Source organism: Sphingobium sp. ZW T5_29 (assembly GCF_044987515.1).
GTDB lineage: Bacteria > Pseudomonadota > Alphaproteobacteria > Sphingomonadales > Sphingomonadaceae > Sphingobium.
Genome location: NZ_JBJDRM010000011.1, coordinates 112,840 through 157,584 on the forward strand (window position 1 = coordinate 112,840; position 44,745 = coordinate 157,584).

Sequence of the window (44,745 nt, forward strand, 5' to 3'; positions counted from 1 at the left end):
GATTGCTGCTGATCGAGGATGTGGAGGATGAGGTTGCGGGCCTGGGGCCGCTCGCGCCGCTGCTGCGCGACCCGGACATCGACGACATCATCGTCAATGGCGCCGGATCGATCTATGTCGAGCGGGCGGGCCTGCTGGCCAAGGTCGACACCCGGTTTCGCGACGATGCGCATTTGATGAACATCATCCACCGGATCGTCGGACCGATCGGCCGCCGCGTCGATGAAGCCAGCCCCTATGTCGACGCACGCCTGCCCGACGGATCGCGCGTCAACATCGTCATCCCGCCGGTCGCGCTGGACGGGCCGCTGCTGTCCGTCCGCAAGTTTCGCATGCAGGCGCTGGGCGTCGATGATTTTGTCGACCGGCAGGTGATGAGCGCGGACATGGCCGCCTATCTGGCCGCCGCCGTGCGTTCGCGCCTGAACATCCTGATCTGCGGCGGAACGGGCGCGGGCAAGTCCACGCTGCTGAACATGCTGTCCCACTTCATCAGCGACCGCGAACGGCTGATCACCATAGAGGATGCCGCGGAGTTGCAGTTGCGGCAGGATCATGTCGTCCGGCTGGAAACCCGCCCGGCCAATGTCGACGGCAACCGGGAAGTCAGCGCGCGCGAACTGGTCCGCAACGCACTGCGCATGCGCCCCGACCGCATCATCCTGGGCGAAGTGCGCGGCGTCGAAGTGGTGGAGATGTTGCAGGCCATGTCCACCGGGCATGACGGGTCGATGGCCACGCTGCATGGCAACAGCCCCCGCGATGCTTTCGCGCGCCTGGAAATGCTGTTGGGCTTTGCCGGGCTACAGAACGACATCAAGGCGATCCGCCGCTTCATCGCCAGCAGCGTCCATATCGTCGTCCATATCCAGCGCCTGGCCAATGGCAGCCGCCGGATCGTGGGCGTCACCGAAGTCACCGGGCTGGAGGGCGACGCATATTCGCTCAACGAGCTGTTCAGTTTTCAGGAGCAGCCCGCCATGTCGGGCCTTGGCGAATTCCGCACCTTGTCCCCGCGTCCCTATTTCGCCGACCGCCTGCGCGACTATGCGGGCGTGACGGGTCAGCCGCTATGTTGAGGGGGGCGGCATTCCTGCTGTTGGCGCTGCTGATCATGGTGGCGGTGCTGGGGCACTGGTTGGCGCTGCGGTTCGCGGCCCGGTCCCGCCTGGACCGGCGTCTGGCCGCATTGTCGCAGGTCGGCCCTGCCGCCATCCGCCAGAGCGCCCCGTTGACGGTGCCGGACCGGATTGCCCCGTTGCTGGCGCAGGCGCAGCTGGAAATCACGCCGCGCGCCGCCGGGATGATGGCGGGCGCGCTGATGCTGCTGGCGATGGCCCTGTTGCTGATGTCCGGCCCTGTGGCGGTGCTGGGCCTGTTGCTGGGCGCGCCGATGCTGTTGTTGGGATGGGTCAGGCGGCGAGCGCAGCGTCGGATCGACGCGCTGATCGACGCACTGCCATTTTACATCGACGCCGTCCGGCAGATGCAGACGGTGGGCAATTCGCTGTCGCAGGCGCTGGAACGGTCCCTAAGCGACGCGCCCGCCATCGTGCGCGCCTATCTGGCCCCGGTCGGTCGCCGCCTGGAACTGGGCGCGCCGGTGGGCGAAGCGATGCAGCAGCTGGCCGACCGACTGCGCGTTCCTGAAATGTCGATGCTGGCAGCCGCGATCCGCACCAACCTGCGTTATGGCGGGTCCATTACCGGCGTCCTGTCGAACCTGGCCGCGATTCTGCGCGAACGCATTCGCATCAAGCGCGAGATGAAGGCGGCCACATCCGAAGCGAAGGTCAGTTCCCGCGTGCTGATCGCCATGCCGCTGGTGGCGATGGCGCTGCTGATGTCGATGAACCCGGCCTATATCGACTTTTTCCTGGCCGACCCGCGCGGGCGCAAGCTGGCGGTGGTCGCTATCGGACTACAGGCGGCGGGCATGCTGGTCATGCGGCGCGTCATGCGGCTGGCGTTCTGATGCCTTCCGCGCTGTTCTTCCTTTGCGTCGTCGTCATGCTGGCGGGTGTCGCCTTCGCCGCCAAGGGCGTGCGGCTTTCGCTGGCCGACCGGCGGCTGGAGGCGCGGTTGTCCGCCATAGCGCCCGCCGCCACGCCGGACGGGGAGCGGTTTGCCCTGCCCGCCTTCATGGCGGCGCGCGGACGCGACCGATCGGAACTGGAAGGCAGGCTGCAACTGGCCGGTTTCCGCGATCCGCGCGCGCTCCAGCTTTTCGTGTGGTTGCGGTTGGGGGCCACAGCCGGATCGGCCCTGCTGATCATGCTGATCTGCCGCATCGCGTGGGGCGGCTGGACCGCCCGGCCACTGCTGATCATCATCGGTGCGGGGCTTGTCTATGTGGGCATGAAACAGGGCCTCTACATGCTGGCGTCAGCACGGTCGCGCAGGGTGACGGCGGAATTTCCATTCCTGATCGACCTGATGCTGATGATGCTGGAAAGCGGCGTGTCGCTGGACCAATGTTTTCGATCCATCGCGCGCGACGAACAGGTTGCGGTGCCCGAACATGGTCCCCTGATCGGCCTGCTGATTGCCGATCTGGACCGGGGCATGCGCTATGAACATGCGCTCGACCGCTGGGCGGGGCGCGTCGCGATCAGCGGTGCGAAGGAACTGGCTGCGCTGTTTCGCCAGGCCATGTTCCAGGGCGTCGAACTGGCCCCGGCGCTGCGCGAATTCGCGCGCGAATTTACCCAGCGCCGCGTCGCCCGCGCCCGCGAAGCCATGGGCGGCATCACCGTGCGGATGGTGGTGTTGATGATCCTGTTCTTCATGCCCGCCTTGTTCATCGTGCTGGGCGGGCCGCCGGTCATCGCCATATTCGACACTTTGAGGGGTGCGGCGCGATGATCCGGCTCTTCCCTCTTCCCCTGATGGCCCTGATGCTGATGGCCGCCGGGCCAAAGGCCGACCCGACCCGCAGCCTGTACCTGCAACTGATCGAACAGGCGCGTGCCGATGGCCGTCCCCGAGCGGCCATCGCCTATCTGGACGATTTCGACCGCCGTTATCCGGGCGAGATTCAGGCGCAGATTTTGCGGGTGAACAGCCTGCTGGACCTGCACGATGTCGATGGCGCGGAAAGGGCGGCGGCGGTTTTGCCGGAATCGCCGGAAAGCAGCGTCGCGCGTGGCCATGTGCTTTGCGCGCGGGGCGATTGGGGGCAAGCGGCGGCGCTTTACCGCCAGGCGATGGTCGCGCGGCCCGCCGACGCGCTGCTGCGCAATGCGTTGGGCTATGCATTGCTGCGGTCGGGCCAAAGCGCGCCCGCCATCGAAGCATTGCGCGGCGCGGTCGACCTGGCGCCCGCAGACCGGGCCATCCGCAACAACCTGCTGCTGGCGCTGACGGTCGGAGGCCAGCGGGCAGAGGTCGACGCAAGGCTTCGCCAGATCCGCGACGGCAGCGAACAGGACGCGCTGCGCCGAATGATCGCAACCGAAGCCGCCCGCATTGCAAGGAAGGAAAGCTGATGATTTTTCTGCTGGTCGCAGCCGTCGCGCCTGTCCCGCCGGTCCCCGATCAGGCGCGGCGGGTGATTGAATGGCAGTTGCGTTCGCCACCACGCCACGAGCAGGCCGCCGGGCTGTCGGCCGAAGAGGCGGAGGTCATCCGCCAACACTATATCGAATCCATCGGCCAGCGCCCCCCGCAATCGTCGGCCCCTGACCGCCGCGATGGGCGATGATGCCCCTGCGCGCTTTCCTTTGGCGCGATAGGCGCGGCGCGGTTGCACCGATGATCGCAGCATTGGGCGCGACGCTGGTCGGCGCGACGGGGTTCGCGCTGGACGCGGGGCTATATTATACGGCCAATCGCGAATTGCGTGCCGCGACCGAAGCGGCTGCGCTAGCCGCCGCGATGAGCCCCGCCGATGCTACCGCGCGGGCTGGCGAGGCGTTAAGCCGCAATGGCTATGACCCGGCCATCCTCCGGTCGGTCGAGGTCGGGCGATATTGCCCCGACGCGGCAATGCCCGCCGACCAGCGTTTCGATGCGACCTTCGCCCGCTGTCCCGGCGATGGCCGGACCAATGCGGTGCGGGTCCAGACGGGGATGCCCAGCCGCCAGTTTTTGACCCGCGTTCTGGGCAGCGCCAACCCCATCCCCGAACTGGGCGCGACGGCCACCGCCGCGCGCATCGACGAAGCGGGCGTCGGCATTACGGCGGGCATATTGACCGTCACCAACGCGCTGGTGAACAGCGTCAACGACCTGCTGGGTGCGATATTGGGCGTCAAGTTGCAGCTTAGCACCGCCGATGTCGAAGCGTTGATGGCGAGCGATGTCGATGCGGGCCGATTTTTCGATGCGCTGGCGGCGCGGGTCGGGGAAAGCGGCACTTATGCCGACCTGACCGCGCGCACCGTCAACTTGCAGGACCTGCTGCTGGCGGCGGCGAGCGCGGCGGACCGGGCGGACACCGCCGCAGCGCTGACACTGGTGGCGGGGCAGGTTGGTGCTGGCTACCCGGTGCCGCTGTCCGGCCTGTTCGGCCTGGGTGTGTGGAAGGATATGCCGGTGGGCGAAGCGGCCGACCAGCCCGCTTTGCGCGCCGGGATCAACGCCTATCAGCTGTTGGCCTTTGCGGTGCAATCGGGCGGCGGGGCCATCGACGCGTCGGATGCGCTCAGCCGGATTATTTCAGGCACCACCGTGCGCATTTCCGCCGTCGCGAGCGGGCCGATGGATCGGCCCCGTTTTTCGTTCGGGCCTGCTGGCGAAACCAGCGTCGGCACATCCGCGCTGCGGATCAAGCTGGACCTTGGCCTTGACCTTTTTATCTTGGGCATTGGCGTCGATGCGGTTCCCGTCCTGATCGACGTGGCGGCGGCGCGAGCGGACGTGAGCGGGATCGAATGCCCGGACACCGCCGAACAGGCGCGCGACACGCGGGTCAGCCTGATCGCCAGTTCGGGACTGGTCAACGCCTATATCGGCCAGGCGCCCGCGAACGCGATGACCAGGCCAATGCCGCCGCTGTCGGCGAGCGACATCGCGCCCGCCCGCATATTGAGCGTGCTGGGGATCATCACCGTCGACGCGCGCGCGGTCGCGCAGCCGTTGATGGGGAATAGCGGCACGTTGACCTTTGGCCCTGGGGGGCAGGGCAGCATCGGTCGGCCCGGCGCGCCGGGAACCGCCGCGAGCATCGGCAACGGGTCGCAGGCGGGGACATTGATCTCTTCCCTGATCGATAGTCTGGCGGCGTCGAATGGGCTGCAGGTGAATGTCATCGGCCTGTGTATCGCGCCGTTGTGCAGTGCTTCGGCGATCCGGTCACAGTTGCTGGGCGCGATTACCGCGCCCGTCACCGGGCTGGTGGGGGGCACGGTCGATCCGCTGCTCGACAATCTGCTGGGCGCGCTGGGCATTCAGTTGGGCCATGCGACTTTGTGGGTCACCGGCGCGCGATGCGGCGTGCCCGTGCTGGTCTAGCGATATTGGCGGCGCGGTGTCCCCTCCCCCGCGCCGCCATCCTGTCATCGGAGGGACTAAGGAACAGGATATGATCGACAAAGCCCGCAATTTCGTGAAGCGTCTGGCGCGCGACCAGAAAGGCCTGACGGCGGTGGAATATGCCGTGCTGGGCGCAGTTGTCGTTGCGGCCATTGCACTCGTGGGCGGAGACTTCACAACTGCACTTAGGGCTGCCTTCACCGCGATGTTCAACGAAGTGAACTGATCGTCGGCATGAAGCATTTGCGCCGGATGCTGACCTGCGACAGGGGCATGGCAGCGCTGGAGTTCGCGTTGATCGCTCCAGCGCTGCTGATGCTCGTGTTCGCGATCATCATCTATTCCTTCTGGTTTTCCGCGCTGATGGGCGTGCGTCACGCCGCAGCCGAAGGGGCGCGCGCGGCAATGGCGGGGATGTCGACCGTCGAACGCACGGCGCTGGCCCGCGACCGGGCGCAGGCAGTGATCGACGGCTATGGCGCGCTGCTGTCATCGGGTTCAGCGCCGCAGATCGACGCAGGCGCGGATGGCACCGGGATGTTCAGGGTCAGCGTCAGCTATGACATGAGCGGATCGACGCTGCTGCGCTATGCGGCGTTTGTTCCCATGCCATCGACCGCGCTGGACGCGACGGTCGTCGTGACGAACGGGAGCTACTGACTGGCCCGTTGCGTATACGCAAAATGGGGCGATTTTTCAGGATCGGGCGGCGAGAAGTGCGGTGCGCAGGCCCGCCAGCAGTCCGTCGAGGTCGGCGTCATCTGCGATCTGGAGGTCGACGGCCAGGCCGCCGCTCTTCCCCGCCCGCACCCTGCCGATCCGATCACCGGCCAGCATGATCGGCATTTCGCGCGCTTCGTCGCGGGGGCGCGGCGCGACGGCTTCCCGAAGGCGCGCCAATACCGTGGCGGACGGGATCATCCGTTCGCCCTGCGCCGCAAGCGACTGTTGTTCAGCGCCGATCCGCTTTGCCTCCGCGATCATTTCCGCGCGTTGCTGCGGTCGTCGCAACAGAGGGGTGAGCAGTTCGGAGTAACGGACCTTGAGTTCCGCGCGGGTCGCGAATGCGTCCACGACTTCCTGCGGCAATTGGGCCAGGGCGAGCAGTCGGCTCAGCTGGCTGTTGGACAGGCCCAGCGCTTCGGCCATGCGGGACTGCACGCCGCCATAGAAACGATCGACCGCACCTTGATAGCTGCGCGCGCGGTCCAGTTCGCAAATGTCGGCGCGTTCGCGATTTTCAATGTCGGCGAGCCGGAACGCTTCTTCATCCGACATGTCCACGATCAGGGCGCTCAATCGCAATTCGGGCCGTCCATTATGGTTGAGCCAGTTTATGGCGAAACGCCGTCGGCTGCCGACCAGAAGCTGATAGGGCAGATCGGCATCGGACGGGTTGAGCCGGACGAGAGCGGGGATGCGATTGCCCCCCTCCGTCGCGATGGATTCGATCAACGACCGGCAGCTTTCGGCATTAAGCGCAGGCTGGTCACGGGGATTGCCGTCCCACACCGCACAATCCGCCGCGCGCAGCAGCAACGGTGTGCGGGCGTGCGCCGCATTGTCGGTGAAGCTGGTCAACCGATCGTCCAGGCGTGTTATTGCGGCCTGCTGGTCCGGCCCAGTGCGACCGGAGTCATAGGATAGCGTCGTCAATATGTCGCGGATGAAGCCTGCCATCATGGGGTCCCGTTCAGATAATCAACCCTGGTTGCATAGCGCTTCGTTCAGCCTGCCGCTCGCCCAACTGGGTTCGCTTCGGTGCAAATACGCAAAATGCCGTTGCGCGTCAGCGTCAGAAGCGGCGGCTGATCGACAGGATGGCGGCATGGACGCGATGATCGGCGGCATAGTCGCCGCTATAGCCGAGGCGGACGGCCGTGCGGCTGTTGTGGGTCGCGGTGACGGCTGCGCTTAGCAGCGCTTCGTCGCGGGCCAGCCCGGCGGGGCGAAGGGAGAAGACGGGCAGGTCCCGCGTTGCGAAGCGCGCTTCGATCCGGCTGTCGGGTTGCGCACGCAGTTCGCGCCGCCATTGTGCTTCGACCGTGGGGCGGATCGCCCAGTCGCCCTTTTCAATCGTCGCCGAAGCCCGCGCGCCCAGGGTCGAGCGGAGTGACCGGGTGCGATAGTTCGCGACTTCCAGAGCCGCAGCGCCGCCGCCTTCCCGAAACCCGCCGATATCCGCATGGCGATAGTGCAACCCGGCGAAGGGCTGCACCCGCACCGCGCCGGATTTCAGCATTGCGCCCGCTTCGACGCTGGCGCCGACACCATCGCCGTCCGCCGACGCCGTCATCCGATCCGAAAAGCCGTTCCATGTGGCCTGACGCCGCAGCTTGAATTCCGAGAAATTATAGTTTGCGGTCGCATCGACGTAGAATTTGCCATTCTGGTAACTGGCATAGGCACCGATCTGGCTGTTGAAGGACGTGATGCGTGGCCGTTGATCCGGGTCAAGCCGTGCGTCGACGCCGTCAATGCCCAGCGTCGCGCCGATGATCAGGTTCGGGACAGGGCTAACATCGATGGCAAAGCGGATCGAACGGCTGTCCGTCCGTGCCTCTGGCCGGTCGGTCCGTCCGTCATATTTCGCCTGCCGAAGCCCGCCGGTCAGCATCATGTGGATGGTGCCGTCGCCGCTGTCCGGCACGCCCCCTGCTGCATCCAGTGCGATGCTGCGCCGTTCGGTCAGATAGTGGCGAATTTCGCGGTCGGCGGCGTCCATCGACTGGATCGACAGGCGGGGAAGCAGCGTATAGCTGCGCGCCGTCAACTGGCCCAAAGCGTCCGCGCGTTCGCCGACGGATGGCAAGGCGTCGATGCTCGCCAACATGGCGGCGCGATCGCTTCCAGCCGCCGGGATGCTGCTGTCCAGCGCGGCGGCAACCGCGGCCTGACCATTGGTCAGGGCATATGGGCCATAGGGCGCAGCCTGAGCCGCCGTCGTAAATCCCGCCGACAACGCGAGTGCGCCCACAATCGCCGCGCGCAAGGCCATTTTCGGCAAGCCGGATTGAATATTCGCCAATGTATAGCCCCTTTAGTCTGATGAATTTGCGCGCACGCAATCATGCGCCGCAATGCCGATGGTCAGTTCGTGAGTCGCAATTCGCCGCCGCCCATCGGACGGAATGCGCCATTGAAGGCGGCGAGGCCGGCGACGCTGTCGCCATAATGTGCGTTCAGCCATCCCCGCCGCAGGCTGGGCCTGCCCAGATGAGACCCGGCGATCCAGTCCGCGCCTTCTTCCCTGGCGAGGTGGAGGTGCCAGGGCGATTCGACGCCGTCCAGAATGACGATCCGGCTCATGGTCCGCGCCAGCCCGATCAGATGGCCTACGCGCAGGCGGTTGCGTTCCGACCGATAGGCGGTGCGCATGAAGGCGCTGTCCAGCTTTACCGCGTCGGGCGACAGCGCCGTCAACTCGGCAATCGACGCTTGGCCCGATCCAAAATGAGCGATGGCAATGCGCACGCCCAGTCCGCGCAGGGTGCGGACAAAGCTCAGCGCGTCACGAAAATGGGGCATGCCGCCATTATCGGCAATTTCGATCACCAGCCTGCGCGCCATAGCGGGGTCGCGCTTCAGCCGGTCGATGGCGTCATTCCACCCGGCCCCTTCCCCATGCAGGTTCAGCGACAGGCTTTGGCTGGACATCGCGATGCTGAGGCAGGCGGTGGGATCATTTTCCAGCTCGTCCAGAACATCCGCCAGCAACCGCCGGTCCAGCAGATGTGCCATGCCTAACCGATCCAGCGCCGCATAGCCGTCCGTGCAGTCAATCTGTTCGCCCATGTGGCCGACCCGCTGCAACAGCGCTTCATAATAGAGAATGACGCCCGGATCGTCCGGTTGGGCCACGGGCCGCCAGGTGAAGAAGGCAGATCCGCGCCGCGCCAGCCGCATCAGCTTCGCGGCGGCACGCATGTCCTTTCGGTACTGGATGGCGCCTTCGTCCGATGGGGCGATGAACGGGGGGCTGGACAGGCAGGAGTGCATCAACCGTGCGCGGGCCCCACCCATGTGCGGGCCATCCAGCGGTGCGTCGGCTTCGTAGTCGACGGTGGCCCAGCCTGCCGACACTGACAATAATATGTCCTCTTCACCCCAGCGGAACGGATCATCTGACAAGGCGGCGCACAATGTTTCAACCAACTGTCCGCCAGGCAGGCACCGCATCGGCACATGCTGGACGATCAATTCCACATGGTCCCGATGAATCCGGCACAGGGTCGATCGTCCAAAATGCCGTTCGGCCAACCGGCGCAGATGCTCCATCGCGCTCTTCGCTGCATCGTCGCCAAACAGGATTTCAATCGGCAAATGATTGTTCAGGCGGACGACCACCAATAGGTCGGCCCTGCGTGTCGCCATGATATTCAAGGCGGTTCCTTTCCCGATGATGATGTGATTTTTCCGTCTGGATGGCGGAGGGTTTGAGGAGACGGCGCGCCCGGCCGCCTCCTCGCCCCGCCCCCGGTCCCCGGCCTGGGGGACCAAGGAGGCTGGGAAAGCGCGCGCGACTCTGTGGGGCAAGGCCGCGCGCGCCCTCATCACCGGCCCAGCAAGCCGCCGAGCAGACCGGTCACAGGTGCGGCGGGGCTGCCGCCGCCGGTTGGGGCGGTCGGAGCCAGGACGCCGCCGATCACCCCCGTGACCGGTGCAAGCAGGCCACCGGTTGAACCTTGCGGGTTCAGCACAGAGCCGATCACGCCGGTCAGCGGTGCCGTCGGAGCCCCACTGCCGCCCGTTGCGGACCCCAAAAGGCCGCCCACGACACCGGTTACAGGCGCTAGTGGCGAAGCTGCGCCTCCCCCCGATCCGCCCGGCAGCGTGGGCGCCAGACCGTTGACCGTGTCCAGCACTGGCGAGAGCAGGCTGTCCACGGCAGCCGTCGCCGTTGCCGCGATCGGAGCAACGGTCGTGGACAGTTGATCCACGGCTCCCCCCGCCTGTGGACCCAGCAGCGTGCCCACAAGATTGCCGACCGGCTTCAGGCCCGCCTCTACGCCGGCGGCCGTCGTCGGCACTGCGACGTCGACGATCTTGCCCGACGTCAGCACATCGGCGGTCAGCAACTGCCCCTGCGCCGACGGCGCCGTGGAGGGCAGCAGGTTAACGCCGATCACGCTGTTCGTGCTCGAAGCGCCGCCCAGCACATTGCCGCCGATATTGGTAGATACCAGCGGTCCCGTGATGGAGGATTCGGGCGGAGTCCCACCGCCTAGCGGCCCGGTGAGTGCGCCCACTGTCCCTTCGACCAGATTGGTTACCGGGGCCAGTGCACCATTGCCGCCGACCAGCGGAGACAGGACCGGAGCCAGCACGCCGTTCACGGTGCCAAGCAAGGGAGTGGCGGCCTGATCGACCACCGAAGTCACCGTTGCCACGACGGGCGACAGGCCATTCGTCAGTTGCGTGACGGTGCCGCCCACCTGATCCCCCAGCAGGACGCCGGTCAGCGCGCCGACAGGGGCCAGGCCCTGCTGGACCGCCTGCGGCGTCGTGGGCAGGGCGATTTCAGCCACGGTCCCGTCACCGGTCAGCAGACCAACGGTGGCGAGCGTGCCTGTCGACGATGTTTGACCGGGCAGGATGTTGACGCCGATCACTGTGCCGGGGCCGCTGGGTCCGCCGATGGCCTGATCACCCACCACGGCGCCGATCAGGGGACCGCTCAAGGCGGGGCCAGTGGGACCTCCGGGACCGGTTGGGCCGCCGGGGCCGGTGGGACCCCCAGGGCCGGTTGGACCTCCGGGACCGGTGGGGCCGCCGGGACCAGTTGGACCTCCGGGACCAGTTGGACCTCCGGGGCCAGTCGGACCGCCAGGACCAGTCGGACCGCCGGGGCCAGTGGGGCCGCCGGGACCAGTGGGACCGCCAGGACCAGTGGGGCCGCCGGGGCCAGTGGGACCCCCAGGACCCGTTGGACCACCCGGATCGGTAGGGCCGCCTGGGCCGGTCGGGCCTGAAGGGCCGGATGGGTTCTGCCCGCCGCCGGCTCCAATGTCGAAGCCCACGCCATCAGCGCATGCGGACAGAAGGAAAAGCGGAATTGCCGTGGCGCAAAGAAGGTAGCGCTTGCCGGATTGTATCGGCCCCACAAAGGACATGGAAAATCTCCCTGTTACATCGCGAACGGTTCGCAATGCCCACAGGCTAAGCATGGAAATCCCTTACGGCTCGTTCTGAAACGGCCAATTTGGTTATATGGCAGTGGTGGTGCGGGAAAGGAGCCAAGGGCCGTGCGAAAACCGTTCCGCAGGACACGCAAAGTCCGATGAATAGCCCGTATGATCAGGAAATGTCGGATTTCAGCGTGAATTATGGATGATATGATGGCTGATCTTACGCAATTCGGCGGGAAGGAGCATGTCCACCATCATATCCATAACGGTTATATTTAATTGCCTGTGGCGTTACCGCCAGCGAGGCCCTTCGACCCAGGTCACCAGGCTGCGCCGCAGTCCCTTGGTGACGGGCAGCACCCGATGCTGGAGGAAGGACGGGAATATCAGCAAGCTGCCGCGCGGAGCGAAGGTCACGCCGGGCTGCTGCACCTGATAAAATTCGAACGCGCCGCCTTCATAATCCTGTGGGCATGAAAGTTGGACGACCACGGACAGCTTCCGGTCGAACGGACGCCCGGATTCGAGCCAGACGTCATGATGCCAGTCATATTTGCCGTGCTGGTCGCCATGATATTGCGTGAACTGCAATTCATAGGGCGCGACGATATCCACGCCGAAGTTCGTCCGGTTGGACGCTTCGACAAACTGCATCAGGCGCGCGACAATGTCTTTTTCGCGATGAGGATCGAACCAGCGGACAGTCGATGACCGATAGGTTGCGTCGCTACGAGTGGTTTCGTTAAAGCCGACCGTCGCCGACTGATCGTCATAAGTGGCGGCGCGGTCGATAATCGCATCGCATTCGGCTGGCGTCAGCGCAGACGGCCAAACCTCCCAGATATTGTTCATGGATGGCTCCCTCCCACATGCGGGCGCAGGAGCGCGCCCGTTTTGCGTGCACGCAATATTGCTGGCGTCAGAAGGCGCGGCCCAATCCGAAGAAAAAGCGCGCTTTGCGGCTGTGGGCGCTGTCGGGCCGCTTTACCGGCAGCGCGACCTCAGCGCTCGCCCGCCATTTTCCGCCTAACCCGACGCGAGCGCCTCCTCCGACGGACGCGAGCGACATATTTTCTGCTCGCAACCCGTAAAAGGGCCGCGCCACCGAATGCGCGACCGCGCCGTCGGCATAGGCGAAGATTGCGGCGTTTTTGACCGGCATGACCTTGGGCGGCAGGGTCCAGCTGATTTCGGCGGCGGCGGCGGCGGCCTGCTCGGCAGTGCGGACGCCAAGGAGAAACGCCATGCCCGCGCCCCTGCCGCCCAGCGAAAAACGCTCCGTCACGGGCAGTTGGTCGCGGCTATATTGACCTTTGAGCGAAAGTTTGACGGACAGGCGCTTGGACAGGCCGCGCACCGCCACGGCCTGCATGTTCGCTTTCGTGAAGCCGGTTTCGGAAAATCCGGTGAAGGGCTTTGCGCCCAATATGTTCACGCCCCGGCTGACGACCAGTGACGCTGCCTCTCCATCATTTTCGCTGGCATGCGACCATGATGCGCCCAGCCTGACGGCGCGTGCTTTGTAATCGCCGAACCGCAGGTCCAGATAATAGTTGCTGCTGTCCACCCCGTCGAACGAGGCGGTGATGGTCAGGTTGCTGCTGTTCGATCGAATGAGGGGGTGGCTGAGTGAAATGCCCGCGAGCGTCGCGTCGCCCTTGATCAGGCCGTCCCGTTGCCGCGTTTCGACATGTGCGACATTGGCGGACAGGGTGGTGCCGTTGCTGCCGATCGGGGTGCTGTGGCTGAGCGAATAGAGCTGGTAGCGTTCGGGATAGAAAGGCAGATAGCCCGCGATGCGCGTGCTGTCGCCTTCGCGCAGCAGGCCGTTGCCCGTGATCGACAGTTGGGCCTGGACGCCGTTCACCACGTTGGTGACGCCGCTATTGTCGATCAGCAACCCGACCTGCAACTGCTTGCGCTTGACGATCAGATCGATGATCAGGTCGCCCGCCTTCGCGCCCTGCCGGACCCCGGCGTCCACTGTCTGGCCCGGAATGTCGCGCAATAGCGACAGCGTCCGTTGCAGCACCGATTTCCTGAGCGGTTGGTCGCGCATCATCCGCTGCATATGAGCGTCGATCAGGCGGGTAGGCGTGCTGGGGGACAGGCCCGCCAACCGGTAGTCGACCACCCGCCCTTCGACCAGCTGGACGATCAACTGGCCCGCCGCCGGGATCTGCGCCGGGATGGACACCGAATAATAGGCGATGTCACTGCGCGCATATGCCGCGCCGACTGCCGTCGCCACGGCCTGTAGCGTCTCCCGCGTCAGGGGACGCCCGATCAGCGGCGAAACCGCTGCGTCCAGCCTGGCCGCTGGCAGCGACGCGCCCATATATATGACCCTGGTCAGGCGGATGCTGGCGGCCGGTTCCGCGGCGGGGGAAAGGTTGACGGTAGGCGCGGGTTGCCGGGGAGCGGCGGGTGAGGGCTGAATGTCCGGTTCGACGCGGTCGGCCCGATTCCGATCGATCGCCGGGGCACTGGCCGCACCCGCGCCGGGATTGGCGAGTTGCGCGCGCGCCTGCGGGACGCTGGACAGCAGGCAAGCGGCCGCGACCACCGCCAACCCGTCCCACAGCCGTCCCAACCGCATATGCAAACGCCACCCCTGAAACCATGTCACTGGAAGCGGCAGGGGTAGAGCAATTCCCCTTCGATTCATTTCCAACTGAAACCGCAACGGTGGTTTTGGCGGGGATATGGAGGCGTCGAGGGCGAAACCTTCGCCGAAATGGTGCGATTGGCTCGTTGATCGTCGGGCGCGTCCCGTCGCTCGCTAACATGGGTCAATCTGCGTTCGATCTGAAGCTGGTTGCGGGGAACGCTGGTCCGCCGTGCTCGTTGCTTCGGTCATCATCTGCACTGGAGGACATCATGGGCGCACAGGCCAGTTTACATCGCATCACACATGGCGGCAGTCGCGACGCTTTGATCGGCGCGGGCATCGGCGCGGGGCTGGCGCTGCTGGGCGCGGCGGGGCGTAAGTTCGCGGTTCAAGCGCCAACCGCTCTGGCGGGCGACTGGGACAAGGCATTGGCGCTGGAACATAAGATGGCGCTGACCCTGTTCGACAAGCTGGAGGAGACGGGGCCGGACGCCAGGGGCCGCCGATCCATGCTTTTGACGCAGCTTAAACATGCGCTGGGCAAGCATGCCATGGAGGAAGAGAATGCCATCTACGCAGCGATGCGAATGACGGGCATGCGCGACGAGGCCGACGACCTGAACGGCGACCATGGCTATGTGAAACAATATCTGTACGAATTAAGCGATCTGGTGAAGGATCATGCCGCCTTTCAGGCGAAACTGTCCAATTTTCGATCCGATATAGAAGCGCATATCAGGCGTGAGGAGGATGAGTTGTTTCCCCGCCTGAAACTGGCGCTCGACGAAGCCGGGAATGGCGACCTGACCCGCCGCATGAACAAGGAAGGGCTGAAACTGGCCTGACCGAGGGAGATTGCTTCAGGCGGTCGCGCCCTGGTTTCGCACCGCCGCCGCCTGACGCAAGGCCCGCAGGTCGGGAATACGCAGCCATTTCGCCTGCAGTTCCACCAGCCCCCGCGCCCGCAAGAGTTGAAGGGTCCGGTTGACGTGCACGGGGGTCAGCCCGGTCATATCCGCGATCTCGGTTTGCGTCAGGGGCATCGCGCATTGCTGGCCATAGGCGAGGCCTGATCGGCGAAGACGTTCAAACAGATCCAGCAAAAGATGCGCAACCCGTTCCAATGCGGTCTTACGGCCCAGGGTCACCATCCAGTTGGTCTGCCGCTCTATCATATCGCTGAGGCTGAGCCAGAAGGCCGACGGCCCTCCCGTACCGGACGCAGCAGGCGGGCTGCATGGAAAATAGCTAGCCCGGACGTTGGTTAGCGCAACTATCGGTTGTGATGGCTTTCCGCCCAAGGCCCATTGAGGATCGCAATAATCCCCCGGCAAATAAAGAGCGGTAATCTGTCGCCGTCCGTCGGACAATAGTCGATAACGGCAAGCCCAGCCTTCATCGATTTGAAAAATCACGGCAGGCTCTTCATCTTCACGCGCCAGAAACTGGTGCGGGCGGAAATGGACTTGCGGCTCTTTGAATGCAACCTGGCTCAACATGGATGTGTCCCTGTTCAAGCCCCCAAATTGTCGTGGACCAATCTGTGTATGTTATCCTTCACCTATGTTGGAGTGTGGAGGTTGTTGCGACAGAACGTCCCATGCAAGGGATAAAATCTCCGCTCGTTCAGCCCCCGTCTATCCGGCGCGGCACGCACGCTGACACATGTTAGCGCTTCCGTTCTGCTCTGTTGGAACCTGGCGCCCAGATACGCGCTGACAGAAGCACAAGTTGGTGCAGCATGTTCGCGTAGAAAGGTATCTCTTTCCGTCACGTCGGCATGATGCACCTTGTGTCGACAGAAGGATTTCAGGCCATGGCCAGCATAGCTCAACCCACGCTCGACCGCCGGGGGCCGCCCGTTCCCCGCGATCTTAAACATGTCGAAATCAAGACGGACCTGGAAGTTCAATATTGGTCGCAGCGACTGCAGGCTTCGCGTCGTCAGTTGGAAGACGCCGTGGAACATGTTGGTCACAGCGTTAGCGCTGTCACCGATTATCTGGACCGCAATCGCTAAGCTTCGCTCGCCTGCCCGCCCTATCGACCCGGCGGATCATGCGGCGCTGGCATGGTGACCGGCCTTAATCCTTCGCGATCCTGCGCACCAACTGGCGCCGTGGGATCAGGGCGGTAATGTTCGTCCGCACGAATTGAGCCATCGGGGTGGTGGTCAGTCATAAGGTCGGTTGGCTTATGACCCGGCGATAATTGCGATCTTCCCCGCTCGTTGTTCAACAGCTTTTTGACCAGCAGTCCGGCTCCGGCGAGCAGCGCGAGTTTGCGTAACATGGTGATCTATCTCCTGGATCGGGATGGTTAATGACGGGTCACTTCAGGGGCCTGGATGAAGGGCATGTCTTCAGGTTCAACCGTTGTGGCATGTCCGGTCGGCGATGCGCGCCAATCCCCATAGTCTTCATCACGCCATGGATAAGCACGGCCAGTTTGCCGGTCGAGTGAGCGGGCGACCAGCGCATCTACAACCGCGATCCCGGCGGCAAAGGCGATCGCGCCCCATATTGCGCCGCGACGAGGCGCACGGCCCACAGCCAGCCCCAGCGCGGCCAGATCCAGAGCGTCGCCCGCCACCCGTCCCCACATCAGGGTCGAATGAGCGGGTGCGGCCATGAGGCCAACGCCGGTAATCATCTCGCGCGCTCCAAATGCGCGAAGCGTGTTTCGCCCCGTTCGATGGTTGGCGCCCAATGTGCGGGCGATACGGCGGGTTGCTGCGATTTCCGCCACACCCAGCGCCAGCGAGAAAACGCCAAGGCCAAGGCTGATGCGCCTGGGGTCCATGAAAGCCTCCATATGCTGCTTCTGCCCTGAGCCAACGGTCGCGACGCCTGCGCGTTCCCACTGGATTTTTGCCGCTATGCCACGCAAGACAAGGTGAAGGGAAAGCGCGTCGGGAAGTTGAGGCATTCGTTCCATCCGGCGACCTGGCGTGATGACGAGGGCCGCTGCGCCATGCAGCTTTCACCCGGCCCGCGAGTTGTGGGCAGGATGCTGGAAGATATTGCAGGGTGGGTCGCGCCGATAGCGACAATGATCGCCGCCATGATGACTGCCGCCAATCTGGGCGCGCGGATCACTGGTTGGGGGTTTGTGGTGTTCACCGTCGGTTCGATCGCCTGGTCGACGGTCGGGTTCGCCACCGGCCAGACCAATTTGCTGGCGACCAACCTGTTCCTGATGCTGGTGAACGCCGTGGGGATATGGCGTTGGCTTGGGCGGCAGCGCGCCTATGAGGATGGCGGCAAGGCGGCGCAGGAAGCGAGCCGCCGGTCCGCCGCGTCCACGCTGTTCACTGCAACCGGGGTCGCGGGCATGCCAGTCCACAGCCGGTCGGGCGACCCGGTCGGAAATGCAGTAGAAGCGCTGATCGAGTGCGAAACCGGCGGGGTTAGCTATGTGGTGGTGGCGTCGGGGGGCATCGGTGGCATTCAGGAAACTCTGCGCGCCGTCGCCCGCGCTGACATATGCTTCGGGTGCGACAGGTTGACGCTCACGCTGGACGCCGATGCGTTCGAACGGTTGCCTGTGTTGAAGGATGACGCCTGGCCAGCCAAGGCGCCGTCCATGCTGGTGGAGAGCGCCTGATCGCGGGAAGGCGGGCTCTAAAAACGCCTAAGGACATGTTCCACGCTGTCGCTGGTGGTCGCAGCCTTGCCATCGCCGTCTTCGACTTCCTTTTCCAGCGCGGCGCGGATCGCTTCCACTTCATTGGCGGAGCGATGCTCGATCCCGATGAAATGTTCCCGTGCCGGGCCGATGGCGCGGATCAGTTCGTCCAGCTTTGCCTGCATGGCCGCCGCGTCACGATTCTGGCTGTTCTGGATCAGGAACACCATCAGGAAGGTGACGATGGTCGTGCCGGTATTGATGATTAATTGCCAAGTGTCGGAATAGCCGAAGACCGGGCCGGTAACGCCCCATATGATAATAACGCCCAGCGCCGCCACGAACGTCATCGGCTGACCCGCTGCCGATGCAATGCGCGTGGCGATCAGCGTGAAAATGCGATCCAGCATGGCGTCATCCTTCCAAGGGTCGTGCATATGCAAAGCGGCAATGATTGGAAACATTTTTCGGGAGATAGATCGATTGCGCCGGGGTCGCGCGGTGGACACACGGTTACGAAATTGCAGCTTTGGGAACTTCAACACAATCACAGCCGTTTGCACCCTCTCAAGAGGAGGATAGTGATGGCTGAAGTGCATCGAGACCCTTATGATGGCGACCGCGTGGTCGTTCACAAGAGCCGGACGGGCCGCACACTCGCGATTGCGTTGATCGTGATCCTGGCGATCGTGGGCATCTTGTTCGCAACCGGCTTCTGGAAAGCCGATGTCAGCGGAGGCGATGTGCCAGAAGTCAGCGTCGATGGCGGCGCCCTGCCCAAGGTGGATGTGGATTCCAAGGAAGTCGTGGTCGGCACTAAGGAAGAAACCGTCGAGGTCCCTACCGTTGGGGTCAAGGACAATGGCGAAGAATAATATCAGCCTGGCTGATTTTAGCGCCTGGAATTGAAAGTGGGTCCCCGGTCATTCGGGGGCCCACTTTTTTGAAGTTTGCCATCGTTGCGATGGCCCCAAGATGGCCTGTGGCGCATTTTCCCCTTGCTCCGACGGCCTTCCCATGCACAAAGCTTGCCAATTGCCACGGGAGCGTTCCTATTTTATTGCGCTTCCCTAAGTGGCCGCAAGGATGAGTGATGGACGACGTGACGATCCAGGACAGAACAGCCCCGGCATCGCGCCTTTCACCCCAGGAAGTGGGGGAAGGCCTGTCCGTCATTTCCATCGCCAAAAGCTATGACAAGCGGGTCGTGTTGTCCGACGTGTCATTGACCGTGGGCAAGGGCGAAGTCGTCGGCCTGCTGGGCCCCAACGGCGCGGGCAAGACGACCTGCTTCTATTCGGTGATGGGGCTGGTGCGTCCCGACCATGGCCGCATCATCCTGGACGGACAGGATGTGACCGGCCTGCCCATGTATCGCCGCGCCATATTGGGTTTGGGCTATCTGCCCCAGGAAACATCGATTTTCCGGGGTCTTACGGTCGCGCAGAATATCAGCGCCGTGCTGGAACTGGCAGAGCCGGACAAGTCGGCGCGCGATGCCCGGCTGGCGCAATTGCTCGACGAATTCGGATTGACGCGGCTGCGCGATTCTTCGGCAATGGCGCTGTCGGGTGGCGAACGGCGGCGGTGCGAAATCGCGCGCGCGCTGGCGGCGGACCCGTCGATCGTGCTGCTGGACGAACCCTTTGCAGGCATCGACCCGCTGTCTATCGCCGATATTCGCGACCTGGTGAAACAGCTCAAGACGCGCGGCATCGGCGTCCTGATCACCGATCATAATGTGCGCGAAACGCTGGAAATCGTGGACCGCGCCTGCATCATCTATGGCGGACAGGTGCTGTTCACGGGAAGCCCGACCGAACTGGTCGCCAATGCGGAAGTGCGAAGGCTGTATCTGGGCGAGAATTTCTCGCTCTGATATGGGGGCGCGCTTATTCCTTCCTGCTGATGGTGAAGGACGCGACTGATGGCGCTTGGGCCGCGCCTCGACATACGGCAAAGCCAGTCGCTGGTGATGACGCCGCAGCTTCAGCAAGCGATCAAGCTGCTGGCGCTGAGCAATCTGGAAATCGATGCGTTCGTCGCGGGGGAGCTGGAAAAGAACCCGCTTCTGGAAACGGGAGCGCCCATCGATAGCGCGCCCAATGCCGACGGGATCGACGCGATGGTCGATAAACCTGTTCTGGCGGCAGAGACCGGCGGGGTAGATGAGCTGATCGGGCAAGGACGCGGCGAAGCGGACGCGCCGCTGGATGTCGATCATGGCGCGGACACTTTCATTGACGATGGCCCTACGGATGGTTTGGCCGCCGCCGTCGGATCGGGCGGCATCGACCTGCTGCCGGGTGGCAGTGGCGAGGCGATTGACTTCGACAGCTTCGCCAATCCCGATCAGGGGTTGCAGGAACATCTGATGGATCAGGCGCGCGCCGCCCTGTCGGGCATGGACCTGTTGATCGCCGCCCAGTTGATCGGCCAGATTGGCGAAACAGGCTATCTGGAGGCCAATCTGCTGGAGACGGCCCATGGGCTGGGCATGCCGCTGACGCAGGTAGAGGGCGTGCTGGGCGTCATCCACGGATTTGACCCGGCAGGCGTCGGCGCGCGGTCGCTGGCCGAATGCCTGACGATCCAGGCGAAGGAGGCCGACCGCTACGACCCATGCATGGCGAAGCTGATCGACAATCTGGATTTGCTGGCCAAGGGCGCGCTGCCCCAATTGCGTCGGATTTGCGGCGTGGACGAAGAAGATATGGCCGACATGATCCGCGAACTGCGCGGCTATGATCCCAAGCCCGGCCTACGCTATTCAACCGACACCGCGACCCCGATCACGCCGGACCTGTTCGTCAACCCGACGCCCGGCGGTTGGGCGATTGAAATCAACGGCGCCACCCTTCCCCGCCTGCTGGTCAACCGTAGCTATTATGTCGAGCTGTCATCAGGACCGCAGGACCGGGCGTCAAAGGCGTGGCTCGCGGAATGCCTGGCCAGCGCCAACTGGCTGGTGAAGGCGCTGGACCAGCGGCAGAAGACGATCATCAAGGTCGCGAGCGAAATCGTCCGATGTCAGGAGGACTTCTTCAACAAGGGGGTCGCTCATCTAAAGCCGTTGACGCTCAGGACCGTAGCAGACGCCATCGGCATGCATGAATCGACCGTCAGCCGGGTAACATCGAACAAATATCTGTCCTGCCCGCGCGGCGTCCATGAGCTGAAATATTTCTTCACCAGCGGCGTGGCGGCTTCGGGAGGAGAAGGCAGCGTGTCAGCCGAGGCGGTGAAAAGCCACATCAAGGCGTTGATCGCAGTCGAAGCACCCGAAGCGATCCTGTCGGACGATACGCTGGTCGACATGCTGCGCGCCAAGGGCATGGACATTGCGCGGCGGACGGTGGCGAAATACCGGGAATCGCTCGGCATTGGATCTTCGGTCCAGAGGCGGCGGCAGAAGGCTCTGAGGGGCAAGGCAGCGTAGGGCGGGCACCCTTTCGGTCAGGTCGTGGATGTCAAACCAGGCCCAGGCGCGTCAGTTCGCCCAGCAAGGCGCGGGGCATGGCGTCCAGGTCGTCGGCCTCCCCTTCCCCCAGGTCGGGCGGGGCGTCCTCTCCCTCCAGATAACGCCAGCCCTGATGCGCCCGCTTTGGCATGGCCCGCACGGCGATCAGCCGGGGCTGGAGCCTGATCCAGAAGCGACCCTGCCCTGTTTCCTGAAAGCCGATCAGCGGGCTGCGTCCGACCAGCCTGTGTCCGTGGATCCAGTATAGCGATCCGCCCTCCATTTCCGCCGCGCGCTTGGGCAGATAGCGGGTGGTGAGGCGCGCCTCTTCCTGATGGCTTTCCAACCACGCGCGCAGCGTTGCGGGGCTTTCGCTGCCAAAGGCGATCTTGGTGATGTGAAGCGGCATGGGATGAAGATGGGCGCTCGGCTTTGCCCGTCAACCCCGTCACAGGCCCCAGATTGTCGCCAGTCCCAGGAAGGAGAAAAATCCCATCACATCGGTCATCGTGGTGACGAACACTGCCGAAGACACCGCCGGGTCGATGTTGAACCGGTCCAGCGTCACCGGCACCAATATGCCGGCCAGTCCCGCCACGAGATTGTTGATCAACATGGCAAGGGCGATGACCAGCCCCAGGTCGGGATTGCCATAGATCAGCCCGACCGCGATCCCGATCAATATCCCCAGCATCGTCCCGTTGGCGCAGGCGATGCGGAATTCGCGAATGATCTGACGAATGCTGTTGGAACTGGTCAGCTGATTGGTGGCGAGCGCGCGAACCGCGACCGCCATGGTCTGCGTCCCCGCATTGCCGCCCATGCCCGAAACGATCGGCATCAGCACGGCCAGCACGACATATTTGGATATGGTTTCCTGGAACAGTCCAACCACCGACGCGGCCAGGATCGCCGTCCCCAGATTGACGACCAGCCAGGACAGCCGCGTGCGCACCGTTTGGAGAATGGGCTGGTTGATGTCCCCTTCGCCCGCGCCCGACAGGCGCAAAATATCTTCACCCGCCTCTTCGGAAATGATGTGGACGATGTCATCGACCGTGATCATGCCGACCAACCGACCGCTTTTGTCCACCACCGCCGCGGAGATCAGCGCGTATTTCTGAAAGCGCAGCGCGACTTCTTCCTGGTCCATGTCGACCGGGATCAGTGTCTGTTCCCGTTTCATGAGGTCGGCCATGGCGATGGGGCGCGGACAGGTCAGCAGCCAGCTTAGCTGGCACGTCCCGATCGGCTTATGCGCTTCATCGACGACGAAGATTTCCCAGAAGTCGCGCGTCAGGTCGCCATTGTCGCGCAGATAGTCGATGACCTGGCCCACGGTCATATGTTCGGGCACCGCGACCAAGTCGCGCTGCATCAGGCGACCGGCGGATTCCTCAGGGTAAGCGAGGGCGCTCTGGATCGCGGCGCGGTCTTCCGGGTCCAGCGCGTCAAGGACGGCCTGCTGGTCGGCATCGTCCATATCCTCGATGATGGCGACGGCGTCATCGGTATCGAGTTCGGCGGCAAATTCCGCCACCTGTTCCGGCGCCAGCGCTCCGATCAGGTCGTCGCGGACATAATCGTTGAGTTCGGACAGAACTTCCGCGCCGACCAGATCGCCCAGCGCCGCCGCGACGTCACCGCGCCGGTCGGATGGAGTCAGTTCCAGAAGGTCGGCGATGTCGGCGGGGTGCAGCGGCGACACCAGATCCCGCGCCAATTCCCGGTCGCCTTCTTCCACCGCGTCGAGCACGGCGGACACGAAGTCGCGCTTTAGCCGGTCATCCTCGTCATGGCGGGATTCCGTCTGATCTTCATGCTTGCCGTCAGCAGGCAGTTCGTCCGGCCGGGGTTCGGCCATGTCGGCTCGCTCGCTCATCGCGTCCCCTACTGTCCGGTTCCTGTAACATGCCGCTGCTTTTGCTCATGAGCGGGATAAATGCAATGCCTCAAAGGTTGATTGAGGCGCTTCCATCCCCCGCCCAACGCTCTATATGGACCAACATTCCCCCACTCCCCCGAAAGAGGAGATTTTCATGGCCGACGAAACGCTAACCCTCAACCTCGACAGCGGCGGCGACGTCGTAATCAAGCTGCGCTCGGACCTGGCGCCCGGCCATGTCGAACGCATCACCAAGCTCGCCAAGGACGGATTTTATGACGGCGTGGTCTTTCACCGCGTCATCCCCGGATTCATGGCGCAGGGCGGCGATCCGACCGGCACCGGCATGGGCGGGTCGCAACTGCCCGACCTGAAGGCTGAATTCAGCCGTGAACCGCATGTCCGCGGCGTCTGCTCCATGGCGCGTTCGTCGAACCCGAACAGCGCGAACAGCCAGTTCTTCATCTGCTTCGACGATGCGACCTTCCTGGACGGCCAATATACCGTGTGGGGCGAAGTAACGTCCGGCATGGAGCATGTGGACGCGCTGCCCAAGGGTGAACCGCCCCGGACCCCCGGCAAGATCGTGAGCGCCACGATTTCCTGACGATCAAGACATCGCGTGGAAAATTGGGGAACCGGTTTTCCGCGACAAGCGGTGCGACAAAATACATAGCCAGCTGCGCGATTCACATCCCGCAGCTGGCTATGGCGCGGTTCAAGCCTGAGCCGCCTGTTCCCCTGCCTGGGGACGCCCTATTCCGGGGCGGCGGCGTTTTCCACGTCCGCCTCACCCTCGATGGGCGCCACATAAGGCCCGATCGATTCGATGTGCCAGCGGCGATCGGCCTTGCTTGATCCCGGAACGTCATTCACGCGCCGCAGCGTCATCTGCCGCAAGGTGTACCAAGGCTTTCCACTGATCGCGATGCGGCCATAGACCTGAACCGGCACGACCACATAAAGCGAACCCGCCGCGCCTTCGACCTGACCCGGCGCACCGACATTGGCGTGGATTTCACTGAACCCCCGGAACCGGCGAGCGAAAAGTTCATCGTCCTGCGCGCCGATAGCGCTCTGTTCGTTCCACAGGTCCTGCGCATCGTCGAATCGGCGTTCCTCCAGCAAGCCATAATAGCCCTGCACGACCTGTGCCGCGCCCTGCGGTCCCTTGGGATCGATTGCTCCTTCTTCCTCCACGGGCTGCCCGGCGGCGGGAAGGCCGCCGGGCGTGCCGGGTGCAGGGGGCGAGAGCGGCTCCATCACCGCTTGCGCTTCCGCCTGGAGAGCATTTTCCACCTGCGCAGCGTTCGCGCCATTGGCCAGATTGTCGATAGCGCTTTCCTCCCGCCCGTCGCAAGCGGCAAGCGAAAGGCTAGCGAGAAGCGCGGCTGCGCCCGTCAATGCCCGCATCAGTTGCGCCAACCCCGACGGCTATCCTGGCCCGACCTTTCACCATCGCGCTGATTGCCGCCCCGCTGGGCGCCCGGCCACCATTCGCGCGTATTGCCGCGATTGGAGCGGGACTCCTCCCGAACGACGGGGGGCCTGCTGGGGGTAGCCGTCGCATTGCCTTCGCGTTGCGACCGTCCGCGCCAGCCCTGACGATTGCCGTCTGGTCGCTGCCGCAAACCTTCGCGCCAACGGCGGCCATCGTCTCCGCGCCTTGCTTCGCGGCGGCTTTCCCAATAGCGGCGCTGACCGTCATTCCAGCGATGGCGGTGGCCGCGCCGATCATAGACATAATAGCCCGAACCGGGATAATAGAAATTATTATACCAGCCGCTATAATAGCCCGGCGCGTAGCCGCCCGGACCCCAATAATCGTCGTAATAGCCGCCGCCATAATAGCCGCTGCCTACACTCACACCACCATAATAGCCGTCGTCATAGGCACAGCCGCCCAAGGCGACTGCACCGGCAAGGCTTATCGCAGCCAGAAATCTTTTTCCGGTCCACGTCATTGCCTTTCTCCTCATATCATCTGCTGCTGACGATAACGCCGGTTGGTTGAATTGGTTGTGAATGAATGAAGGGAGGCGGCAGGATGGTCCTATCCACTGTTACGCAGCGCGGTCGCGATTGCGTTGATCGACAATTCGATCCCTTCCTTGACGCGCGCGTCCTGCTCCCCGCCCCTGTGGCGCTTCAACAATTCGATCTGCAATAGATTCAGGGGTTCGATATAGGGCAGGCGCAGGCGGATGGACGCGTCCAGTTTCGGGCTTTTTTCCAGCAGGCGCGATTGCCCGGTGGAGGAGAGCAGGCCGTCATGCGTCAGGCTCCACCCTTCCCGGATGCGGTCGAAAATCGCACGCCCCTGATCCTGATCTTCGACCAGCGGCAGATAATGCGCGGCAATGCCGAGGTCGGACTTCGCCAGCACCATTTCCAGATTGGCGAGGGCCGACCGCAGGAACGACCAGCTTTGCGCCATATCGGCCAGCAACGGCTTGTCCTCGAACGCTGCCAGCGCGTGGCCCACGCCGTACCAACCCGGCAACATTACGCGCGCCTGCGACCAGCTGAACACCCAGGGGATGGCGCGCAGATCCTCTATCCGCGTGCTTTTGGTCCGACTGGCGGGGCGGGATCCGATTTTCAGGCCAGATATTTCCTGGATGGGCGTCAGTTCCCGGAAGAAGTCGCAAAACCCGTCCGTGCCATAGACAAGGTCGCGATAGGCGGTGAAGGCGGTTTGCGACAATTTATCCATGCCATCGGCAAAGCGCGTGGCATCCCTGTCCGAAATCCCTTCCGGTTCCAGCGTGGCGAGCAGGGTCGCGCTGGTCATCGCCTCCAAATTGGTCATGGCGACATCGCGCGTGCCGAATTTGGCGGCGATGACCTCACCCTGTTCGGTGATGCGAATGCGGCCCTGCACCGTGCCCTTGGGCTGCGCCTGAATCGCGGCAAAGGATGACCCGCCGCCGCGTCCCACGGCCCCGCCGCGTCCGTGAAACAGCTGCATCGCCGTTTCTGCCTTGGCGAAAACGGGCGCGAGGGCCTTGCTCGCCTGATATAATCCCCAGGTCGATGTGATGTAGCCGCCGTCCTTGTTACTGTCCGAATAGCCGATCATGACTTCCTGATGGCCGCGCTTCTGCACGACGGACGCGATTTCGGGCAGGTCGAAATAAGCGGACATAATCGCGGGCGCGGCTTCAAGATCGGCGATCGTTTCGAACAAGGGCACCGCCATGATCGCGGCCTGCGAGGTCGCACCATCGCGGCCAGCGCGCCACAGCCCGGCTTCTTTCAGCAGGATGTTCACTTCCAACAGGTCCGAAACGCTTTCCGCCTTGGAGATGATGTAGTGGGTGATGCATTGCGGGCCGTAGATGCGGTGCGCCTCTGCCGCTGCCTGCACGATGGCGAGTTCGGACGCGGTTTCTTCCGAATAATCTTCGAACCGGGAGCCGAGCGGACGGGCGCTGGCGAGTTCCCGGCGCAACAATGTCACGCGCGCTGGTTCATCCAGCGCCGCATAATCAGGCTCCACACCTGCCGCCCTCAACAGTTCGGCGACGACACGTTCGTGCACGTCGCTATTTTGCCGCATGTCCAGCGTCGCGAGGTGGAATCCAAAGGTTTCGACCGCCCGGATCAGACGCCCCAATGCCCCGCCGCTCGCTAGCGCGCCATTGCCTTCGCTGGCCAGCCCCTGCGCCACCGTGACAAGGTCACGGCGCAGGTCCGCAGGCCCCGCATAGGCTTCGCCCTTGAGCGTGGAGGAGCGCGGCGGCTCCCTGCCCGTCAGGGCGCGGTAGGTGGCGGCGAGCCGGGCGTAGATACCGGAGATGGCGCGGCGATAGGGCTCATCCCGACGGCTGGCGGATATGTCGCCGCTCCGGTCGGCAAGGTCGAGCACCGACTGCGGCACATGCGCAAGTTCGGTCGACAACGAAAGCTCCGCGCCCAGCGCATGCAGGTCGTCCATATAGTGACGCAGCGCGACCTCGCAGCCCCGCCCAAGGGCTGACCGCAATTGCGGCGCCTGTACGAAGGGATTGCCGTCCCGGTCGCCGCCGATCCAGTTGCCGACCCGCAGAAAGCTGGGCGGGCGGGCACCCAGCACCCTTTCCCAGCGAGCGTAAAGCGCAGGCAGTACCGGCAGGAATACGTCCCGGAAATAAGTCAGGACATTGTCGATCTCATCCTGAACGAACAGCTTTTCACGACGCAGCGGGCGGGTTTGCCATAATAAGGCGATCTGGCGAAAAATCGCCTCGTCCAGATTTTCTCCATCGGGCGTTTCCGTCCTGCCCGCGTCCCGCGCCAGCATCAATTCGGCGATGCGGTTGCGATGGTCGATCATGCTCTTGCGCCGTACTTCGGTCGGATGAGCCGTCAGCACGGGCACGATCAGCGCATTGGACAGCAGGTCGATCACCGCGTCCCGGTCGATCCCGTGCGATTCCAGCTGTTCAAGCGCCGAAGCGACGTCCGCGCCCGGCTCTGCCGCAACGCCCTGACGATCCTCCGCCAGGTTGGCGAGCATTGAGAAAAGCATGAATCCGCGCACGAAGGAGAGGGTATCGTCCAGGCTGAGCGCATCCAGACCCGTATCGACCACATCGGCGCCATGAAGGCCGCGCGCCCGGTCCACCGATGCCGATCGGATATATTCCGTCTGGCGGTACAGACTGTCCCCACCATAGGCCCGGATCACGTCGCCCAGCAGGCGAGCGAGGTAGCGGATGTCGGGGTTCTGTGCGATCGCGGGGGCGGTTGGGGGAGAGGTTACAGCCATGGCGCAATGCTGCTCTGCAACAACCGCAGGGTCAACCTTTCGTTGCATCATCTGCCTGCCGCCGGTCAGCGCCCTTGCGCGAATCCCACCGCCTGGGCCAAAGGACGCATGTGACCGCTAGCATCAGCATAGGGACCGACGGCAACGGCAACGCCGTTCTGGTCGATGTCGAGGAATTGCTCGCCACCCGTCTGCTCGTCCAGGGCAATTCCGGGTCGGGCAAGTCCCACCTTCTGCGCCGCCTGCTGGAAGAAAGCGCCGCACTGGTCCAGCAGGTGGTGATCGACCCTGAAGGCGACTTCGTTACGCTGGCGGACGAATATGGCCATGTGGTGATCGACGCGGGCGACTATAACGAACGCGAAATCGCCAAGATGGCGACGCGGATTCGTGAACATCGCGCATCGGTCGTGCTGAGCCTGGACTCACTGGAGCTGGAAGCGCAGATGAAATGCGCCGCGACATTCCTGTCCGCTCTGTTCGACGCTCCGCGCGATCATTGGTATCCGGCGCTGGTCGTGGTGGACGAAGCGCAGATGTTCGCGCCCGTGGCCGCGGGCGACGTGTCGGACGAAGCTCGCCGTTTGAGCCTGGCGGCGATGACCAACCTGATGTGCCGGGGGCGCAAGCGCGGGCTGGCAGGGGTGATCGCGACGCAACGGCTGGCGAAGCTGGCCAAGAATGTCGCGGCGGAGGCATCGAACTTCCTGATGGGGAGGACCTTCCTGGACATCGACATGGCGCGCGCGGCGGACTTGCTGGGCATGGAGCGTCGTCAGGCCGAACAGATACGCGACCTTGAGCGCGGGCGATTCCTGGCGCTTGGCCCGGCCATCTGCCGCCGCCCGGTTGCAGTGAAGATCGGCGCGGTGAAGACCAGCACGCGCGGCGGCACCCACAAGCTGATGCCACCGCCCGTGGCGGCGACGGGCGACATGCAGGAATTGCTGTTCGCCGGGGCCGAAGCGGAGGACGCGCTGCCCCCTTCCCCGCCGCGTGCCGATCCGCCGCCACTGCCTGCGGAGGAGTTGATGCGCGCGCTGGCGGCGACGCCATCGGCCAAGCCAGCCGCGCCCGAACTTGATTTCGGCCAGAACGAGCCGGTGGTGATCGCAGTGCTGGAGGAAATCGTCGCCGATCTGGGCGAATCACAGCCAAGCGTATCGACCCTCTATCAAGATTTTGGCGTGCGTTGCCGGATGAAGGGGCTGCGTTTGCCGCCGCTGGATCTGCCTGCGTTTCGCAAACGCTTTGCCATGGCGCAGGCAGGGATGTTCGATGCCGCGGACCCCAGATGGGGAGACGCGATGCGCGCGGCCGAGCCGCTGCCCGAAGACATGCTGGCCCCGTTCCTGCTGGTCGCCCGCGCCGCGATGGAGGGTCTGCCCTGCCCCGGCGACGCCGCACTTGCGCGCGCCTATGGCACCAGTTCGCCGGGCCGGGTGCGGCGGTTGATCGATTATATGGAAAAACTAGGCGTCATCGTCGCGCGAACCGACTTTGGCGGGCGGCGATCGATCGGCGTGCCCCAGCTGGGCCTGAGCACCGCGGCGGCGGAAGGATGACGGCATCTGTCCTGTTTGTCTGCCTGGGCAATATCTGCCGGTCTCCCCTGGCGGAGGCGGCGTTGCGCGCTGAAGCGGAACGGGTTGGGCTGTCGATCATGGTGGATTCCGCAGGCACCGGGGATTGGCATGTCGATTGCCCGCCCGATCCGCGCGCGCAGGCCGTCGCGCTGCGAAACGGCGCTGATATTTCGCGCTATCGCGGTCGGCAGGTCATGGCGCAGGATTTTCATCGCTTCGACCATATTTTCGCGCTGGACCGGGAGAATCTCCGCAATCTGCGGCAGATCCGGCCATCGGATGGAACGGCCCAGCTGCGCCTGTTGATGGACATCGTCCTGGGTCGTGAGGGAACCGATGTCATGGACCCTTATTTCGGCGATGAAGCGGGGTTTGACGAGACGTGGGACGATGTTACCCGCGCGGCCAGGGCGATCGTGCGCAGCCTGACTGACTGAGGTAGTCGGTGCTCCTGCGGAGGCGAGAGCCGGTTTGAGGCGGCGGAACCGGGCTTCTGCCTACGCAGGAGCACCTTGCTGTTTATCCTGCGCCTTTCGCCTTCGCGCGGAAGCTGTGCAAAAGCGGTTCGGTATAGCCGTTCGGCTGGGTGATCCCTTCGAACACCAGCGCCCGCGCCGCCTGGAAGGCAAGGCTGCGTTCCTCATTCCCGCTCATGGGACGATAGAGCGGATCGCCCGCATTTTGCGCATCGACCTTTGCCGCCATCCGGCGCAGCGCCGCGTCCACTTCCTCTGCGGAACAAACGCCATGCAGCAGCCAGTTAGCCAGATGTTGGGATGAGATACGCAGCGTCGCGCGGTCCTCCATCAGGCCGATGTCGTGGATGTCCGGGACCTTGGAACAGCCCACGCCCTGATCGATCCAGCGGACGACATAGCCCAATATGCCCTGGGCATTATTGTCCAGCTCGTCGCGAATATCCTGATCGGACCAGTTCGCGCCCGCCGCGACCGGAATGGTCAGCAGCGCGTCCAGGCTGGCGACGGGTTCGGTCAGGCGTTCGGCCTGCCGGGCGAAGACATCGACCTGATGATAATGGGTTGCGTGTAAAGTCGCCGCCGTGGGCGAAGGAACCCATGCCGTGTTCGCTCCGGTCATGGGATGACCGATTTTCTGCTCCATCATGTCGGCCATGCGATCAGGCGCTGCCCACATGCCCTTGCCGATCTGCGCCCGGCCTGACAGGCCGCAGGCAAGGCCGATCTGCACATTGCGGTCTTCGTAGGCCTTGATCCAGGGCGTAGCCTTCATATCGCCCTTGCGGATCATCGGACCCGCCTGCATCGACGTGTGGATTTCGTCCCCGGTGCGGTCGAGGAAGCCCGTATTGATGAAGACGATACGGTCGCGCACGGCATGGATACAAGCGGCGAGGTTTGCCGACGTGCGCCGTTCCTCATCCATCACACCGACCTTGAGTTGATGGCGGTCCAGCCTCAGCACATCCTCAATCGCGTCGAACAGGTCGTTGGTGAAGGCGACCTCTTCGGGACCGTGCATCTTGGGCTTGACGATATAGATGCTGCCCGCGCGGCTGTTGACGAGAGCGCCGTTGCGCCTGAGGTCGTGCAGCGCGATCAGGCTGGTGACAATCCCGTCCAATATGCCTTCGGGCGCCTGCCCGCCATCGGGCAGCAGGATGGCGGGCGTCGTCATCAGGTGGCCAACATTGCGGACGAACAGTAGCGACCGGCCCGGCAGGGTAAAGCGGCTGCCATCGGGCGCGACATAGTGGCGATCTGCGTGCAGGCGGCGCGTCATCATCGCGCCATTCTTTTCAAAACTGTCTTCCAGGTCGCCCTTCATAAGGCCCAGCCAGTTGGCATAGGCCGCGACCTTGTCCACGGCGTCGACCGCCGCGACCGAATCTTCCAGGTCGCAGATGGTGGAGAGCGCCGATTCCAGCATGATGTCGGCCAGATGCGCCGGATCATCGCGCCCCACCGGATGAGCGGCGTCGATCACCAATTCAATATGCAGCCCATTGTTGCGCAGCAGGATATTGTCGCCCGCCCGACCGACAAACTGCGCCGGGTCGCGAAGCGCGGGAACACCCCCCGTCCATTCGGCCCAGCTACCCTTTGCGAGTGGCGCTGCGCTGTCCAGAAACGCCTTCGCCCAAGCGATGACCTGATCGCCACGCACGGCATCATAACCCTGGCCCGATGGCGCGCCGGGGATGGCATCAGTCCCGTAAAGCGCGTCGTAGAGGCTGCCCCACCGTGCGTTGGCGGCGTTCAGCAGAAAGCGGGCATTGAGGATCGGGACCACCAGTTGCGGCCCGGCAAGCCGCGCCAGTTCGTCGTCGACCCCTGTCGATCCTATGGTGAAAGGTGACGGTTCTGGCACCAGATAGCCGATGTCGGTCAGGAACGCGTGATAGTCCTCTCCATTCACGGCCTGCCCGGCGCGTTGCTGGTGCCAGGCGTCGATCCGTGACTGCAACTCGTCCCGCTTGTCCAGCAATGCCGCGTTGCGAGGGCTGAAGCGGGCGAAAATGTCAGCGGCCCCGGCCCAGAAGCGATCATGTGAGACGCCAGTCCCCGGCAGCGCTCGATCATCGATGAACTGCGCCAGCTCTGGCGCGACCTGAAGGCCAGCCTTGTCGATCCGGTCGTGCATCAGTTCCTCCACTCTGTCGTCCCAGCCTATAGACCTGCCGTCACCATCGCACTAGACGACAAAAAGGATAAGTATATTTTCCTTTGGGGAAAAGATGGATGATGGACCCCGACTATGAACTGTTCGCCAAGGCGGTAGAAGCAGGCAGCCTGTCGGCGGCGGGCCGTCTGCTGATGATCTCTCCCGCCATGATGTCGAAGCGGATCGCGAGGCTGGAGGCCCGGCTGGGCGTCAGGCTGGTCCACCGCACTACGCGCAGGCTGGCGCTGACCGAGGAAGGCGCGACCCTGCACCGGGACATCGTGGCAATCCTGGACGCCATCGCCCAGGCGGAAGACCGCGTGACAAACCGACTGCGCACGGCGTCGGGGCCGCTCCGCATATCGGCGCCGACATCCTTTGGCCGCCTGCATGTCGCGGCCCATGTTGGCGATTTCCTGAAGGCGTATCCCAGCGTCGAATTGGAGTTGAACCTGACGGACGCCTATGTCGACCTGCTGTCCGAGCAAGTGGATGTCGCGATCCGCATCACGAGTGAGGTGCCCGCCAGCCTGAACGCACAGTTGCTGGCCCCCAACAGGCGGATATTATGCGCCAGTCCCGCCTATCTTGCGGAACATGGCAGGGCAGAACGGATCGAGGAACTGACCCGGCACCGGTTGCTGGCGGCGGATGGGCAATTGCCATGGAGACTGGTCAACGGGCGATCCCGCAAGCTGGTCGAAGGGCGCAGCCATGTCCGCACCAACTCCAGCGAGATTGTACGCGAACTGGCTCTTTCAGGCGTGGGTATCGCCTTTCGGTCGCTCTGGGACGTGGGCGATCAATTGGCGGAGGGGAAGCTGGTGCGGGTGCTGAACGATTGGGAAGGCCCCGGCGACCTGGGCGTGCACGCGGTCTATCCGCGCGCGGCTTTCCGCCCGCCCGTCGTCGATGCCTTTGTCGCGTTCCTGCGGGATCGTTTCGGCAAGGCGTCATGGAATCCCGGAAGTGAGGCGTAGAGCATCAGCAGGGACGAGAAAGTGCGCGGCGGACTTCGGGCACCACTGTGTAAACCGCCTCTCGCTGGGCTCCCCTATTGGCATGGTCAATGCGATAGCCCTGATAGTGGCGACGCAATAAACCTGCCCGCACGAGGTCCGAAACGGCCCGGCTGATGTTGGTTCGACCAGAGCGCATGATGCGAGACTGGACCTCCTCCTCCACGCGGCGTTCTGCATCAGGGGTGCCGCCCGATGCGCCTAGCGCCAATTCCGCCCGCACCGTTTCGACCATGGCGAGGCGGCGGCAGTCCCGATTGGCAAGCGGCGCAAGCGCCTGGCATAACCAGTCCCGGACAGGCACCATGCCGCAATCAGCCGGCACATATGGACCCAGACTGCCATTAGTCCCTGCGGCCTTCGCTATCAGGTTCAGGACGAGGAGCGCGTATCGAGGCCGCTTGGAGACTGATGAAATCCGCTCGACCAAGGCGGGCAAATCAGGGGCCAGAATGGGAGGACGCGGCTGATCGAATAGGTCTGGCTGATGGAACATATCAGGAATCTAGCACATCGCGACTCGATGTGAATCCCCTATGGGAATTGGCGAGAACAAAAATCACCCATGTCACTTTACCGGCGAAAATCAGGTAAAGTGACACTGATGACACTTCAGCTTGATGCGCTGTTGTCGATATGGGCTGTTGTGCCGTTCGCACGGGTGGCGGCGAAATCGTAAGGACAATATATCGCCCTTTGCGGCCCTTACCGATTGATATAACGACCGGGACATGTTTCCCCCGGCCCATCCTGCCGCACCGGAAAGGATAGAATAGTTGTCCACCGTATGCGGCTCTGCAGGGCAGGGATTGTCGAACCGGCAGGCCAATTATGCGCTGGCGGCATTCTTGCTCGCCTATGTGCTGTCCTTCGTGGATCGACAGATTCTCAGCCTGATGGTCGATCCGATCCGGCGCGACCTGGACATCAGCGACCTGCAAATGGGCCTATTGCAGGGGATGGCCTTTGCATTGCTCTACGCCATTCTGGGCGTGCCGGTTGGTCTGTTGGCCGATCGCTGGCCGCGCAAGTGGATCATCACCGTTGGCGTGGCGTTCTGGAGCGCGGCCACGGCTCTGTGCGGACTTGCCAGCAACTATCCGATGCTGTTCGCGGCACGGATGGCCGTCGGCATGGGCGAAGCCACGCTATCGCCGTCCGCGCACTCCTTTCTGAGCGACGCCTATCCGAGGCATAAGCTGGCCCGCGCGATGGCAATCTACACATTGGGGATCACCATAGGCGGCGGGCTGGCGCTGATGATCGGCGGCGCGGTGATCGACCTGGTCGGCACGCGCAATACGGTCAACCTGGGCATGTTCGGCACGATGCGGTCATGGCAAGCCAGTTTTCTGATCGTCGCCAGTCCGGGCATTATCGTCGCAATATTGGTAGCGTTGGTCCGGGAGCCACCGCGCGGCGGGAAACAGACGCCGACAATGATCGCGATGGGTCATAAGGCAAAAGATGCCGACATTGGCCTGCGCGCGATGTTCGCGCATTTCGGTCGCAACCCAAAGGTCTTTGCCAGCATATATGTATCCTCCTGCCTGCTGGGAGTCATGGGATATGGCATGACCGCCTGGTATCCTTCGCTGCTGATCCGCAATTTCGGCCTGTCTCCCGGCGAAGCAGGACGATATCTGGGCCTTATTTTCCTGATCTTGGGAAGCGCTGGATCTGTCTGTGGCGGGCTCCTGTCGGAACGGATGGCGTTGCGTGGCCGACCGGACGCCAATCTGCGTGTTGTCGCCATGGCGGCCGCAGGGACCGCGATCCCGGCGACGCTTGCGCCGCTGATGCCGACGCAGTGGACCGTGCTATTGCTGTTCGCGCCAGCCTGTTTCTTCTTCAATTCCTATTTTGGCTGTGCCGTCGCAGCCCTGCAACTGGCCACGCCGCCGCGTATGCGCGCGACCAATTCCGCTCTGTTCCTGCTGGCCAATTCGTTGATCGGTCTTACAGCGGGATCGGCGATCATTCCGCTGCTCGACAGGCTGTTTTTCGGCGCCAGCGGCAACATCGCGCTGCCGCTGGCTCTGGTGGCAGCGATCGCCAGCACGACGGCGGCGGTCATGGCCTTTGTCGGACGCCGCGCCTATGGTGAACTGGCGAGCGGTTAGGCCGTCATTGAAGGTATGGCTCCTGCTGTTTCATAGGATAATTGTATAGCTGGTTCGGATATCTGTAATTCTCCCTTTGCCATGGGCGGGGTAACCCGGCGACCGATCGAATATGATAGGAATGACATGGGCACCCCCGGACAGGACGAGACTTTTTCAGATATCCGCGAGGGCATTCGTCGGCTCTGCACGCGGTTTCCGGGCGCCTATTGGCAGCGGCTGGACGCTGAACGGGAATATCCCACGGAATTCGTGACGGCGCTGGCCAAGGAAGGCTGGCTGTCGGTGCTGATCCCCGAAGAATATGGCGGGTCGGGGCTGGGTCTGTCCGCCGCGACCGCAGTGCTGGAAGAAGTGCATCGGTCCGGTTGCAACGGTGGCGCTGCACATGCCCAGATGTACACGATGGGCACATTGCTTCGCCATGGGTCCGAAGAGCAGAAGGCCCGTTACCTGCCAAGGATCGCGTCGGGGGAGCTTCGCCTGCAGGCCTTTGGCGTGACGGAGCCGACGAGCGGGACGGACACGACCCGCATCAGCACGTTCGCACGGCGCGATGGGGACGATTATGTGGTCAATGGCCAGAAGATCTGGATCAGCCGGGCCGAACATAGCGACCTGATGGTCCTTCTGGTGCGCACGACCCCGCGCGACGAATGCGCCAAGCCAACGGACGGCATCAGCGTCCTGCTGGTCGACATGCGCGACGCAGTGGGCAATGGCCTGACCATCCAACCCATCCGCACGATGCTGAACCATGCCACGACCGAGCTGTTCTTCGACGATCTGCGCGTGCCTGCGGAAAATCTGATCGGTGAGGAAGGCAAGGGGTTCCGCTACATCCTGTCGGGCATGAATGCAGAGCGGATCCTGATCGCGTCGGAATGTATTGGAGATGCGCGCTTCTTCATTGATCGCGCCAGCGCCTATGCAAAGGACAGGTCGGTATTTGGTCGCCCGATCGGCCAGAATCAGGGCGTTCAGTTTCCGATCGCGCGCGCTTATGTCCAGACCACCGCGGCGGCGGCTATAGTGGACAAGGCCGCGGCTCTGTTCGATGCAGGGGTGACGCACGGCACGGAGGCGAACATGGCCAAGATGCTGGCCTCCGAAGCATCATGGTATGCCGCCGACATGTGCGTGCAGACCCATGGCGGCTTTGGTTTTGCGGAAGAATATGACATCGAACGCAAATTCCGCGAGACGCGGCTGTATCAAGTCGCGCCCATTTCCACCAACCTGATCCTCAGCCATGTAGCGACGCATGTGCTGGGCTTGCCGAAAAGCTTCTGATGGGCACCGCGCTTCAAGGCTTGTTGGTCGTTTCGCTCGAACAGGCGGTGGCCGCCCCGCTGTGCACATCGCGGCTGGCAGAAGCAGGCGCGCGTGTCATCAAGCTGGAACGGACGGAGGGCGACTTCGCGCGCGGCTACGACGCCGTCGCGCATGGCGAAAGCGCCTATTTCGTCTGGCTGAACCGGGGCAAGCAGTCGCTGCGCATCGACCTTAAAGACCCCGCCGACGCTGCCCTGATGGAACGGATGCTGGCGAAGGCAGATGTGTTCGTCCAGAATCTGGCCCCCGGCGCCGCTGCGCGGTCGGGTTTTGGATCCGCCCACCTTCGCGCCCGATATCCGCGCCTCATCACCTGCGACATAACAGGCTATGGTGAAACCGGACCGGCGGCTGCGATGAAGGCATATGATTTCCTGATCCAGTGCGAGGCCGGGCTGGCCAGCATCACTGGCACTGACGAGGGACCGGCGCGGGTTGGTGTTTCCGTCGCGGATATCGCGTGCGGAATGAACGCGCACGCCGCGATCCTGCAAGCTCTGATAGAGCGGGACAAGACGGGCAAGGGACGCGGCATCGCCATATCCCTGTTCGACGGGCTGGCGGATTGGATGACGGTGCCCCTGCTGCATTATGATTATAGCGGCAAGGCGCCTGCGCGCGCCGGTCTGAAACATCCGTCCATCGCCCCCTATGGCGCCTTCCCAACGGCGGACGGATCGCAGCTGGTCGTATCGATCCAGAATGAACGGGAATGGGCGAAATTCTGTGAGGCGGTGCTGCTGGACGCGTCGCTCGCAACCGACCCGCGCTATGCGTCGAACGGGCTGCGCTGCGCCAACCGGACGGAACTTGACGCGATGGTTGGCCGCATCTTTGGCGCGGAAATGCCCGACGCGCTGATTGCCCGACTGGAAACGGCGGGGACGGCATGGGCGCGGCTGAGCGGCGTCGATGGATTGTCACGGCACAGCCAGCTTCGCCGCGTCACTGCCGACACGCCCAGCGGCCCCGTCGATTTGCCCGCGCCACCGGTGCAGTGGGATGGAGAGGAGCCGACCGCGCTGCCAGTCCCCGCGCTGGGAGCGGACGACGACGCGATCCGGGCGGAATTTGCATGAGCGCGGCGGCAAGCCGGAGCGTCGATATCGCCGCTGCCCGCCATGCGCATTTGCTGGCCGCGCTTCTGGATCATCAGACGCCGCCCTGGCGACCGGGCGAACTGCCGCCGCTGGCGCACTGGCTGCTGTTTCCGCCGGATACGCGGCAGGGGGAGATGGGACAGGACGGTCATCCGCGGCGGGACGATGAGGAGCTGCCACGCCGCATGTGGGCGGGTAGCCGGGTGCATTTTGCCGCACCCATCCCGATCGGCAGCGAAGTCGTTCGTGAAACGCGCCAGTTGTCCGTCGCGGATAAGCAGGGCCGGTCCGGCCGGATGCAATTCGTCACGCTGCGCCACGTGTTGAGCGTAGATAGAAGAGTATGCGTCGAGGAAGAACAGGATATTGTTTATCGGGAAGCCGGACGCAACAGCGCGCCGCCGCCGCCCGACGCACGTACAGAAGTACCGCCGGTTGCACGGTCGCTGACAGCCGACCCGGCGCAGCTATTCCGCTATTCCGCGCTGACCTTCAACGCGCACCGCATTCATTATGACTTGCCCTATAGTCGCGACGTCGAAGGCTATCCGGGACTGGTCGTCCATGGTCCCTTCCTGGCCACGCTGTTGATGGACCATTATCTTCGCCACGATCCAGCCGCGCAGGTCGCAAGTTTTTCGTTCCGCGCACAGCGCCCCGTTTTTGCGGGGGACGCTTTCACGCTGGGCCTGTCCCCTGAGGATAAGGGCGGCGCTTTGATGGCAATCGATCATGCCGGCGGGCTGGCGATGCAGGCGCGGGTGGAAACGCTGTGATGGCCAGGATGCCCAATCCGGGCTGGCGGTCTCTGCTGTTTGTCGGCGCGGATCAGCCGGAACGGATCGCGACGATCGCGACGCGCGGCGCGGATGCCGTGATTCTGGACCTGGAGGATGCAGTCCCGGCCCACGCCAAGGCTGGCGCGCGCGCGGCATTGCCTGACGCCATTGCGACGCTGACGGCGCAGGGCCAACAGGTGGTGGTTCGCATCAACGCTGGCTGGCGCGATGCCATGGCCGATCTGGAGGCGGCGCTGCGTCCCGGCGTCGTAGCGATCATGGTGCCCGGCTGCGAGCAGGTGGATCGGCTGTCCGTCCTATGGGAGATGATTGCCGAACTGGCTGCGGAGCGGCAGCTTCCCCACCTTCCCGGCCTGGTCGGTCTGGTCGAAAGCGCGCCCGGCCTGGTCAATTTGCCTGCGCTGGCGGCATTTCCGCAGATGATCGGCCTTGCGCTGGGGTCAGAGGACCTTGCGCTGGGCATGGGGGTCAGTCCCACGACGGATTTGCTGGATTTGCCATCGCGTCAGATTGCGCTGGCCGCGCACGCGCATGACCTGATGGCACTGGCCGTTCCGATCTCCATCGCGGCCTATGCGGACGGCGATGCCTATGGCGCGGCAGCGGAGGCCGGGCGGCGGTGGGGGGTCAACGGCGCGATCTGCGTGCATCCGGCCCAGGTCATGATCGCGAATGAGACATTCCGGCCCAGCGAGCGGGACCTGGACGAAGCCCGTGCAATCCTGCAGGCGTGGGAGGGGCGCGGCGATAGCGGCGTGGTCAGCTGGCGCGGGCGGATGATAGACCTGCCGGTGGTGGAGCGCGCAAGGCGGCTGCGGGCCGACAATTAAGCGGCCCGCCGGACCATAGCTGGCCGCGTCGCCAAACACTCTGGCTTCACCCCGGGCCAATCCCGATGCATGCACGGTCATGAACAAGGCTGGCGTAACCGATCAGGTCGAGCAGCAAAAGTGGCGTGCGTTCGATCACGTCAGTCGGCAGCGAAGCAACCGAAATCTCGGCGCAAAAGCTGCCAGCCTGTCCGTGATCTTCACGCGCCTACCTCATCACGAAGGGGTTGGCGACAGGATTGCCGAGGTCGATCCAGACGCTTTTGGTCTGGAGATATTCGTCCATTGCTTCCTGTCCGCTTTCGCGACCGATACCGCTGCGCTTCATCCCGCCAAAGGGAGCCATGAAGCTGACGGCGCGGTAGGTGTTCACCCACACGGTGCCTGCTTCGACCTGTTCGGACATGCGAATGGCGCGGCCAATGTCCTGCGTCCAGACGCCAGCGGCCAACCCATAGGGGCTGTCATTGGCGATCGATAAAGCCTCATCCTCGTCATCGAAGGGGATGATGGCGAGGACCGGGCCGAACACTTCTTCACGCGCGATCGGCATGTTGTTGTTCACGCCGGTGAAAATGGTGGGCTGAACGAACCAGCCATCCTCAAAACCGGGGATTGTGGGTACGTCCCCGCCCAGCACGCATTCCGCCCCGGATTGCCGCGCACCGGCGATGTGTTCGAGCACTTTGCCACGTTGCGCCAGCGTCGTGACCGGCCCGACCTGTGTATCGACGAGTTTTGGGTCACCAATCCGGGCGGTGCCCGCCAGCGCGACGAGCCGGTCAACCACTTCGTCATGGACGTCGCGCTGGACGAGGAGGCGCGAACCGGCGATGCAGGTTTGGCCGGAAGCAGCGAAGATGCCCGACACCGCACCATAGACCGCACGTTCGAGATCGGCGTCACCGAAGATGATGTTCGGCGACTTGCCACCCAGTTCCAAAGTGACCTTTTTGAGGTTGTCCGCAGCGGAGCGGTAGACCGCGATGCCGCCAGGCTCACCACCGGTGAAGGCGACCTTTGCAATGTCCGGGTGCCGTACCAGCGGTTCGCCGCATTCGCCCGGCAGGCCGGTGACGGTGTTGACGACGCCCGCCGGGAACCCCGCTCGTTCGAACAGCTCGACAAAGGCCAGCGTGGAGCAGGACGCATGTTCGGACGGCTTGATGACCACGGTGTTGCCCGCCGCCAGCAGGGGCGCGAGCTTCCACGCGAGCAGCAGCAGCGGCGAATTCCACGGCGTGATGCAGGCGATCACGCCCAACGGCTCCCGACGCGTAAAGGCGTGCATCATCGGCTTGTCGATGGGCAGAACGCTGCCCTCGACTTTATCCGCCAGCCCCGCGAAATAGCGGTAATAAGCGGGCAGATAGTTAAGTTGCCCGCGCATTTCCGCAATCAGCTTGCCATTATCGCGCGTTTCGATCTGGGCCAGCCGTTCCGCCTCCCCAGCCAATATATCGGCAAGACGGTACAGCAGCGCGCCGCGCGCCGTGGCGGTCAGCCCGCGCCATTGCTGCGAACGAAACGCGGTACGGGCTGCGGCCACCGCCGCATCGACATCGGCGGCGGTGCAGCGCGGGATGGACGCCCATGGCTTGCCGGTTGCGGGATCGATGCTTTCGATCCAGTCGCCACCGTCCGCATCGCGCGGGCTTCCCCCCAGCAGGTTGCGAAACCGCGTCAGATCTTCTGCCATCCCGTTCTCTCTTCCCATTCCGCGCGAGTTACAGCTTCAATTCGGCCCGAAACCCAGATGTTCGCGCATGCGTGCCTTTAGCCATACACCATCGCGCGCAGGCAGCGCACGCGGCGTTTCTTCATGGACGATGCGGATAACGATCAGGCGAGGCCCTTCACCGATGGTGCCGATCGCTTCGCGGGCGCGCGCAATGCCCGCCTCATCCGTCACTTCGAAACATTCGGTAAAGCCGCAGACCCGCGCCACTTCGGCTAGGTCGATGCCTGCACCCGCGTGGCTGAGCTGGCCGCCAGTTTCGCCATAATGGCCATTGTCCAACACGACGATCGACAGGTTGGCGGGGCGCTGCACGCCGATGGTGGCAAGGCCGCCGATGCCCATCAGCTGTTCGCCATCGCCAGTGACGACCGTCACCGGCCGATCCGGCTGGGCCAGGGCAAGACCCAGCCCCGTAAGCGCCGCGCCGCCCATGGCGCCCCACAGATAGAAATTGCCCGGATGATCGCCTGCCGCAAACACGTCATAGGTCGGGGAACCGAGACCTGTGACGATCAGCATATCCTTGCGATCCGACAGCAGGTCGGCGACCGCCGCGCGGCGGTGGAGGCGGCTTACTTGACCCATTTCTTCGCTCCCAACATGCTTTGCGACAAAAGAATGGCGATGGCCTGGTCGCTTTCGAACGCCATGGTCGCGGCGGACGCCATCACGGCAGCCAGGTCTTCCAGCCTGTCCACGCGGATGACCGTTACCCCCATGATTTCCAGGGCTGCGGGCGTCGCACGGCCCATCGATACTTGCCATGGATTGAATTCCTGAAATTCGCCGCGCATCGTGACAATGGTCAGGAACGGAACGCGACAGCTGGCCAGCAGCGACAGCATGTTGACGCAGTTGCCGACACCGCTCGACTGCATGAGAAGTGCGCTGCGTTCGCCCCCCAGCCATGCGCCGGTGCCCAGGGCGATGCCTTCTTCCTCCGTAGTCAGGACGATGCTGGTCATATTCTCTGCGGAGTTGCACATGCGGATCAGACGCGCATGGCCTGCGTCGGGAACATAGCTGACCTGCCGGACGCCTGCGGCCTGCAGGGCGTCAAAGATTATGGGGGCCCAGGGGGAATCGGCATGTGCACCCGATTCCGTCTCGCTAATAATCGACATGCGGTTCCTCAGTGGTCGTGATGTTTTTTTGAAACTATTGCCGCATTTGCCAGAACGATAGGAACAATCTAGGTGTGGAGCTATGCCGATTGCGCATGAATGAGAGGGCGTGCAGGTGGATTTCAGACGGCTCGAACATTTCCTGAAAATCGCGGAGCTTGGTTCATTGAGCCGCGCGGCGGACCGCATGCGGATCGCCCAGCCTGCCCTCAGCCGACAGATGCGCATCCTGGAGGAAGAAGCAGGTACGCCCCTGTTCTTTCGCCACCGGCGGGGCATGCAACTGACCCCTGCGGGCGAGGAACTGCGCCAGCATATTGCCGGTCCCGTCCGGCAGGTCCGGCAGGCATTTGACGACATCCGCAGCCGATCGACCGAAGGAGGCGGCCAGATCGCATTGGGAGTGCCACCAACCGTCAGCTACATTCTGGCCGGACGTCTGGCGCGGCGAGTGGCGCAGCAGGCGCCCAACATATCGTTGCGCATCGTGGAGGGCTATGCCGGCCATCTGATCGACTGGCTGCAGCGGGGAGAAATCGACGCCGCGCTTCTGTATGGCCCCGCAGCCGATTTCCAGATGAGCGTGGCAGAGATATTATATGAAGAGCTGGTACTGGTCGGCCCGGCTTCTTCTGCGCTGCATCCCGACAAGAGAGTGTCGGTTCAGGACATTTCGCAGCTGCCCATCGTCCTGCCAAGTCAGTCGCATGGCCTGCGGCTGGTGGTGGAGGCGGCTGCCCGCAAGGCGGGGGTCACGTTGAATGTCCGCTATGAAGCCGATTCCTTTCTCGTCCTGAAGGAACTGGTCGAATTCGGGCTGGGCTACACGGTGCTGCCGCTATCGGCGCTGAGCCGGGAGATCGACGCGGGTAACCTGCGATATGCGTCGATCGGCCACCCGCCCATTCTGCGCCAGCTGGTGATGGGGATGCCACGTGAAGAACAGTTGACGCGCTCTACCCGCGTGGTCGTCGGACTGGTGCGGGATGAAATCAAGCATCTTGTCGATACTGGCGTCTGGAAGGCGCAGCTACAATATTAAAGCGCGGTGCCGGGGCTGGGCATAGTGTTTTGGCATAGCAGATAGAGCCGGTTCTATGACTGTGAACAGGAATCCCGGTTTATTCTGTCTCCCTGCCGGATAGATCATGAAAAGCAGTTGGAGGGGATGACGATTAGCAGGCTAGTGGTCCAGCCGTCCGCGCGCATGCGGCGCAAGGCGGCACGCGTCCTTTCCCTTGACGATTATGAGGCGCTGGCGCGCGCGCATCTGCCGCGCCCCTTGTTCGGCTATGTCGCGGGGGCGTGCGAAGATAATCAAACCGTCACTGCCAATCGGGATGCGATGCGCCGGGTCGCTTTCATTCCCCGCGTTCTGCGCGACGTGGCCCCTCGCAGCCAACAGGTTTCCCTGTTCGGGGAAAGCTGGGCTTCGCCCTTCGGGATCGCGCCCATGGGCCTTTCCGCGCTGATCGCCATGCGGGGCGATATCACGCTGGCACAGGGCGCGGCAGCGGAAGGCGTGCCCATGCTGCTGAGCGCGACGTCGCTGATCCGGCTGGAGGACGTGCGTGCCGCGTCGCCGTCATGCTGGTTCCAGGCCTATTTGCCCGCCGATCAGGACTGGATCGACGGCGTGATCGACCGGGTAAAAGCCGCGGGATTTGGCACATTGGTGATCTCTGTCGATGTTCCGGTGTTGGGGAACCGCGAAAACCTGATCCGGGAACGTTTTTCCACCCCGCTTAAACCGTCATTGCGACTAGCGATGGATGGAATTCTGCATCCACGCTGGCTGCTGGGCACATTCGCGCCAACCCTGCTGCGCCATGGCATGCCTGCATTCGAAAACTCCAGTGCAACGCGCGGCGCGCCTGTGATCGCCCGAAATGCGGAGCGCAGTTTCGGTCAGCGCGACCGGCTGACCTGGGACGGCATCAGGCATATTCGCGAGAGATGGCGAGGCAATCTGGTCATCAAGGGGGTGCTGCATCCCGACGATGTCAGCATGTCGCGCAATGTGGGCGCCGATGCCGTCATTCTTTCCAATCATGGCGGACGCCAACTGGACGGAGCGATCGCTGCGCTCGACGCTCTGCCCGCCGCTGTCGCGGCCGCGGGCGACATGCCCATCCTGATCGACAGCGGCTTCAGGCGCGGCACCGACATATTGAAGGCCATCGCACTGGGCGCGCGCATGGTGCTGATCGGTCGCCCTTTCCTGTATGCGGCGGCGGTTCATGGTGAAGCGGGCGTGCGTCACGCAATCGGCCTGCTGCGGGCGGAGGTCGACCGGAACATGGCGCTGCTGGGCACCAATTCGCTAACCGAGTTGGGCCCAGATTATCTGCACCGCACTAGCGGATCAGGCCTGTGACCTAGGTGTTTAGTCCCATCCTTTGATGGTGCGGATTGAATATAAACCTGTTTGGCTCGGTTGCCCAGATTTTGCAGATGTATTCATATGGGGTGAGGCCCCGCAGGGTCTTGAGACGGCGACCAAAA

General features: G+C 63.7%; 44 protein-coding genes and 1 pseudogene (1 of these 45 only partly in view). 25 read left to right on the plus strand and 20 right to left on the minus strand.

The annotated features are described in order from the left end of the window. The 8 genes from ACI3KQ_RS11230 to ACI3KQ_RS11265 all read left to right on the plus strand — a co-directional run. Positions 1-1,079, plus strand: the 3' portion of a protein-coding gene (locus ACI3KQ_RS11230) for a CpaF family protein (RefSeq protein ID WP_404957691.1). The gene continues 271 nt to the left of window position 1, outside the view; 1,079 of the gene's 1,350 nt are visible here — the last part of the coding sequence; the start codon falls outside the window, past its left edge; the stop codon is at positions 1,077-1,079. Next, complete coding sequence (locus tag ACI3KQ_RS11235; protein ID WP_404957602.1) at positions 1,073-1,975, plus strand: type II secretion system F family protein; 903 nt, start codon at positions 1,073-1,075, stop codon at positions 1,973-1,975. The genes ACI3KQ_RS11230 and ACI3KQ_RS11235 overlap by 7 nt, the downstream gene beginning before the upstream one ends. Continuing rightward, positions 1,975-2,865, plus strand: a complete 891-nt coding sequence (locus tag ACI3KQ_RS11240; RefSeq protein WP_404957604.1) for a type II secretion system F family protein — start codon at positions 1,975-1,977, stop codon at positions 2,863-2,865. The genes ACI3KQ_RS11235 and ACI3KQ_RS11240 overlap by 1 nt, the downstream gene beginning before the upstream one ends. Then, the gene (locus ACI3KQ_RS11245; protein ID WP_404957606.1) at positions 2,862-3,488 is read left to right on the plus strand and encodes a tetratricopeptide repeat protein; all 627 of its coding nucleotides are present in this window, start codon (positions 2,862-2,864) and stop codon (positions 3,486-3,488) included. Before ACI3KQ_RS11240 ends, ACI3KQ_RS11245 begins: the two co-directional genes overlap by 4 nt. Next, a complete protein-coding gene (locus ACI3KQ_RS11250) occupies positions 3,488-3,703 on the plus strand; it encodes a hypothetical protein (protein ID WP_404957608.1) in 216 nt (71 codons plus the stop codon). The genes ACI3KQ_RS11245 and ACI3KQ_RS11250 overlap by 1 nt, the downstream gene beginning before the upstream one ends. A gap of 50 nt (positions 3,704-3,753) precedes the next feature. Continuing rightward, on the plus strand, positions 3,754-5,454 hold the full coding sequence (locus ACI3KQ_RS11255; protein ID WP_404957610.1) for a TadG family pilus assembly protein: 1,701 nt from the start codon (positions 3,754-3,756) through the stop codon (positions 5,452-5,454). 70 nt (positions 5,455-5,524) lie between these two features. Continuing rightward, positions 5,525-5,701: a Flp family type IVb pilin gene (locus ACI3KQ_RS11260; RefSeq protein ID WP_404957612.1), complete on the plus strand. Its 177-nt coding sequence runs from the start codon at positions 5,525-5,527 to the stop codon at positions 5,699-5,701. A gap of 8 nt (positions 5,702-5,709) precedes the next feature. Continuing rightward, a complete protein-coding gene (locus ACI3KQ_RS11265) occupies positions 5,710-6,135 on the plus strand; it encodes a TadE/TadG family type IV pilus assembly protein (RefSeq protein ID WP_404957614.1) in 426 nt (141 codons plus the stop codon). Between the two features lie 36 nt (positions 6,136-6,171). Here ACI3KQ_RS11265 and ACI3KQ_RS11270 read toward each other — a convergent pair whose 3' ends face one another. From ACI3KQ_RS11270 to ACI3KQ_RS11295, 6 genes are all read right to left on the minus strand, one after another. Next, positions 6,172-7,158, minus strand: coding sequence for a ParB/RepB/Spo0J family partition protein (locus ACI3KQ_RS11270; RefSeq protein WP_404957616.1), 987 nt, complete (start codon positions 7,156-7,158; stop codon positions 6,172-6,174). Between the two features lie 112 nt (positions 7,159-7,270). Next, positions 7,271-8,503 (minus strand): autotransporter domain-containing protein, encoded by a 1,233-nt coding sequence (locus ACI3KQ_RS11275; RefSeq protein WP_404957618.1) that lies wholly within the window; start codon positions 8,501-8,503, stop codon positions 7,271-7,273. A gap of 62 nt (positions 8,504-8,565) precedes the next feature. Next, entirely contained in the window at positions 8,566-9,849 is a 1,284-nt protein-coding gene (locus ACI3KQ_RS11280) for an EAL domain-containing protein (protein WP_404957620.1), read from the minus strand. A gap of 179 nt (positions 9,850-10,028) precedes the next feature. Continuing rightward, entirely contained in the window at positions 10,029-11,156 is a 1,128-nt protein-coding gene (locus ACI3KQ_RS11285; protein ID WP_404957622.1) for a hypothetical protein, read from the minus strand. 738 nt (positions 11,157-11,894) lie between these two features. Beyond that, complete coding sequence (locus ACI3KQ_RS11290) at positions 11,895-12,455, minus strand: 2OG-Fe(II) oxygenase (protein ID WP_404957623.1); 561 nt, start codon at positions 12,453-12,455, stop codon at positions 11,895-11,897. Between the two features lie 67 nt (positions 12,456-12,522). Beyond that, positions 12,523-14,202: a ShlB/FhaC/HecB family hemolysin secretion/activation protein gene (locus ACI3KQ_RS11295; RefSeq protein ID WP_404957625.1), complete on the minus strand. Its 1,680-nt coding sequence runs from the start codon at positions 14,200-14,202 to the stop codon at positions 12,523-12,525. Between the two features lie 281 nt (positions 14,203-14,483). Between ACI3KQ_RS11295 and ACI3KQ_RS11300 the strand changes: the two genes are divergently transcribed. Further along, positions 14,484-15,059: a hemerythrin domain-containing protein gene (locus ACI3KQ_RS11300; RefSeq protein ID WP_404957627.1), complete on the plus strand. Its 576-nt coding sequence runs from the start codon at positions 14,484-14,486 to the stop codon at positions 15,057-15,059. Positions 15,060-15,074: 15 nt separating this feature from the next. Here ACI3KQ_RS11300 and ACI3KQ_RS11305 read toward each other — a convergent pair whose 3' ends face one another. Then, a complete protein-coding gene (locus ACI3KQ_RS11305; RefSeq protein ID WP_404957628.1) occupies positions 15,075-15,713 on the minus strand; it encodes a Crp/Fnr family transcriptional regulator in 639 nt (212 codons plus the stop codon). 317 nt (positions 15,714-16,030) lie between these two features. On the opposite strand from ACI3KQ_RS11305, the gene ACI3KQ_RS11310 reads away from it, so the two are divergent. Continuing rightward, complete coding sequence (locus ACI3KQ_RS11310) at positions 16,031-16,234, plus strand: DUF3606 domain-containing protein (RefSeq protein ID WP_404957630.1); 204 nt, start codon at positions 16,031-16,033, stop codon at positions 16,232-16,234. 299 nt (positions 16,235-16,533) lie between these two features. Here ACI3KQ_RS11310 and ACI3KQ_RS11315 read toward each other — a convergent pair whose 3' ends face one another. Beyond that, the gene (locus ACI3KQ_RS11315) at positions 16,534-17,142 is read right to left on the minus strand and encodes a hypothetical protein (RefSeq protein WP_404957631.1); all 609 of its coding nucleotides are present in this window, start codon (positions 17,140-17,142) and stop codon (positions 16,534-16,536) included. A 123-nt stretch (positions 17,143-17,265) separates the two neighbouring features. Between ACI3KQ_RS11315 and ACI3KQ_RS11320 the strand changes: the two genes are divergently transcribed. After that, positions 17,266-17,820 carry a PRC-barrel domain containing protein gene (locus ACI3KQ_RS11320; RefSeq protein WP_404957693.1) on the plus strand — a complete coding sequence of 185 codons (555 nt, stop codon included), beginning with the start codon at positions 17,266-17,268 and terminating at the stop codon, positions 17,818-17,820. Between the two features lie 17 nt (positions 17,821-17,837). On the opposite strand, the gene ACI3KQ_RS11325 is transcribed toward ACI3KQ_RS11320, so the two are convergent. Further along, positions 17,838-18,248 (minus strand): low affinity iron permease family protein, encoded by a 411-nt coding sequence (locus tag ACI3KQ_RS11325; protein ID WP_404957695.1) that lies wholly within the window; start codon positions 18,246-18,248, stop codon positions 17,838-17,840. A 177-nt stretch (positions 18,249-18,425) separates the two neighbouring features. On the opposite strand from ACI3KQ_RS11325, the gene ACI3KQ_RS11330 reads away from it, so the two are divergent. The 3 genes from ACI3KQ_RS11330 to rpoN all read left to right on the plus strand — a co-directional run bounded on the left by ACI3KQ_RS11330 (position 18,426) and on the right by rpoN (position 21,280). Continuing rightward, positions 18,426-18,716, plus strand: a complete 291-nt coding sequence (locus ACI3KQ_RS11330) for a hypothetical protein (RefSeq protein WP_404957633.1) — start codon at positions 18,426-18,428, stop codon at positions 18,714-18,716. A gap of 218 nt (positions 18,717-18,934) precedes the next feature. Further along, positions 18,935-19,720: an LPS export ABC transporter ATP-binding protein gene (lptB, locus tag ACI3KQ_RS11335; RefSeq protein ID WP_404957635.1), complete on the plus strand. Its 786-nt coding sequence runs from the start codon at positions 18,935-18,937 to the stop codon at positions 19,718-19,720. 48 nt (positions 19,721-19,768) lie between these two features. Further along, positions 19,769-21,280 (plus strand): RNA polymerase factor sigma-54, encoded by a 1,512-nt coding sequence (gene rpoN, locus ACI3KQ_RS11340; RefSeq protein ID WP_404957637.1) that lies wholly within the window; start codon positions 19,769-19,771, stop codon positions 21,278-21,280. Between the two features lie 31 nt (positions 21,281-21,311). On the opposite strand, the gene ACI3KQ_RS11345 is transcribed toward rpoN, so the two are convergent. Further along, positions 21,312-21,710, minus strand: coding sequence for a DUF1489 family protein (locus tag ACI3KQ_RS11345; protein WP_404957639.1), 399 nt, complete (start codon positions 21,708-21,710; stop codon positions 21,312-21,314). Between the two features lie 39 nt (positions 21,711-21,749). After that, positions 21,750-23,183 carry a magnesium transporter gene (gene mgtE / locus ACI3KQ_RS11350; protein ID WP_404957641.1) on the minus strand — a complete coding sequence of 478 codons (1,434 nt, stop codon included), beginning with the start codon at positions 23,181-23,183 and terminating at the stop codon, positions 21,750-21,752. 157 nt (positions 23,184-23,340) lie between these two features. On the opposite strand from mgtE, the gene ACI3KQ_RS11355 reads away from it, so the two are divergent. Next, complete coding sequence (locus tag ACI3KQ_RS11355; RefSeq protein ID WP_404957643.1) at positions 23,341-23,793, plus strand: peptidylprolyl isomerase; 453 nt, start codon at positions 23,341-23,343, stop codon at positions 23,791-23,793. Between the two features lie 149 nt (positions 23,794-23,942). Here the strand turns inward: ACI3KQ_RS11355 and ACI3KQ_RS11360 are convergent, their stop codons facing one another. The 3 genes from ACI3KQ_RS11360 to ppc all read right to left on the minus strand — a co-directional run bounded on the left by ACI3KQ_RS11360 (position 23,943) and on the right by ppc (position 27,939). Beyond that, positions 23,943-24,599 (minus strand): hypothetical protein, encoded by a 657-nt coding sequence (locus tag ACI3KQ_RS11360; RefSeq protein ID WP_404957645.1) that lies wholly within the window; start codon positions 24,597-24,599, stop codon positions 23,943-23,945. Next, on the minus strand, positions 24,599-25,150 hold the full coding sequence (locus ACI3KQ_RS11365; RefSeq protein ID WP_404957647.1) for a hypothetical protein: 552 nt from the start codon (positions 25,148-25,150) through the stop codon (positions 24,599-24,601). The genes ACI3KQ_RS11360 and ACI3KQ_RS11365 overlap by 1 nt, the downstream gene beginning before the upstream one ends. A gap of 89 nt (positions 25,151-25,239) precedes the next feature. After that, on the minus strand, positions 25,240-27,939 hold the full coding sequence (ppc, locus tag ACI3KQ_RS11370) for a phosphoenolpyruvate carboxylase (RefSeq protein ID WP_404957648.1): 2,700 nt from the start codon (positions 27,937-27,939) through the stop codon (positions 25,240-25,242). A 110-nt stretch (positions 27,940-28,049) separates the two neighbouring features. On the opposite strand from ppc, the gene ACI3KQ_RS11375 reads away from it, so the two are divergent. Together ACI3KQ_RS11375 and ACI3KQ_RS11380 are read left to right on the plus strand one after the other, a co-directional pair. Then, positions 28,050-29,504, plus strand: a complete 1,455-nt coding sequence (locus ACI3KQ_RS11375) for a helicase HerA domain-containing protein (protein ID WP_404957650.1) — start codon at positions 28,050-28,052, stop codon at positions 29,502-29,504. Then, positions 29,501-29,962 (plus strand): low molecular weight protein-tyrosine-phosphatase, encoded by a 462-nt coding sequence (locus ACI3KQ_RS11380; RefSeq protein ID WP_404957652.1) that lies wholly within the window; start codon positions 29,501-29,503, stop codon positions 29,960-29,962. Before ACI3KQ_RS11375 ends, ACI3KQ_RS11380 begins: the two co-directional genes overlap by 4 nt. 82 nt (positions 29,963-30,044) lie before the next feature. On the opposite strand, the gene ACI3KQ_RS11385 is transcribed toward ACI3KQ_RS11380, so the two are convergent. Continuing rightward, positions 30,045-32,147, minus strand: a complete 2,103-nt coding sequence (locus ACI3KQ_RS11385; protein WP_404957654.1) for a malate synthase G — start codon at positions 32,145-32,147, stop codon at positions 30,045-30,047. Positions 32,148-32,245: 98 nt separating this feature from the next. On the opposite strand from ACI3KQ_RS11385, the gene ACI3KQ_RS11390 reads away from it, so the two are divergent. After that, entirely contained in the window at positions 32,246-33,148 is a 903-nt protein-coding gene (locus ACI3KQ_RS11390) for a LysR family transcriptional regulator (RefSeq protein WP_404957656.1), read from the plus strand. A 4-nt stretch (positions 33,149-33,152) separates the two neighbouring features. Here the strand turns inward: ACI3KQ_RS11390 and ACI3KQ_RS11395 are convergent, their stop codons facing one another. Further along, positions 33,153-33,683 carry a hypothetical protein gene (locus ACI3KQ_RS11395; protein WP_404957658.1) on the minus strand — a complete coding sequence of 177 codons (531 nt, stop codon included), beginning with the start codon at positions 33,681-33,683 and terminating at the stop codon, positions 33,153-33,155. Positions 33,684-33,963: 280 nt separating this feature from the next. Here ACI3KQ_RS11395 and ACI3KQ_RS11400 point away from each other — a divergent pair, with 280 nt between their 5' ends. The 5 genes from ACI3KQ_RS11400 (at position 33,964) to ACI3KQ_RS11420 (ending at position 39,375) form a co-directional block, all read left to right on the plus strand. Beyond that, positions 33,964-35,310 carry a spinster family MFS transporter gene (locus ACI3KQ_RS11400; protein WP_404957660.1) on the plus strand — a complete coding sequence of 449 codons (1,347 nt, stop codon included), beginning with the start codon at positions 33,964-33,966 and terminating at the stop codon, positions 35,308-35,310. A gap of 126 nt (positions 35,311-35,436) precedes the next feature. Next, positions 35,437-36,603 carry an acyl-CoA dehydrogenase family protein gene (locus tag ACI3KQ_RS11405; RefSeq protein ID WP_404957662.1) on the plus strand — a complete coding sequence of 389 codons (1,167 nt, stop codon included), beginning with the start codon at positions 35,437-35,439 and terminating at the stop codon, positions 36,601-36,603. Next, positions 36,603-37,724: a CaiB/BaiF CoA transferase family protein gene (locus tag ACI3KQ_RS11410; RefSeq protein WP_404957664.1), complete on the plus strand. Its 1,122-nt coding sequence runs from the start codon at positions 36,603-36,605 to the stop codon at positions 37,722-37,724. The genes ACI3KQ_RS11405 and ACI3KQ_RS11410 overlap by 1 nt, the downstream gene beginning before the upstream one ends. Next, positions 37,721-38,521: a MaoC family dehydratase N-terminal domain-containing protein gene (locus ACI3KQ_RS11415; protein WP_404957666.1), complete on the plus strand. Its 801-nt coding sequence runs from the start codon at positions 37,721-37,723 to the stop codon at positions 38,519-38,521. Before ACI3KQ_RS11410 ends, ACI3KQ_RS11415 begins: the two co-directional genes overlap by 4 nt. Next, on the plus strand, positions 38,521-39,375 hold the full coding sequence (locus ACI3KQ_RS11420; RefSeq protein ID WP_404957668.1) for an HpcH/HpaI aldolase/citrate lyase family protein: 855 nt from the start codon (positions 38,521-38,523) through the stop codon (positions 39,373-39,375). The genes ACI3KQ_RS11415 and ACI3KQ_RS11420 overlap by 1 nt, the downstream gene beginning before the upstream one ends. Positions 39,376-39,583: 208 nt before the next feature. On the opposite strand, the gene ACI3KQ_RS11425 is transcribed toward ACI3KQ_RS11420, so the two are convergent. Genes ACI3KQ_RS11425 through ACI3KQ_RS11435 form a run of 3 tightly spaced genes read right to left on the minus strand, consistent with a single transcriptional unit; the run spans position 39,584 to position 42,240 of the window. Next, the gene (locus ACI3KQ_RS11425; RefSeq protein WP_404957670.1) at positions 39,584-41,074 is read right to left on the minus strand and encodes an aldehyde dehydrogenase; all 1,491 of its coding nucleotides are present in this window, start codon (positions 41,072-41,074) and stop codon (positions 39,584-39,586) included. Between the two features lie 36 nt (positions 41,075-41,110). After that, entirely contained in the window at positions 41,111-41,701 is a 591-nt protein-coding gene (locus ACI3KQ_RS11430) for a thiamine pyrophosphate-dependent enzyme (protein ID WP_404957672.1), read from the minus strand. Further along, complete coding sequence (locus ACI3KQ_RS11435; RefSeq protein WP_404957674.1) at positions 41,689-42,240, minus strand: hypothetical protein; 552 nt, start codon at positions 42,238-42,240, stop codon at positions 41,689-41,691. Before ACI3KQ_RS11435 ends, ACI3KQ_RS11430 begins: the two co-directional genes overlap by 13 nt. 109 nt (positions 42,241-42,349) lie before the next feature. On the opposite strand from ACI3KQ_RS11435, the gene ACI3KQ_RS11440 reads away from it, so the two are divergent. Then, a complete protein-coding gene (locus ACI3KQ_RS11440) occupies positions 42,350-43,282 on the plus strand; it encodes a LysR substrate-binding domain-containing protein (protein WP_404957676.1) in 933 nt (310 codons plus the stop codon). 126 nt (positions 43,283-43,408) lie between these two features. After that, complete coding sequence (locus ACI3KQ_RS11445; RefSeq protein ID WP_404957678.1) at positions 43,409-44,617, plus strand: alpha-hydroxy-acid oxidizing protein; 1,209 nt, start codon at positions 43,409-43,411, stop codon at positions 44,615-44,617. A 1-nt stretch (position 44,618) separates the two neighbouring features. Here the strand turns inward: ACI3KQ_RS11445 and ACI3KQ_RS11450 are convergent. Further along, positions 44,619-44,745: pseudogene (locus ACI3KQ_RS11450) on the minus strand (IS481 family transposase); the annotation flags it as partial.

Coding starts and splice junctions, on each gene's coding strand:
- ACI3KQ_RS11435 (WP_404957674.1), bottom strand. CDS start 42,240: ATGTCGATTATTAGCGAGACGGAATCGGGTGCACATGCCGATTCCCCC.
- ACI3KQ_RS11430 (WP_404957672.1), bottom strand. CDS start 41,701: ATGGGTCAAGTAAGCCGCCTCCACCGCCGCGCGGCGGTCGCCGACCTG.
- ACI3KQ_RS11305 (WP_404957628.1), bottom strand. CDS start 15,713: ATGTTGAGCCAGGTTGCATTCAAAGAGCCGCAAGTCCATTTCCGCCCG.
- ACI3KQ_RS11395 (WP_404957658.1), bottom strand. CDS start 33,683: ATGTTCCATCAGCCAGACCTATTCGATCAGCCGCGTCCTCCCATTCTG.
- ACI3KQ_RS11365 (WP_404957647.1), bottom strand. CDS start 25,150: ATGACGTGGACCGGAAAAAGATTTCTGGCTGCGATAAGCCTTGCCGGT.
- ACI3KQ_RS11270 (WP_404957616.1), bottom strand. CDS start 7,158: ATGATGGCAGGCTTCATCCGCGACATATTGACGACGCTATCCTATGAC.
- ACI3KQ_RS11355 (WP_404957643.1), top strand. CDS start 23,341: ATGGCCGACGAAACGCTAACCCTCAACCTCGACAGCGGCGGCGACGTC.
- mgtE (WP_404957641.1), bottom strand. CDS start 23,183: ATGAGCGAGCGAGCCGACATGGCCGAACCCCGGCCGGACGAACTGCCT.
- ACI3KQ_RS11405 (WP_404957662.1), top strand. CDS start 35,437: ATGGGCACCCCCGGACAGGACGAGACTTTTTCAGATATCCGCGAGGGC.
- ACI3KQ_RS11320 (WP_404957693.1), top strand. CDS start 17,266: ATGATCGCCGCCATGATGACTGCCGCCAATCTGGGCGCGCGGATCACT.
- ACI3KQ_RS11345 (WP_404957639.1), bottom strand. CDS start 21,710: ATGCCGCTTCACATCACCAAGATCGCCTTTGGCAGCGAAAGCCCCGCA.
- ACI3KQ_RS11415 (WP_404957666.1), top strand. CDS start 37,721: ATGAGCGCGGCGGCAAGCCGGAGCGTCGATATCGCCGCTGCCCGCCAT.
- ACI3KQ_RS11290 (WP_404957623.1), bottom strand. CDS start 12,455: ATGAACAATATCTGGGAGGTTTGGCCGTCTGCGCTGACGCCAGCCGAA.
- ACI3KQ_RS11265 (WP_404957614.1), top strand. CDS start 5,710: ATGAAGCATTTGCGCCGGATGCTGACCTGCGACAGGGGCATGGCAGCG.
- ACI3KQ_RS11380 (WP_404957652.1), top strand. CDS start 29,501: ATGACGGCATCTGTCCTGTTTGTCTGCCTGGGCAATATCTGCCGGTCT.
- ACI3KQ_RS11255 (WP_404957610.1), top strand. CDS start 3,754: ATGATCGCAGCATTGGGCGCGACGCTGGTCGGCGCGACGGGGTTCGCG.
- ACI3KQ_RS11295 (WP_404957625.1), bottom strand. CDS start 14,202: ATGCGGTTGGGACGGCTGTGGGACGGGTTGGCGGTGGTCGCGGCCGCT.
- ACI3KQ_RS11260 (WP_404957612.1), top strand. CDS start 5,525: ATGATCGACAAAGCCCGCAATTTCGTGAAGCGTCTGGCGCGCGACCAG.
- ACI3KQ_RS11250 (WP_404957608.1), top strand. CDS start 3,488: ATGATTTTTCTGCTGGTCGCAGCCGTCGCGCCTGTCCCGCCGGTCCCC.
- ACI3KQ_RS11280 (WP_404957620.1), bottom strand. CDS start 9,849: ATGGCGACACGCAGGGCCGACCTATTGGTGGTCGTCCGCCTGAACAAT.
- ACI3KQ_RS11330 (WP_404957633.1), top strand. CDS start 18,426: ATGGCTGAAGTGCATCGAGACCCTTATGATGGCGACCGCGTGGTCGTT.
- ppc (WP_404957648.1), bottom strand. CDS start 27,939: ATGGCTGTAACCTCTCCCCCAACCGCCCCCGCGATCGCACAGAACCCC.
- ACI3KQ_RS11245 (WP_404957606.1), top strand. CDS start 2,862: ATGATCCGGCTCTTCCCTCTTCCCCTGATGGCCCTGATGCTGATGGCC.
- ACI3KQ_RS11410 (WP_404957664.1), top strand. CDS start 36,603: ATGGGCACCGCGCTTCAAGGCTTGTTGGTCGTTTCGCTCGAACAGGCG.
- lptB (WP_404957635.1), top strand. CDS start 18,935: ATGGACGACGTGACGATCCAGGACAGAACAGCCCCGGCATCGCGCCTT.
- ACI3KQ_RS11390 (WP_404957656.1), top strand. CDS start 32,246: ATGATGGACCCCGACTATGAACTGTTCGCCAAGGCGGTAGAAGCAGGC.
- ACI3KQ_RS11385 (WP_404957654.1), bottom strand. CDS start 32,147: ATGCACGACCGGATCGACAAGGCTGGCCTTCAGGTCGCGCCAGAGCTG.
- ACI3KQ_RS11240 (WP_404957604.1), top strand. CDS start 1,975: ATGCCTTCCGCGCTGTTCTTCCTTTGCGTCGTCGTCATGCTGGCGGGT.
- ACI3KQ_RS11235 (WP_404957602.1), top strand. CDS start 1,073: ATGTTGAGGGGGGCGGCATTCCTGCTGTTGGCGCTGCTGATCATGGTG.
- ACI3KQ_RS11425 (WP_404957670.1), bottom strand. CDS start 41,074: ATGGCAGAAGATCTGACGCGGTTTCGCAACCTGCTGGGGGGAAGCCCG.
- rpoN (WP_404957637.1), top strand. CDS start 19,769: ATGGCGCTTGGGCCGCGCCTCGACATACGGCAAAGCCAGTCGCTGGTG.
- ACI3KQ_RS11315 (WP_404957631.1), bottom strand. CDS start 17,142: ATGCCTCAACTTCCCGACGCGCTTTCCCTTCACCTTGTCTTGCGTGGC.
- ACI3KQ_RS11420 (WP_404957668.1), top strand. CDS start 38,521: ATGGCCAGGATGCCCAATCCGGGCTGGCGGTCTCTGCTGTTTGTCGGC.
- ACI3KQ_RS11310 (WP_404957630.1), top strand. CDS start 16,031: ATGGCCAGCATAGCTCAACCCACGCTCGACCGCCGGGGGCCGCCCGTT.
- ACI3KQ_RS11300 (WP_404957627.1), top strand. CDS start 14,484: ATGGGCGCACAGGCCAGTTTACATCGCATCACACATGGCGGCAGTCGC.
- ACI3KQ_RS11360 (WP_404957645.1), bottom strand. CDS start 24,599: ATGCGGGCATTGACGGGCGCAGCCGCGCTTCTCGCTAGCCTTTCGCTT.
- ACI3KQ_RS11445 (WP_404957678.1), top strand. CDS start 43,409: ATGACGATTAGCAGGCTAGTGGTCCAGCCGTCCGCGCGCATGCGGCGC.